The sequence below is a fragment of the Streptomyces silvisoli genome, assembly GCF_029269905.1.
GTDB lineage: Bacteria > Actinomycetota > Actinomycetes > Streptomycetales > Streptomycetaceae > Streptantibioticus_A > Streptantibioticus_A silvisoli_A.
Genome location: NZ_JARJBC010000011.1, coordinates 173,015 through 230,685, shown reverse-complemented (window position 1 = coordinate 230,685; position 57,671 = coordinate 173,015). Strand labels below are relative to the sequence as shown.

Here is a 57,671-nt window from a genome sequence, read left to right as displayed (position 1 = left end):
CCGGGCGGCTCGCCTACGTCTTCGGCCTCGAAGGCCCGGCGGCCACCATCGACACCGCCTGCTCCTCCTCGTCGGTCGCGCTCCACCTCGCCGTGCAGGCGCTGCGCCAGGGCGAGTGCTCGCTCGCCCTGGCGGCGGGCGTGACGGTACTGGCCACGCCCGATGTCTTCGTGGAGTTCAGCCGCCAGCGCGGACTGTCCCCGGACGGCCGCTGCAAGTCCTTCGCGGCCGACGCGGACGGCACCGGCTGGTCCGAGGGCGTCGGCGTGCTGCTGGTGGAGCGGCTGTCCGACGCCCGGCGCAACGGGCACCCGGTGCTGGCGGTGGTACGCGGCTCGGCCGTCAACCAGGACGGCGCGAGCAACGGCCTCACCGCACCCAACGGTCCCTCGCAGCAACGAGTCATCCGGCAGGCGCTGGAGAACGCCCGGCTCACCGCCGACCAGATCGACGCCGTCGAGGCCCACGGCACCGGCACCCGGCTGGGCGACCCCATCGAGGCGCAGGCGCTGATCGCCACCTACGGCCAGGAGAAGTCGGCGGAGCGCCCGCTGTGGCTGGGCTCGTTGAAGTCGAACCTCGGTCACACCCAGAACGCCGCGGGCGTCGCCGGAATCATCAAGATGGTGATGGCGATCCGGCACGGTGTGCTGCCGCAGACGCTGCACGTCGCTGAGCCGACGCCGGACGTCGACTGGTCAGCGGGCGCCGTCTCGCTGCTCACCGAGGCACAGGACTGGCCGCAGACCGGCCAGCCGCGCCGCGCGGGCATCTCGGCGTTCGGAGTGAGCGGCACCAACGCCCACACGATCATCGAGCAGGCCCCCGAGGCGGATGCACCGGATGGGGACGCCGCTTCCCTGCCTGTTGTGCCGGTGGTCCTGTCGGCCAGGGGCACGGACGCGCTGCGTGAGCAGGCACGGCGACTTCGGGACCACGTGCTGGCCAACAGCACGGCCGGGCTGGCCGACATCGGCCACTCGCTCGCGCTCGGCCGGTCGACGTTCGAACGCCGCGCGGCCGTTGTCGCACCGGACCGCGACCGCCTGCTGGCCGGCCTTGAGGCACTGGCCGAAGGGCGCGGCGCGGCCGGGGTCGTTGAGGGTTCACCGGTGGGCGGCAAGCTCGCCTTCCTGTTCACCGGCCAGGGCAGCCAGCGATTGGGGATGGGACGGGAGCTTTACGAGGCATATCCCGTCTTCGCCGAGGCGTTGGACGACGTGTGTGAGCGGTTCGAACTTCCGCTGAAGGACGTGGTGTTCGGCTCGCGCTCCGAGTTGCTGGACCAGACCGGTTACACGCAGCCCGCGTTGTTCGCCGTTGAGGTGGCGCTGTTCCGGCTCGTCGAGTCGTGGGGCCTGAAGCCTGACTTCCTGGCCGGGCACTCGATCGGCGAGTTGGCCGCCGCCCATGTGGCTGGTGTGCTGTCGCTGGAGGATGCCTGCGCGTTGGTCGCCGCTCGTGGCCGGTTGATGCAGGAACTGCCCGGCGGCGGCGTGATGGTGGCGGTCCAGGCGGCGGAGGACGAGGTTGCTCCGCTGCTGGTCGAGGGCGTGAGCATCGCCGCGATCAACGGGCCCACGTCGGTGGTGATCGCGGGTGACGAGGACGCGGTCCTGGAGATCGCTTCCGGTTTTGAGACGCAGGGGCGTAAGGCCAAGCGCCTGACCGTGAGCCACGCGTTCCACTCGCCGCACATGGACGGGATGTTGGAGACGTTCCGCGAGGTGGCGTCGAGGCTCACGTTCGCCGCCCCGCGCATCCCGATCGTCTCCACCCTCACCGGCACGCTGGTCGGCGCGGAAGAGATCGGCACCCCCGACTACTGGGTCCGCCACGTGCGCCAGGCCGTCCGGTTCTTGGACGGCGTAAGGGCGTTGGAGGCCGAGGGCGTCACCACCTACGTCGAACTCGGGCCGGACGGGGTCCTGTCGGCGATGGCCCAGGACTGCGTGACGTCGGACGGCGTGACGTTCGTTCCCGTGCTGCGACGCGACCGTTTCGAGCCCGAAACCCTGGCCACGGCCCTGGCCCAGGCCCACATCAACGGCTTCCCCGTCGACTGGCAGGCGTACTTCGCGGGAGCCCGCCGCGTGGACCTGCCCACGTACGCCTTCCAACGCCAGCGCTACTGGCTGGAGCCGGGCTCCCCGGTGGGCGATGTGACGTCCGCCGGGCTTGAGAGGGCCGACCATCCGCTGCTGGGCGCGGCCGTGCCGCTCGCCGATTCCGACGGATTCCTCCTCACTGGCCGACTCGGCCTCGACACCCACCCGTGGCTTGCCGACCACGCGGTCATGGGCACCGTTCTGCTGCCCGGAACCGCCTTCGTGGAACTGGCGATACGCGCGGGTGACCAGGTCGGTTGCGACCGGCTGGCGGAGCTGACCCTCGAAGCGCCGCTGGTACTGCCTGAGCGCGGCGGCGTCCGCTTCCAGATCGTGGTCGGCGCCGTGGACGGTGCCGGTTTCCGATCCTTCAGTCTGTCCTCCCGGCTCCAGGACGCCCCCGCCGAGGAGCCCTGGACCCGGCACGCCACCGGCGTACTGGCCTCCGGAGCCCCGCAGGCCAGCGTCGACACGCTTGCCGAGTGGCCGCCGAAGGGCGCCGAGGAAGTGGACCTCGCCGGTCTGTACGAGGAGTTGGCGGCCACCGGGCTGCACTACGGTCCCACGTTCCAGGGCCTGCGGGCGGCCTGGCGGCGTGGCGCCGAGGTCTTCGTGGAGGTACGGCTGCCCGAGGCGGCCGAGTCGCAGGCTACGGACTTCGCCCTGCACCCCGCACTGCTGGACTCCGCACTGCATGGGCTCGGGCTGGGCGTGCTGGGCGACTCCGACGGCGGGCGGCTGCCGTTCGCCTGGAGCGGCGTGTCGCTGCACGCCAGCGGCGCTTCCGCGCTGCGGGTGCGGCTGGTGGCGACCGGTGCGCAGGGTGTGCGGCTGGAGATCGCCGACGTCACCGGTGCGCCGGTCGCGACGGTCGAGTCGCTGGTGCTGCGCGCGGTGTCCGCCGAGCAGGTACGGGCGGCACGCGCCGCGTACCACGAGTCGGTGTTCCGCCTGGACTGGGCGGAGCTCCCGACGGCAGCACAGCCCACGTCCCTGTCACTGGCGGTCATCGGCGACGACACCCTGGGCCTGGCCGCGGACACCTATCCGGACCTGGCCGCGTTGACCGCGGCCGTCGAGTCGGGGGCCGCTCGCGTACCCGACCGCGTGCTGGTCCCCTACGCACCCGCTGAGGCGGTACGCGCTGCGGTTGGCGGCGCGCTGGAGCTGGCGCAGACCTGGCTGGACGATGCGCGGTACGCCGGTTCACGGCTCGTCGTGGTGACCCAGGGCGCGGTGGCGGTCGGCGCCGACGCGACCGCCGATCCGGTGCTCGCCGCCGTCTGGGGGCTGATCCGGTCCGCCGAGTCGGAGAACCCGGACCGTTTCACCCTGCTCGACCTCGACGACCAGCCCGAGTCACGGCAGGCACTGCCCGCCGTACTGGCCGTGGAGGAACCGCAGTTGGCGCTACGCGGCGGCATACCCCGCGCCCCGCGACTGGCCCGGGTCGCGGTCGAGGCCGATGCGGCGCCGCGCCCGTACGACCCGGAAGGCACCGTGCTGATCACCGGCGCCTCGGGCATGCTGGGCGGGCTGTTCGCCCGGCATCTGGTGGCCGAGCACGGAGTGCGCCATCTGCTACTGGTCAGCCGCGCTGGCGCCGACTCCGCCAATGCCGACGAACTCACCGCGGAAATCGGCGCGTTGGGCGCGGAGGTCACCTGGGCCGCCTGCGATGTGGCTGACCGGGACGCGCTGGCCGGTGTGCTGGACGCGATCCCCGCCGCGCATCCGCTGACCGCCGTGGTCCACACCGCCGGCGTACTGGCCGACGGCATCCTCGCCTCCCAGTCGCCCGAGGGCGTCGACCGGGTCTTCCGACCCAAGGTCGACGGCGCCTGGAACCTGCATGAGCTGACCCGTGACCTGGACCTGTCCGGGTTCGTGCTGTTCTCCAGCTCCTCCGGCGTGTTCGGCGGCCCCGGCCAGGCCAACTACGCCGCGGCGAACGCGTTCCTCGACGCCCTCGCCCAGCACCGCCGCTCCCAGGGCCTGCCCGCCACCGCGCTGGCCTGGGGCCTTTGGGGCGAATCCGGCGGTATGGCCGCCACGTTGGACGAGACCGACCTCCGCCGACTGCGCCGCTCCGGACTGCCCCCGCTGTCCACGGCCGAGGGCCTGGAACTGTTCGACCTCGCGCGGACACACACCGACGAGCCACAGCTCGTACTGATGCGCGTCGACGTCTCCGCGCTGCGCACCCAGGCCGCCGCGGGCGCGATGTCACCGCTGCTGCGCGGACTGGTCCGCACCCCGATACGGCGCGCCGCCGGTGGCGCCGGAGCCGGGCTCGGCGGCGAGTCGGCCCTGGCCCGGCAACTGGCGGGCCTGACCGCGCCGGAACAGGACCGGCTCCTGCTGGACCTGGTACGTACCCAGGTCGCCGCGGTGCTCGGCTACCCCGGCCCGGCAACGGTCGAATCCGGCCGTGCCTTCAAGGAGTTGGGCTTCGACTCCCTCACCGCCGTCGAACTGCGCAACCTCCTCAGCGACGCCACCGGGCTACGGCTGCCCGCCACACTGGTCTTCGACTATCCCACCTCCGTCGCCCTCGCCGAGTACCTGCGCACCGAACTGCTAGGTGACCAGACCGAGTTGGTCGGCCCCGTGGCGCGGGCCGACGATGACGATCCGATCGCCATCGTGGCGATGAGCTGCCGCTTCCCCGGCGGCGTGCGGTCGCCGGAGGACCTGTGGCAGTTGCTGGCCGCCGGGGGCGACGGCATCTCCGGGTTCCCCACCGACCGCGGCTGGGACCTTGACGCGCTCTACAGCGCCGACCCCGACCGCGAAGGCACCAGCTACGCACGCGAGGGCGGCTTCCTGCACGACGTCGCCGACTTCGACTCGGCGTTCTTCGGCATCTCGCCGCGTGAGGCGCTGGCGATGGACCCCCAGCAGCGGATCCTGCTGGAAACCTCCTGGGAGGCGTTCGAACGAGCGGGCATCGACCCGACGGCGCTTCGCGGCAGCCGCACCGGAGTGTTCGTCGGCTCCAACGACCAGGACTACCTGACCCTGTGGTTGCAGGACCCCGACGGCCTCGAAGGACATCTGGGCACCGGCAACGCGGCCAGCGTCGCCTCCGGACGCATCTCGTACACGTTCGGCCTTGAGGGGCCCGCGCTCACCGTCGACACTGCCTGCTCGTCCTCGATCGTGACGCTGCACCTGGCCGCCCAGGCACTGCGCAACGGCGAGTGCACACTGGCGCTGGCCGGGGCGGTGACGGTGATGTCCACGCCCGGCGCGTTCACCGAGTTCAGCCGCCAGCGCGGGCTGGCCGCGGACGGCCGCATCAAGGCCTTCGCCGCCGCCGCCGACGGTACGAGCTGGTCGGAGGGCGTCGCCATGCTGCTCGTCGAGCGGCTGTCCGACGCGCGGCGCAACGGCCACCCGGTACTGGCCGTGCTGCGCGGCAGCGCCATCAACCAGGACGGCGCGAGCAACGGGCTCACGGCGCCGAACGGTCCGTCGCAGCAGCGGGTGATACGCCAGGCACTGGCCGCGGCCGGGCTGTCGGCGCGTGACGTGGACGCTGTCGAGGCGCACGGCACCGGAACGACGCTCGGCGACCCGATCGAGGCGCAGGCACTGCTGGCCACCTACGGCAAGGACCGTCCCGAGGGACGGCCGCTCTACCTGGGCTCGGTCAAGTCCAACATCGGCCACACCCAGGCCGTTGCCGGTGCCGCCGGAGTCATCAAGATGGTGATGGCGATCCGGCACGGCGTGCTGCCGCAGACCCTGCACATCGACGAGCCCACGCCGCACGTCGACTGGTCCGCGGGTGACATCGCCCTGCTGACCGAGGCCGTGCGGTGGCCGGAGACGGGACAGCCGCGCCGCGCCGGCATCTCCTCCTTCGGCTACAGCGGCACCAACGCACACGCCATCATCGAGCAGGCACCGCCCGCCGACGCACCGCCCGTCGCGGAGCCGTCGGCGCGGCTGCCGTATGTTCCCGTCGCCCTCTCCGGCAGGTCGGGCGCCGCGCTGCGCGCACAGGCCGAGCGGCTGCGCACCCACCTTGAGGCGGAGCCCGGCCTGGCCCTGCTGGACGTCGCGTACTCGCAGGCCGTCACGCGCGCCGCGTTGGACCGCCGCGCGGTGGTCGTGGCCCCCGGAAGGGACGAACTGCTCACGAGCCTGGCCGACCTGGCGGCGGACCGCACTTCCGCCGCGCTGGTGGAGGGGAACGCCTCCGAAGGCAAGATGGCGTTCCTGTTCACGGGGCAGGGCAGCCAGCGGCTCGGGATGGGTCGGGAGCTGTATGAGATCTATCCGGCGTTCGCTGAGGCGTTGGACGCGGTGTGTGAGCGGGTTGGACTGCCGCTGCGAGAGGTGATCTTCGGGGCTGATGGTGGCCTGTTGGACCAGACGGCTTATACGCAGCCCGCGTTGTTCGCGGTTGAGGTGGCCCTGTTCCGGTTGGTGGAGTCGTGGGGGCTGCGGCCTGACTTCGTGGCCGGGCACTCGATTGGTGAGTTGGCCGCGGCGCATGTCGCTGGTGTGTTGTCGCTGGATGATGCGTGTGCGTTGGTGGCCGCTCGTGGTCGTCTGATGCAGGAGCTGCCGGGTGGCGGTGTGATGGTGGCGGTCCAGGCGGCGGAGGACGAGGTTGCTCCGCTGCTGGTGGACGGTGTGAGTATCGCGGCGATCAACGGGCCGACGTCGGTGGTGATCGCGGGTGATGAGGCTGCGGCTCTGGAGATCGCGGCTGGTTTTGAGGCGCGGGGTCGTAAGACCAAGCGGTTGACCGTGAGCCACGCGTTCCACTCGTCGCACATGGACGGGATGCTGGACGCCTTCCGCGAGGTGGCCGCGGGGCTGATGTATGAGGCTCCCCGCATTCCGATCGTCTCCAACCTCACCGGTTCTCTGGTGTCGGCCGACGAGATTTGCTCGCCGGAGTTCTGGGTTCGGCATGTTCGGGAGACCGTGCGGTTCCTGGACGGTGTGCGGGCGTTGGAGGCCGAGGGCGTCACGACCTTCGTTGAGCTGGGGCCGGATGGTGTGTTGTCGGCGATGGCGCAGGAGTGCGTCACGGCCGAGGAAGCGGCGTTCGTTCCGGTGCTGCGTGGTGGGCGTGCTGAGGCGGAGACGCTGACGGCTGCGGTCGCTCGGGCGCATGTGCGTGGTGTGGCCGTGGACTGGGAGGCACTCTTCAAGGGCACGGGAGCGTGCCGGGTCGAGCTGCCGACCTATGCCTTCCAGCGGCGCCGCTACTGGCCGGAGATCACGCGAGCCGCTGGCCGTCCTTCGGGTGAGGCCGGTTGGCGTTATCGGGTGGCGTGGCGTTCGTTGGGTGGGGTTTCTGCGGCGTCGCGGTTGTCTGGTGAGTGGTTGGTTGTGGTGCCGGAGGTGGGGGCTTCGGCGGATGTTGTGGCGGGGCTGGCCGGGCGTGGGGCCGGTGTTCGGGAGTTGGTGTTTGACGCTGACCGTGGTGTGTTGGCGGAGCGGCTTGCCGGGTTGGGTGGGTCGCTGGTTGGTGTGGTGTCGGTGTTGCCGGGTGTGGTGTCGACGGCTGTGTTGGTGCAGGCGTTGGGTGATGCCGGTGTGGTGGCGCCGTTGTGGTGTGTGACGCGGGGTGCGGTGTCGGTTGCGGCGTCGGATCGGTTGCGTGATGTGGCTCAGGCTGGGGTGTGGGGTCTGGGTCGGGTTGTGGGGTTGGAGCATCCGGAGCGTTGGGGTGGGCTGGTTGATCTGCCGGAGACGGTGGATGGGCGGGTGTTGTCCTGGTTGGTGGGGGTGCTGGCTGGCGCGGTTGGTGTTGAGGATCAGGTTGCGGTGCGTTCGGCGGGGGTGTTCGGGCGTCGGCTTGTTCGTGCCCCGCAGGATGGTGCCGAGGGTGGCTCGTGGGTGCCGAGTGGCACGGTGCTGGTCACTGGTGGTACGGGTGCGTTGGGTGCTGAGGTGGCCCGTTGGCTGGTGCGTCATGGCGTCGGGCGTGTGCTGCTGACCAGTCGTCGGGGTATGGACGCTCCGGGTGCTGTCGAACTCCAAGCCGAGTTGGCTGCCACTGGTGTCGAGGTGGTGATCGCGGCCTGTGATGTGGCGGATCGCGACGCGCTGGCGGAGCTGCTGGCCGCCATTCCGGCCGAGCAACCGCTGACCGGGGTCATCCATGCCGCGGGTGTGCTGGACGACGGTGTGCTGGACGCACTTACGCCTGAGCGCTTTGAGAAGGTGTGGCAGGCGAAGGCGGCCTCCGCGCTCAACCTGCACGAGCTGACCCGCGAGCTCGACCTGTCCGCGTTCGTACTGTTCTCATCGATCAGCGGCACGCTAGGCAGCACCGGCCAAGCCAACTATGCGGCTGCGAACGCCTACTTGGACGCGCTGGCCGAACAGCGGCGCGCGGACGGCCTGGTGGCGACGTCCGTTGCCTGGGGTGCCTGGGCAGCAGGTATGGCGGCCGATGAGGAGTTGGAGCGTCGGATGCGGCTGGGCGGTGTGCCGCCGATGGCCGCCGATCTGGCGATCGAGGCCCTACAGCACGCGCTGGACCAGGACGAGGCCGTGCTGGCCGTCGCCGACATCGACTGGGAGCGGTTCGCACCCGGCTTCACCGCCGTACGCCCCAGCCCGCTGCTGGCCGAACTCCCCGAAGCCCGGAGCACCGCGCCCGCCGTTCCCGACGGCGATGCGCGCTCGACGCTGGCCCAGCGTCTCATCGGACTGTCCGAGGCGGAACGAGAGCGCGTCACCCTCGAACTCGTCCGTACGTATGTGGCCGAGGTACTGGGGCACTCCGACGTGGAGGAGGTCGAGGCCCAGCAGGCGTTCAAGGAGCTTGGTTTCGACTCGTTGACCGCTGTGGAGTTGCGCAACCGGCTTGGTGCGGCGACCGAGTTGCGGTTGCCCGCGACGCTGATCTTCGACTATCCGACTCCGGCCGCGTTGGCGGAGTACCTGCGCAGTGAACTGCTGGGCGTCCAGGCAGCGATCAGCGGTCCCGTGGTGCGGGCGGCGGACGACGATCCGATCGCGATCGTCGCGATGAGCTGCCGCTTCCCCGGCGGTGTGCGATCGCCGGAGGACCTGTGGGAGCTGTTGGCATCCGGTGGTGACGCGATTTCCGGGCTGCCCATGGACCGCGGCTGGGACGTCGAGTCGCTCTACGATCCCGACCCGGACGCCTCGGGCTCGATGTACACCCGCGAGGGCGGCTTCCTCTACGACGCGGCCGACTTCGATCCGGCGTTCTTCGGCATCTCGCCGCGTGAGGCGCTGGCGATGGACCCGCAGCAGCGGTTGCTGCTGGAGACGTCGTGGGAGGCGTTCGAGCGCGCGGGTATTGATCCGGTGACGCTGCGCGGCAGTCAGGCCGGAGTCTTCGTCGGCACCAACGGCCAGGACTACCTCTCCCTCCTGCTACAGGAACCCGAGGGCCTCGAAGGGCACTTGGGCACGGGCAACGCGGCGAGCGTCGTCTCCGGTCGGCTCTCCTACGTCTTCGGCCTCGAAGGCCCGGCGGTCACCGTGGATACGGCGTGCTCGTCGTCGCTGGTCGCGCTGCACTGGGCGATCCAGGCGCTGCGCAACGGCGAGTGCGACCTGGCGCTGGCCGGTGGTGTGACGGTGATGTCCACTCCCGGCACCTTCATCGACTTCAGCCGTCAGCGTGGTTTGGCGGCGGATGGTCGGGTTAAGGCGTTCGCGGCGGGCGCGGATGGTACGGGGTGGGGTGAGGGCGTCGGCATGCTGCTGGTCGAGCGGTTGTCGGACGCCCGGCGCAACGGCCACCCGGTGCTGGCGATCGTGCGTGGTAGTGCGGTGAACCAGGATGGTGCGAGTAACGGGCTTACGGCGCCGAACGGTCCGTCGCAGCAGCGGGTGATCCGGCAGGCGCTGGCCAGTGCGGGGCTTGACGCCGCTGATGTGGACGCCGTGGAGGCGCACGGTACCGGTACGACGCTGGGCGACCCGATCGAGGCGCAGGCACTGCTCGCCACGTACGGCCAGAACCGGCCCGAAGGGCGCCCGCTCTATCTGGGTTCGATCAAGTCGAACATCGGTCACACGCAGGCGGCGGCCGGTGTGGCGGGGATCATCAAGATGGTGTTGGCGATGCGGCATGGTGTGTTGCCGCGGACCCTGCACGTCGACGAGCCGACACCGCACGTGGACTGGTCCGAGGGCGATGTCGCCCTGCTGACCGAAACCGTGCAGTGGCCGGAGACACAGGGGCCACGGAGGGCCGGTATCTCGTCGTTCGGCTTCAGCGGTACCAACGCGCACACGATCATCGAGCAGGCTCCCGAGGCGGATGTCTTCGCGGTTGAGGGTGGTGTTGCGGCGCCGGTTGTGCCGGTGGTCTTGTCGGCCAAGGGTGGGGATGCGTTGCGTGATCAGGCGCGGCGTCTTCGCGACCATGTGCTGGCCGAGGCCGAGGCTGGTGTGGTTGATGTTGGTTTCTCGTTGGCGGTTGGCCGCTCGGTTTTCGAGGACCGTGCGGTGGTGGTTGCCCACGAGCGTGAGGCGTTGCTGGCCGGGCTGGAGGCTCTGGCTGAGGGGCGTGAGGCCGCTGGTGTGGTGCAGGGCTCGCCGGTGGGCGGCAAGGTGGCCTTCCTGTTCACCGGGCAGGGCAGCCAGCGCGTCGGGATGGGCAGCGAGCTTTACGCGACTTACCCGGTCTTCGCCGAAGCCCTGGACGCGGTGTGTGAACGGTTCGAAGTACCGCTGCGGGATGTGATCTTCGGAGCCGACGGCGGCCTGCTGGACCAGACTGCCTACACGCAGCCCGCGTTGTTCGCGGTCGAGGTGGCGCTGTTCCGGCTCGTTGAGTCGTGGGGGCTGAAGCCTGACTTCCTGGCCGGGCACTCGATCGGCGAGTTGGCCGCGGCGCATGTCGCTGGTGTGTTGTCGCTGGATGATGCCTGCACGTTGGTGGCCGCTCGTGGCCGCCTGATGCAGGAGCTGCCGGGTGGCGGCGTGATGGTGGCGGTCCAGGCGGCGGAGGACGAGGTCGCGCCGCTGCTGGTCGAGGGCGTGAGTATCGCGGCGATCAACGGGCCTACGTCGGTGGTGATCGCGGGTGATGAGGCTGCGGCTCTGGAGATCGCGGCTGGTTTTGAGGCGCGGGGTCGTAAGACCAAGCGGCTGACTGTCAGCCACGCGTTCCACTCGTCGCACATGGACGGGATGCTGGACGCCTTCCGCGAGGTGGCCGCGGGGCTGACGTATGAGGCTCCCCGCATTCCGATCGTCTCCAACCTCACCGGTTCTCTGGTGACGGCGGAGGAGATTTGCTCGCCGGAGTTCTGGGTTCGGCATGTTCGGGAGACCGTGCGGTTCCTGGACGGTGTGCGGGCGTTGGAGACCGAGGGCGTCACGACCTTCGTTGAGCTGGGGCCGGATGGTGTGTTGTCGGCGATGGCGCAGGAGTGCGTCACGGCCGAGGAAGCGGCGTTCGTTCCGGTGCTGCGTGGTGGGCGTGCTGAGGCGGAGACGCTGACGGCTGCGGTCGCTCGGGCGCATGTGCGTGGTGTGACCGTGGACTGGGAGGCGTTCTTCGCCCGTACCGGCGCGCGTCGGGTGGGCCTGCCGACCTATGCCTTCCAGCGTCAGCGCTACTGGCCGGAGATCTCCACGGAAACGCGGGAGGACTTCGCTGGCGGTTGGCGTTATCGGGTGGCGTGGCGTTCGTTGGGTGGGGTTTCTGCGGCGTCGCGGTTGTCTGGTGAGTGGTTGGTTGTGGTGCCGGAGGTGGGGGCTTCGGCGGATGTTGTGGCGGGGCTGGCCGGGCGTGGGGCCGGTGTTCGGGAGTTGGTGTTTGACGCTGACCGCGGTGTGTTGGCGAAGCGGCTTGCCGGGTTGGGTGGGTCGCTGGTTGGTGTGGTGTCGGTGTTGCCGGGTGTGGTGTCGACGGCTGTGTTGGTGCAGGCGTTGGGTGATGCCGGTGTGGTGGCGCCGTTGTGGTGTGTGACGCGGGGTGCGGTGTCGGTTGCGGCGTCGGATCGGTTGCGTGATGTGGCTCAGGCTGGGGTGTGGGGTCTGGGTCGGGTTGTGGGGTTGGAGCATCCGGAGCGTTGGGGTGGGCTGGTTGATCTGCCGGAGACGGTGGATGGGCGGGTGTTGTCCTGGTTGGTGGGGGTGCTGGCTGGCGCGGTTGGTGTTGAGGATCAGGTTGCGGTGCGTTCGGCGGGGGTGTTCGGGCGTCGGCTTGTTCGTGCCCCGCAGGATGGTGCCGAGGGTGGCTCGTGGGTGCCGAGTGGCACGGTGCTGGTCACTGGTGGTACGGGTGCGTTGGGTGCTGAGGTGGCCCGTTGGCTGGTGCGTCGCGGCGTCGGGCGTGTGTTGCTGACCAGTCGTCGGGGTATGGACGCTCCGGGTGCTGTCGAACTGCAAGCCGAGTTGGCTGCCACTGGTGTCGAGGTGGTGATCGCGGCCTGTGATGTGGCGGATCGCGACGCGCTGGCGGAGCTGCTGGCTGGCATTCCGGCCGAGCAACCGCTGACCGGGGTCATCCATGCCGCGGGTGTGCTGGACGACGGTGTGCTGGACGCACTTACGCCTGAGCGCTTCGAGAAGGTGTGGCAGGCGAAGGCGGCCTCCGCGCTCAACCTGCACGAGCTGACCCGCGAGCTCGACCTGTCCGCGTTCGTACTGTTCTCATCGGTGAGCGGTGTCTGGGGCACCGCTGGCCAGTCCAACTACGCCGCCGCCAACGCCTACTTGGACGCGCTGGCCGAACAGCGGCGCGCCGAGGGCCTGACCGGAACCTCGGTGGCCTGGGGACCGTGGGCCGACGGCGGTATGGCGGCCGATGAGGAGTTGGAGCGTCGGATGCGGCTGGGCGGTGTGCCGCCGATGGCCGCCGATCTGGCGATCGAGGCCCTACAGCACGCGCTGGACCAGGACGAGACCGTGCTGGCCGTCGCCGACATCGACTGGGAGCGGTTCGCACCCGGCTTCACCGCCGTACGCCCCAGCCCGCTGTTCGCCGATCTGCCCGAGGCACGCCGTGCCCTGAACAAGAGCAGCGCTGGCACGTCCTCCTCGGCTGACGAAAGCCGAGGCGTCGACTCCTCGCTCGTGCGGCGGCTGGTCGGGCTCTCCGAGGCCGAGCAGGGCCGCGAGCTGCTGAACCTGGTGCGCGGTGCCGTGGCGGTCGTGCTCGGGCACGCCGGTGCCGAATCGGTCGGCGCCAACCGGGCGTTCAAGGAGCTTGGTTTCGACTCGTTGACCGCTGTGGAGTTGCGCAACCGTCTTGGTGCGGCGACCGAGTTGCGGTTGCCCGCGACGCTGATCTTCGACTATCCGACTCCGGCCGCGTTGGCGGAGTACCTGCGCAGTGAACTGCTGGGCGTCCAGGCAGCGATCACCGGTCCCGTGGTGCGGGCGGCGGACGACGATCCGATCGCGATCGTCGCGATGAGCTGCCGCTTCCCCGGCGGAGTACGCAATCCCGAGGACCTCTGGCGGCTGCTGGCGTCCGGTGTCGATGCCATTGGGGAGTTCCCGACCGATCGTGGGTGGGACGTCGAGTCGCTCTACGACCCGCACTCCGACGGCCAGAACACCTCCTACGCGAACGAGGGCGGCTTCCTTTACGAGGCAGGCGAGTTCGACCCCGCGTTCTTCGGTATCTCGCCGCGTGAGGCGCTGGCGATGGACCCGCAGCAGCGGCTGCTGCTGGAAACGTCGTGGGAGGCGTTCGAGCGGGCCGGGATCGACCCGGCGACGCTGCGCGGCAGTCAGGCCGGAGTTTTCGTCGGCACCAACGGCCAGGACTACCTCTCCCTGGTACTGAACTCGGTCGGCGGCGGCGACGGCTTCATGAGCACCGGAAACTCGGCAAGCGTCGTATCCGGCCGGCTCTCGTACACGTTCGGGCTTGAGGGCCCGGCCGTGACGGTCGATACGGCGTGCTCGTCGTCGCTGGTCGCGTTGCATCTCGCGGTGCAGGCGCTGCGCAACGGCGAGTGCGAGCTGGCGCTGGCCGGTGGCGTGACGGTGATGTCCACGCCGGGTGCGTTCATCGAATTCAGCCGTCAGCGTGGTTTGGCGGCGGATGGACGAGTTAAGGCGTTCGCTGCCGCGGCCGACGGTACGGGGTGGGGTGAGGGTGTCGGCATGCTGCTGGTTGAGCGGTTGTCGGACGCCCGGCGCAACGGTCATCCGGTGCTGGCGATCGTGCGTGGTAGTGCGGTGAACCAGGATGGTGCGAGTAACGGGCTTACGGCGCCGAATGGTCCGTCGCAGCAGCGGGTGATCCGGCAGGCGCTGGCCAGTGCGGGGCTGAACGCGTCCGACGTTGACGCTGTTGAGGCGCACGGTACCGGTACGACGCTGGGCGACCCGATCGAGGCGCAGGCGCTGCTGGCGACGTACGGCCAGAACCGGCCCGAAGGTCGCCCGCTCTATCTCGGCTCGATCAAGTCCAACATCGGCCACACGCAGGCCGCGGCCGGTGTCGCCGGTGTGATCAAGATGGTGCTGGCCATGCAGCACGGGATGCTGCCGCAGACCCTGCACGTCGACGAGCCGACACCGCATGTGGACTGGTCCGAGGGCGATGTCGCCCTGCTGACCGAAACCGTGCAGTGGCCGGAGACACAGGGGCCGCGGCGAGCCGCCGTCTCCTCCTTCGGAGTCAGCGGCACCAACGCGCACACCGTCCTTGAACAGGCCCCCGCAGCGGACACATCCGGCACGGAACAGGTGTCGGACAACGCCATCACGCCATGGCTGCTCTCGGCCAGGACCGAACCCGCACTACGCGACCAGGCCGAGCGGCTGCTGGCCCACCTCACGGACAACGCCGAACTACGGCCGGTGGACGTGGGATTCTCGCTGGCCACCGGCCGGGCGGCGCTGGAGCACCGGGCCGCTGTGGTCGCGCGGGACACAGACGAGCTCCTCCAGGGTCTGCGCGCACTGGCAGCGGGCTCGCCCGACGTGGGCGTGGTACACGGCGAGATGGGTACCGACGGCAAGGCGGCCTTCCTGTTCACGGGGCAGGGTAGTCAGCGGCTTGGTATGGGTCGGGAGTTGTATGAGGCGTATCCGGTGTTCGCGGATGCGTTGGATGCGGTGGTCGCCGAGTTGGACGGGCACCTGGAGCGCCCGTTGTATGAGGTGCTGTTCGGTTCGCATGCGGGGTTGTTGGATCAGACGGCGTATACGCAGCCTGCGTTGTTCGCGGTCGAGGTGGCGTTGTTCCGGTTGGTGGAGTCGTGGGGCATCAGGCCCGACTTCCTGGCTGGGCACTCGATCGGTGAGTTGGTCGCGGCGCATGTCGCTGGTGTGTTGTCGCTGGCTGATGCGTGTGCGTTGGTGGCGGCTCGTGGCCGGTTGATGCAGGAGCTGCCTGGTGGTGGTGCGATGATCGCCGTGCAGGCCGCGGAGGACGAGGTGGGTCCGTGGTTGACCGATGGGGTTGGTGTTGCGGCGGTCAACGGTCCGACGTCGGTTGTGATCGCTGGTGATGAGGGTGAGGCGCTGGCGGTCGCTGGGCGGTTTGAGGAGTTGGGTCGTAAGACCAAGCGGTTGACGGTGAGCCATGCGTTCCACTCGGCGCATATGGACGGCATGTTGGCGGATTTCCGTAAGGTGGCGGAGGGGCTGAGGTACGAGGCTCCTCGGATTCCGATCGTCTCCAACCTGACGGGTGCGTTGGTCACCGCTGAGGAGATCTGCCTGCCTGACTTCTGGGTGCGTCATGTGCGTGAGGCCGTGCGTTTCCTCGATGGCATCCGTGTGCTGGAGGCGGAGGGGGTGACGGCGTATCTCGAACTGGGGCCGGATGGTGTGTTGTCGGCCATGGCCCAGGAGTGCGTCACGTCGGAGGGCGCGGTGTTCGTCCCGGTACTGCGGGCCGGACGCTCGGAAGCCGAGACCGTGACCACCGCGCTGGCCCAGGCCCACGTCAGCGGCATCGCCGTTGACTGGCGGGCGTACTACGCCGGAACCGGCGCCCAACGCGTCGACCTGCCCACCTACGCCTTCCAGCACCAGCGCTACTGGGTCGACACCTTCGCGGTGTACGAGGACGTGGCGTCCGTCGGACTCGGAGCCGTCGGACATCCGCTGCTCGGTGCGGCGGTGGAACTTCCGGACTCGGACGGGGTGTTGCTCACCGGCCGGTTGTCGGTCCAGAGCCACCCCTGGCTGGCCGACCACACGTTGCTCGACGCGGTCGTCGTGCCGCCGTCGGCCTTCGTGGAACTGGCGATACACGCTGGGGAGCAGGTGGGGTGCGGTGCGCTGGACGAGCTGACCCTGGATGCGCCGCTGGTGCTGCCGGAGCGCGGTGGTGTCCAACTGCGCGTCACGGTGGGCGCGTCCGACGAGTCGGGGCGGCGCGCGTTGTCCGTGCACTCGCGCCCGGACGAGGCCACCGGCGACGCCGTACGGCCCGACCTGCCGTGGACCCGCAACGCCATCGGCGTACTTGCCGCACAGGGCGGTCCCGAGCCGCAGCCCGGCCTGGCGGAATGGCCGCCAGCCGGTGCCACCTCCGCGCCGTCCGACGCGGCCGAGGTCTACCGCCACCTCGCCGCCGCCGGACTGGTGCACGGACCGGTGTTCCAGGGCCTGCACAAGGTGTGGACGCACAACGACGAGATCTACGCGGAAGTGCGCCTCGCGCCGGAACAACAGTCCGACGCCACCCGGTTCGCTCTGCATCCGGCGCTCCTCGACGCGGCCCTGCACGCCCGCGCCCCGCACATTCCCGGTGACGCGCTGCCGCTGTCGTGGCGCGGTGTGAGCCTGCATGCCAGCGGTGCCTCGGCGCTGCGGGTGCGGATCGTGCCGGAAGGGGACGACACCGTGTCCCTGACTGCGGCGGACGAGTCGGGCAATCTCGTGGCGTCAGTGGCCGCCGTGGCCCTGCGCCCGTTCGCCGTGGACCAGACGGAACAGCTCGCCACGCACAACGACGCACTGTTCCGTCTCAACTGGACCCACCTTCCCGTCGCCGCGGCGACACCGGGCCGCTATGCCATCGTGGGCGCCGCGGACCACGAGCTGGGTGTCCTGGGTGAGGCGTTCGAGGACCTGGCGGCACTGGACGCGGCCATCGCCGCCGGCCATCCGGTACCGGACGCCGTCCTCGTGCCCGTCCTGCACAACACGCCCGAAGCGGTAGCGGCGCCGGTCCATGACGCGGCCACCCGTGCGCTCGGCACACTGCAAACCTGGTTGGCCGGTGAGCGGTTCGGCTCGGCACGGCTGGTGTTGGTCACCCGGGGCGCGGTCGACACCGGTGGCGACGGGCTGCCGACGGACCTGGCGGCCGCCCCGGTCTGGGGGCTGGCCCGCTCGGCGCAGTCGGAGAACCCGGACCGGATCGTCCTGCTCGACCTCGACGCGACCGCCTCGACATACGAGGCCGTACCGGGAGCCATCGCCTCCGGTGAGCCCGAACTGGCCCTGCGCGCGGGCGCGGCCTACGTACCGAGGCTGGCCAGGGTCGAGACGGCGGCCGGGGACGTCACTCGGACCATCGAGCCCGAGGGAACCGTCCTGATCACCGGCGCCACCGGCGGCCTGGGACGGCTGCTCGCCACACATCTGGTGGCCGAGCACGGCGCACGCCGTCTGCTACTGGTCAGCCGCAGCGGTGAGGCAGCCGAGGGCATGGCCGAACTGCGCGACCAGCTGACCGAGTTGGGCGCACACGTCACGGTGGCGGCCTGCGATGCCGCCGACCGTGCGGCGCTTGCCGAAGTCCTGGACCGGGTCCCGGCGGAACACCCGTTGACGGCCGTCGCGCATGTCGCCGCGGTGCTGGACGACGGTGTGGTCGACAAGCTCACCCCCGAGCGGCTGGCCGGGGTGCTGCGGCCGAAGGTCGACGCCGCGGTCAACCTGCACGACCTCACCAAGGACCGCGACCTGTCCGCGTTCGTGATGTTCTCCGCTGCGGCGGGCACCCTGGGCGCCGCGGGACAGGCGAACTACGCGGCGGCCAACGTCTTCCTGGACGCCCTTGCCCGGCACCGGCGCGCCCAGGGGCTCCCGGCGGTCTCGCTGGTCTGGGGCATGTGGGCGGAAGAACGCGGTATGGCAGGACGGTTGGCGGCGGCGGACCGGACGCGTACGGCACTCGGCGGCATGGTGCCGTTGGCGGCCGACGAGGGCCTGGCGCTGTTCGACGCCGCCGTCACAACCGGCGAGGCCGTACTGGTGCCCGTCCGGCTTGACTTCGCCAAGCTGCGGGCTGCCGCCGCGACGGGCGAACTGCACCCGATGTTTCGGGGGTTGGTCCGCACTCCGGGCCGCCGGAGCGCGCGGCCCGACCAGGGCGGCACGGCGGGACGGGAGAGCATCGCGCAGCGGCTGTCGCGGCTGTCGGCGGCCGAGCGGGAGCGCACGGTGCTGGACCTGGTACGTGCCCAGGTCGCCGCGGTGCTCGGGTACGCCTCGGCCGAGCTGGTCGGTGCCGGTCAGGCGTTCCGCGAGCTGGGCTTCGACTCCCTGACCGCGGTGGAACTGCGCAACAGGCTGAACGCTGCCACCGAACTGCGGCTTCCGGCCACGTTGATCTACGACTACCCGACCCCGGCCGTGCTCGCCGAGTACCTGCTGGCCGAGGTCGTACCGGACGCGGCGGGGGAGCCGAAGAACTCCGTACTGGAGGAGTTGGACCGGCTGGAGAACGCCCTGTCCGCGCTGGCACCGGACGATGTCTCGGAGCTGGTGCCGGACGAGGCGGCGCAGGCCCGTATCGCGGTACGGCTGCAGTCGCTGTTGGCGAAGTGGAACGACGTCCGCGGCGCGGCGGAGGGCGGCGCGGCGGACGTCCTCGAAGAGGCCAGCGACGACGAACTCTTCGACTTCATCGACAAGAGGTTCGGCAAGGGCTGAGCGATTCCAACACCGACCACCGCGACGATCTCGACCATTTCGAATGGATGAAGCGCCAATGGCGAACGAAGCAAGGCTCCGGGAATACCTCAAGAAGGTCACGACGGAACTCGACGAGACCTATGGGCGGCTGCGGGAAATCGAGGACCAGGCACGGGAGCCCATTGCGATAGTCGCGATGAGCTGCCGTTTCCCCGGAGACGTGCGGTCGCCCGAGGAACTGTGGCGGCTGCTGGAGTCGGGCGGTGACGCGCTCACCGGCTTCCCGGCGGACCGCGGTTGGGACGTGGAGGGGTTGTACGACCCGGACCCGGACAGCCGTGGCACCTCCTACACCAGAGAGGGCGGCTTCCTCAGCGACGCCGCCCGCTTCGACCCGGCCTTCTTCGGGATCAGCCCGCGTGAGGCGCTGGCGATGGACCCGCAGCAGCGGCTGCTGCTGGAAACCGCGTGGGAGGCGTTCGAGCGGGCGGGCGTCGACCCGGTGACGCTGCGCGGCAGCCAGTCGGGTGTCTTCGTCGGCGTCAACGGCTCCGACTACCTGAACGCGCTGTTGGAGGCGGACGACGACTTCGCCGGACACCTCGGCACGGGTAACGCGGCCAGCGTGATATCCGGTCGCCTTTCCTACACCTTCGGCCTCGAAGGTCCGGCGGTCACCGTCGACACCGCCTGCTCGGCGTCCCTGGTCGCGCTGCACCTCGCGGTGCAGGCGCTGCGCAACGGCGAGTGCTCGCTGGCACTTTCGGGCGGCGCGCACGTGATGGCGACTCCCGGCCTGTTCGTGGAGTTCAGCCGCCAGCGCGGCCTTTCCGCCGACGGCCGCTGCAAGGCGTTCTCCGCCGACGCCGATGGGTTCGGCCCGGCCGAGGGTGTGGGCATGCTGCTGCTGGAGCGGCTGTCGGACGCCCGTAGGAACGGCCACCCGGTGCTGGCCGTGGTGCGGGGCAGCGCCGTCAACCAGGACGGCGCGAGCAACGGCCTTACGGCCCCCAACGGGCCGTCCCAGCAGCGGGTGATCCGCCAGGCGCTGGCGAACGCCCGACTCACCGCCGACCAGGTCGACGCGGTCGAGGCGCACGGCACCGGTACCTCGCTTGGTGACCCCATCGAGGCGCAGGCACTACTGGCCACCTACGGCAAGGAACGACCGGAGGGCCAGCCGCTGTGGTTGGGCTCCGTGAAGTCCAACATCGGGCACACACAGGCCGCGGCCGGTGTCGCCGGTGTGATGAAGATGGTGCTGGCGATGCGGCACGGTGTGCTGCCGAAGTCACTGCACATAGCCGAACCCTCCCCGCACATCGACTGGTCGACCGGCGCGGTGTCGCTGCTGACGGAGCCGCGGGAGTGGCCGGAGACCGGACACCCGCGTCGCGCCGGCATCTCGGCCTTCGGTTTCAGTGGGACGAACGCGCATGTGATCGTGGAGCAGGCGCCGGTTGAGGTTGTGGCGGAGGAGGAGCCGCAGGCTGTTTCTGGCGTTGTGCCTGGTGTGGTGGTGTGGCCGTTGTCCGGTAAGGGTGAGGCCGCGTTGCGGGGTCAGGCGCAGCGGTTGCTGGCGGTGTTGGACGCTGGGGTGGATGGGCGTCCGGTGGATGTGGGGTGGTCGTTGGCCACGGGTCGGGCTGCGTTGGATCACCGTGCGGTGGTGCGGGGTGCGGATCTGGCGGAACTGCGGTCCGGGGTGGAGGCGTTGGCCGCTGGTGGGATGGCGGCTGGGTTGACCTGTGGTGTGAGTGTCGGTGGTAAGGCGGCGTTTGTCTTTCCGGGGCAGGGGTCGCAGTGGGTGGGCATGGCGGTGGGGTTGTTGGATGCCTCGCCGGTGTTCGCGGCGCGGATCGATGAGTGTGCGGCGGCTTTGGAGCCGTTCACTGATTGGTCGTTGGTTGATGTGCTGCGGGGGAATGAGGGTGCGCCGTCGTTGGACCGGGTTGATGTGGTTCAGCCGGTGTTGTTCGCGGTGATGGTGTCGTTGGCTGAGCTGTGGCGGTCGGTGGGTGTTGTGCCCGCTGCCGTGGTGGGGCATTCGCAGGGTGAGATCGCTGCCGCGTGTGTGGCGGGGATCCTCAGTCTTGGCGATGCGGCGCGGGTGGTTGCGTTGCGTAGTCAGGCGATTGGGCGGGTGCTGGCCGGGTTGGGTGGCATGGTCTCGGTTGCCCTGCCGGTGGGGGATGTTCGGGAGCGGCTGGCTGTTTGGGGTGAGGATCGGGTTTCGGTGGCGGCGGTCAACGGTCCGTCCTCGGTTGTGGTCTCCGGTGAGCCGGTCGCGTTGGATGAGTTGTTGGCTTCGTGTGAGGCCGATGGGGTGCGGGCGCGTCGTGTTCCGGTGGATTACGCCTCGCATTCGGCGCAGGTGGAGCTTTTGCGGGACGAGCTGTTGGAGATTTTGGCTCCGATCGTTCCGGGGTCTGCGCGGGTGCCGTTCCTTTCGACGGTCACGGGTGAGTGGGTGCGGGGTCCGGAGCTGACGGCGGAGTACTGGTTCCGTAATCTGCGGCAGACGGTGGAGTTGGAGAGGGCGGTCCGTGCGCTGCTGGAGCAGGGCTTCGGGGTCTTCATCGAGTCCAGTGCGCATCCGGTGCTCACTGTTGGTGTTCAGGAGACGATCGAGGACTGCGGCCGTCAGGCGGCGGCTTTGGGGTCCTTGCGGCGTGATGAGGGTGGGCTGGAGCGTTTCTACGCTTCGCTGGGTGAGGCCTACGTACATGGTGTGACCGTTGACTGGGACGCGGTCTTCGCGGGAACCGGCGCCCACCGGGTCGACCTGCCCACCTACGCCTTCCAGCGCCAACGCTACTGGCCGGAGGCCTCCGCGCTGGAGACGGTCGAGTCTTCGCCGTCCGACCCGACCGACGCCCTGTTCTGGGAGGCCGTCGAGCGCGAGGACCTGGAATCCCTCGCCGACACCCTGGAGATAGACGGCGACCAGCCGCTCAGCGCGGTACTGCCCGCACTGTCCTCGTGGCGCCGCACCAACCGCGAGCGCTCGACGGTGGACGGCTGGCGCTACCGCGTGACGTGGAAGCCGCTGCCGGAGGACGGCACGGCCCGGCTCTCCGGAACCTGGCTGCTGATCGCACCCGAGTCCGAAGCCCCCAGGGCGGCCGATGTCACCCGTGTGCTGACCGAACGCGGTGCGATCGTCAGGCAGTTGACGCCGACTGCCACCGATCGGGAGTCGCTGGCCAAGGACCTTGCCGTCGAAGGCACGGAACTCAGCGGAGTGTTGTCGCTGCTGGCCTTCGAGGGCCAACCCCTGCACTCCGCCCTCGCGTTGTTGCAGGCGATGGCCGACGCCGAGGTCAGCGTGCCGCTGTGGTGCGTGACCACGGGTGCGGTGTCGGTCGGAGCCGCCGATCGGCTGACGCATCCGGCGCAGGCGCTGGTGTGGGGCCTTGGCCGGGTGGCGTCCATGGAGCACGGTGAGCGCTGGGGCGGTCTGGTCGATCTGCCCGAGGCCGCCGATGACCGCGCGCTGGCCCGAATGGCCGCCGTGCTGGCCGGGACGGACGGGGAAGACCAGGTCGCGGTCCGCTCCTCGGGACTGTTCACCCGCAGGCTGGTGCGGGCCGCGCTGGCGCAGACGCCCGCGGTGCGCGAGTGGCGGCCGGACGGCACCGTACTGGTCACCGGCGGTACGGGCACGCTCGGCGCGCACGTCGCCCGTCACCTGGCCCGTAACGGTGCCCAGCGGCTGCACCTGGTCAGCCGACGCGGCGCTGACGCCCCCGGTGCCGCCGAGCTGCGCGCCGAGCTGGCCGAGTTGGGCGCCGAGGCCACCATCTCCGCGTGCGACATCGCCGACCGGGCCGCACTCGCCGCGCTGCTCGACGCCATCCCCGCCGACCGTCCGCTCACCGCCGTCGTGCACACCGCGGCCGTGCTGGACGACGGGGTGATCGAGGGGCTGACCCCGGAACAGGTTGACGCTGTGCTGCGGGTCAAGGTCGACGGCACGCTCAACCTGCACGAGTTGACCCGCGACCTCGACCTGTCCGCGTTCGTGCTGTTCTCGTCCTTCGCCGCCACCTTCGGCGCCCCCGGGCAGGGCAACCAGGCCCCCGGCAACGCGTTCCTAGAGGCGCTGGCCGAACAGCGCCGCGCCGACGGGCTGACCGCCACCACCATCAACTGGGGCCCGTGGGGCGACGGCAGCGCGGTGGGCGGCGCGATCGGCGACCGTATGCGCCGCCACGGCATCAACGAGATGGCACCGGAACGCGCGGTCGCCGCGCTCGGCCATGTGCTGGACCGGGACGAGACGGCGTTGACCGTCATCGACATGGACTGGAAGCGGTTCGCGCTCGCCTTCACCGCGGACCGCCCCCGTCGACTGCTGCACGAACTCCCCGAGGCGCGCGAGGTCATCGAGAACGCGCAGAGCGACACCGCCGACGACCTCACCGGTGGCGTGCCGCTCACCAAGCAGCTCGCCGGACTGCCGGGCACCGAACAGGAGCGGCTGCTGCTGGAGTTGGTGCGCAGTGCCGTGGCCGCGGTGCTCGGTTACTCGGGCGCGGAGGCGGTGGAGGCGAACCGGGCGTTCAAGGAGTTGGGCTTCGACTCGCTGACCGCCGTGGAGCTGCGGAACCGGTTGGGCGCGGCGAGCGGGCTGAAGCTGCCGCCGACGCTGATCTTCGACCACCCGACACCGTCGGCGGTCACCGCCTATCTGCGAGCCGAGGTGCTGCCCGACGCGGCGGAGACCGGCGCGTCGGTGCTCGAGGAACTCGACCGGCTGGAGGATCTGCTCGCCGACAGCAACCCGGACAACGTCATCCGCGCCCGGGTCACCATGCGGTTGCAGTCGCTGCTGGCGAAGTGGAACGACACGGAGTCCCCGGCGGCCGAGGAGTCGGCGTCGTCGGACGACGTGCTGGACGATGTGGACCAGCTCCAGTCGGCCACCGACGAGGAGTTGTTCGCGTTCATCAACAAGGGACTCGGCCGCGCATGATTAGCGCCGCCGGTTGAGGGTAATTCCGTCAATGCGCGCCGCACTCGGCGGCATTGACGGAATTCTCGGCGTCGGTCAGGATGCCGTATTGCCCGTGCATCGGCACGGATTGTTTCCCGGGGCGTGGTGCCCGGACCCCCGCCAGGGGTGGGTAGGGGGCGGTAAGGGGTTGTCGGGATGGTTGGCCCGACCATAGCCTCCCTACGAGAAGTCGATTGAATTCGTTACTGGTTCGATTGTTTCTGGTTCGTTTATTTTCCGATGCCGTCTGCCGTAAATGGGTTGCGTTAAATGGCGAATGAAGAGACGCTGCGGGACTACCTCAAGCTGGTGACGGCGGATCTGCATCAGACCCGGCAACGCCTGCGCGAGGCCGAGGCGAAGAACCAGGACCCCATCGCCATCGTGGGGATCGGCTGCCGCTACCCGGGGGGCATCAGCTCCCCCGAGGACCTGTGGCAGCTGGTCATGGACGGCGAGGACGTGATCAGCGACTTCCCGGCCGACCGCGGATGGGATCTGGACACCGTCTACCACCCGGACCCGGAGCACCCGGGCACGGCCTATGTCCACCAGGGCGGATTCGTAAGGGACTTCGCCCAGTTCGACCCCGGCGTCTTCGGCATTTCACCGCGCGAAGCCCTTTCCATGGATCCGCAGCAGCGGCTGCTGCTGGAAACGTCCTGGGAGGCGTTCGAGCGGGCCGGAATCGACCCGACGTCCATGCGCGGCAAGCAGGTCGGCGTATTCGTCGGCACCAGCAGCCACGACTACCTCACCGCGCTGCTGAGTTCGTCGGAGGACCTTGAGGGCTATCTGGGCACCGGTAACGCGGCCAGCGTGGCCTCCGGCCGGCTCTCGTACACGTACGGGCTCGAAGGCCCGGCCGTCACCGTGGACACCGCCTGCTCGTCCTCGCTGGTGGCGCTGCACCTGGCGGTGCAGTCGCTGCGCAACGGCGAGTGCTCGCTGGCGCTGGCCGGTGGCGCGACCCTGATGTCCGCGCCCGGTACGTTCATCGACTACAGCAAGCAGCGCGGCCTGGCGATGGACGGCCGCTGCAAGGCGTTCTCCACCGAGGCCGACGGGTTCAGCCTGTCCGAGGGCGTCGGCATGCTGCTGGTGGAGCGGCTGTCCGACGCGCGCCGCAAGGGCCACCCGGTACTGGCCGTGGTGCGCGGCTCGGCGGTCAACCAGGACGGCGCCAGCAACGGGCTCACCGCGCCCAACGGCCCCTCCCAGCAACGCGTCATCCTCCAGGCGCTGTCCAACGCCCGCCTCACGCCCGACGAGGTGGACGCCGTCGAGGCGCACGGCACCGGCACCGCACTTGGCGACCCGATCGAGGCGCAGGCGGTGCTGGCCACCTATGGCAAGGACCGGTCGAAGGACCGGCCGCTGTGGCTGGGCTCGTTGAAGACCAACATCGGCCACGCCCAGGCCGCCGCCGGTGTCGCGGGCGTCATCAAGTCCGTCATGGCGCTGCGCCACGGCACGCTGCCCAAGACCCTGCACCTCACCGAGCCGACCACGCACGTGGACTGGTCGGCGGGCGAAGTCGCCCTGCTCACCGAGGCGCGGCCGTGGCCGGAGAACGGCCACCCGCGCCGGGTGGGCGTCTCGTCGTTCGGCATGAGCGGCACCAACGCGCACACCATCCTGGAGCAGGCGCCGGCCCCCGACTCCGCGACGGACGGGACGACGGCGACCCCGCTGCCCTACGTGCCCGTCGCGCTGTCCGGCAAGGACGAGGCGGCGTTGCGCGCCCAGGCCGAGCGGCTCCGGCGGAGACTTGCGGCGCAGCCCGGTCTCGGCCTGCTGGACGTCGGCTACTCGCAGGCGGTCACGCGGGCGGCAATGGACCGGCGCGCGGTGGTCGTGGCGCAGGGCCGCGACGAGCTGCTGGCCGGGTTGGCCGAGCTCGCGGCGGGCGGTACGTCCGCGTCACTGGTGGAAGGCACATCAGTCGAGGGCAAGTTGGCCTTCCTGTTCACCGGGCAGGGCAGCCAGCGGCTGGGGATGGGGCGGGAGCTCTACGAGGCGTATCCCGTCTTCGCCCGGGCCCTGGACGAGGTGTGTGAGCGGTTCGAACTGCCGCTGAAGGACGTGCTGTTCGGCACCGACGCCGAACCTCTGGACCAGACCGGTTACACGCAGCCCGCGTTGTTCGCCGTTGAGGTGGCGCTGTTCCGGTTGGTGGAGTCGTGGGGGGTCAAGCCTGACTTCCTGGCCGGGCACTCCATCGGCGAGTTGGCCGCCGCGCATGTCGCTGGTGTGCTGTCGCTGGATGACGCCTGCACGCTGGTGGCCGCCCGTGGCCGTCTGATGCAGGAACTGCCCGGCGGCGGCGCGATGGTGGCCGTGGAGGCGGGCGAGGACGAGGTCGCCCCGCTGCTGGTCGAGGACGTGAGCATCGCCGCGATCAACGGGCCCACGTCCGTGGTGATCGCGGGTGACGAGGACGCGGTCCTGGAGATCGCCGCTGGCTTCGAGGCGCAGGGCCGTAAGACCAAGCGCCTCACCGTCAGCCACGCGTTCCACTCGCCACACATGGACGGCATGTTGGAGGCGTTCCGTGATGTGGCGTCGGGCCTGGCCTACGAGGCGCCCCGCATCCCCATCGTCTCCACTCTCACCGGCGCCCTGGTCACCGCCGACGAGATCGGCACCCCCGACTACTGGGTCCGCCACGTCCGCCAGACCGTCCGCTTCCTCGACGGCATCCGCTGGCTGGACGGCCACGGTGTGTCGGCGTACCTCGAACTCGGGCCCGGCGGCGTGCTGTCCGCCATGGCACAGAGCTGCGTCACCCGCTCCGACGCCGCCTTCCTGCCCGCCGTGCGCACCGACCGTCCCGAGGCGCAGTCGCTGACCGCCGCCATCTCGCGCGCCCACGTCCGCGGCCACGGCCTGGACTGGGAGGCGTACTTCTCCGGCACCGGGGCGCGCCGCGTCGACCTGCCCACGTATGCCTTCCAGCGGCGCAAATACTGGCCGCGCGACCCGTTCACCAACCCTGGCGAGGCGGTCGGTGCCAGTGCGCTGGACGCGGTGAGCGCCCGGTTCTGGGAGGTCGTGGACAACGAGGACCTGGCGGCGCTCACCGGAACCCTCGGCGTGGACCCGGAGCAGCCGCTCAGTGCGGTGCTGCCCGCGCTGTCCGCATGGCACCGCCAGAGCCGGGACCGCTCCATCGTGGACGGCTGGCGGTACCGGGTCACCTGGCAGCCGCTGCCGCACTCCGCGGCCAAGCCGCTCACCGGCACCTGGCTGCTGGCCGTCCCCGCCGGACACACCGACGACGAGTGGGTGACCGCCGCCGCCCGCGCCCTGGCCGAACGCGGCGCGGACGTACGGCAGTTGGTCGTCGACGCCGCCACCGAGGACCGCACGGCCGTCGTCGAACGGCTGCGTACCGCGATCGACGGCGCCGAGGTCACGGGCGTCCTGTCGCTGCTGGCGCTGGACGGCAGACCGCACGCCGAGTACTCCTCGCTGCCCGCGGGGCTGTCCGGCACCACCGCGCTCGTACAGGCGCTCGGCGACACGGGCGTGGACGCGCCGCTGTGGTGCGCCACCCGTGGCGCGGTCCGGGTGGGCCGTTCCGACCAGCTCACCAGCCCCGACCAGGCGCAGGTGTGGGGGCTCGGCCGCTCGGCGGCCCAGGAGTACCCGGAGCGCTGGGGCGGACTGGTCGACCTGCCCGCCACGGCCGACGACCGTGCGATGGCGCGGCTGGCCGACATCCTCGGCGACCTGGCCGGAGAGGACCAGCTCGCGGTGCGCCCGCAGGGCGTGTTCGCCCGCCGACTGGCCCGCGCCCCGCAGTCCGAGCTGACCGAGGCCCCGAACGGCCGTTGGTCCGCCACCGGTACCGCGCTGATCACCGGCGGCACCGGGGCGCTCGGCGCCCACGTCGCCCGCTGGCTGGCCCGCAACGGCGCCGAGCACCTGGTGCTGGTCAGCCGCCGCGGCCCGGACGCGCCCGGGGCTGACGAACTGCGCGCGGAACTCGTGGAGTTGGGCGCCGAGGTGACCGTCGCCGCCTGCGACGTCGCCGACCGGGACGCGGTCGCCGAGCTGCTGCGCTCCCTGCCCGCGCGCTACCCGCTGACCGCCGTCGTGCACGCCGCCGGTGTACTGGACGACGGTGTGCTGGACGCCCAGACCCCGCAGCGGATCGCGGGCGTGCTGCGTGCCAAGGCGACCGCCGCGGCCGTGCTGCACGAGCTGACCCGTGACCTGGGCCTGTCCGCGTTCGTGCTGTTCTCCTCCTTCGCCGGCACCTTCGGCGGTGCGGGCCAGGCCAACTACGCCGCCGCCAACGCCTACCTGGACGCGCTGGGCGAACAGCGCAGGGCCGAGGGGCTGCCCGCGACCGTACTGGCGTGGGGCGCTTGGGCCGAGGGCGGTATGGCGACCGACAAGGTGGTCGCCGAGCGGCTGCGGCAGGCCGGAATGCCGCCGCTGGCCCCCGAGCTGGCGCTCGCCGCACTGCACAAGGCGCTCGACCTGGACGAGGCGTTCTCGCTCGTCGCCGACATCGACTGGCAGCGGCTCGCCCCGGGCCTCACCGCGGTGCGCGCCAACCCGTTCATCTCCGGGCTGCCGGAGGTGCAGCGCGCGCTGGAGAGCGCCACGGCGCCCGGCGCCACCGCCGACCTGTCGTCCTTCCAGCGCAGCCTGGCCGCGGCCTCCGAGGCCGAACGCGAACAGCTCGCGCTGGACTTCGTACGCACCCAGGTGGCCGCCGTCCTCGGCTACCCGGGGCCTGAGTCGGTGGAGCCCGGCCGGGCGTTCCGCGACCTCGGCTTCGACTCGCTGACCGCGGTGGAGATCCGCAACCTGCTGGGCGCCCTCACCGGGCTGCGCCTTCCGGCCACCCTGGTCTTCGACTACCCCAACTCCGTTGCCCTGGCGGAGTTCCTGCGCGTGGCGCTGCTCGGCGAGCCGGGCGCGGCGGACACCGCGCGGCCCCGGCTGACGGCGGCTGACATCGCCGACGACCCCATCGCCATCGTGGCGATGAGCTGCCGCTTCCCGGGCGGTGTGCGGTCACCGGAGGAACTGTGGGAGCTGCTGGCGTCCGGACGTGACGCGATCAGCGGGTTCCCCACCGACCGCGGCTGGGACCTGGAGTCGCTGTACGACCCGCGGTCCGAGGCGGAGAACACCTCGTACGTCAACGAGGGCGGGTTCCTCGCCGACGCGGCCGAGTTCGACCCGGCGTTCTTCGGCATCTCGCCGCGTGAGGCGCTGGCGATGGACCCGCAGCAGCGGCTGCTGCTGGAGATCTCCTGGGAGGCGTTCGAGCGGGCCGGGATCGACCCGGCGACGCTGCGCGGTGAGCAGGTCGGCGTCTTCGCCGGAACCAACGGCCAGGACTACCTGCCCCTGATGCTGGCCGCGCCCGACGGCACCGAGGGCTTCCTGGGCACCGGCAACGCGGCGAGCGTGGTGTCGGGCCGGGTGTCGTACGTGCTCGGTCTGGAGGGCCCGGCGGTCACCGTTGACACGGCGTGCTCGTCGTCGCTGGTCGCGCTGCACTGGGCGATCCAGGCGCTGCGGCACGGCGAGTGCTCCATGGCGCTGGCCGGTGGGGTCACCGTGATGTCCACGCCCGCTTCGTTCGTCGACTTCAGCCGCCAACGCGGCCTGGCCGCCGACGGCCGCATCAAGGCGTTCGCCGCGGGCGCCGACGGCACCGGCTGGGGCGAGGGCGCGGGCATGCTGCTGGTGGAGCGGCTGTCCGACGCGCGCAGGAACGGCCATCCGGTGCTGGCGGTCGTCCGGGGCAGCGCCATCAACCAGGACGGTGCGAGCAACGGCCTCACGGCCCCGAACGGCCCGTCCCAGCAGCGGGTCATCCGGCAGGCGCTGGCGTCCGCCGGTCTCACCACGTCGGACGTGGACGCGGTGGAGGCGCACGGTACGGGCACGACGCTGGGCGACCCGATCGAGGCGCAGGCGCTGCTCGCCACCTACGGCCAGGACCGGCCGGAGGGCCAGCCGCTGTGGCTGGGCTCCATCAAGTCCAACTTCGGCCACACGCAGGCCGCGGCCGGTGTCGCGGGCGTGATGAAGATGGTGCTGGCCATGCGGCACGGTGTGCTGCCGCAGACCCTGCACGTGGACGAGCCGACACCGCACGTCGACTGGTCGGCGGGCGCGGTCTCGCTGCTGACCGAGTCCCGGGTGTGGCCCGAGACCGGCCGTCCGCGCCGGGCCGCCGTCTCCTCGTTCGGCATCAGCGGCACCAACGCACACACCATCGTCGAGCAGGCCCCGGCCTTCGAGGACGACACCCCGCACGAGACGCGGCCCGCGGCCGTCCCGCTGGTGCTGTCCGCCAAGCACGCCGACGCACTGCGGGACCAGGCGCAGAGGCTGCGCTCGCACCTGGTCGCCAACCCCGAACTCGGCCTTGCCGACGTGGCGTTCTCGCTGGCCGTCGGGCGCGCGGCGTTCGAGCACCGCGCGGTGGTGGCGGCCGCGGAGCGCGAGTCCGTGCTGGCGGCGCTGGACGCGCTGGCCGAGGGCCGCCCGGCGGCCGGGGCGGTGGAGGGACGGACGGCAGAGCGGAAGCTGGCGTTCCTGTTCACCGGGCAGGGCAGTCAGCGGCTGGGCATGGGCCGGGAGCTGTACGAGGCGTACCGCGTCTTCGCCGAGGCATTCGACGCGGTGTGCGCCTATCTCGACCAGCATCTCGAACTCGCCCTGCGGGACGTGGTGTTCGGCTCGCGCTCCGAGTTGCTGGATCAGACCGGTTACACGCAGCCCGCGTTGTTCGCCGTCGAGGTGGCGTTGTTCCGGCTCGTCGAGTCGTGGGGTCTGAAGCCTGACTTCCTGGCCGGGCACTCGATCGGCGAGTTGGCCGCCGCGCATGTCGCTGGTGTGTTGTCGCTGGAGGATGCCTGCACGTTGGTGGCGGCTCGTGGCCGGTTGATGCAGGAACTCCCGGGCGGCGGCGTGATGGTGGCGGTCCAGGCGGCGGAGGACGAGGTCGTCCCGCTGCTGGTCGAGGGCGTGAGCATCGCCGCGATCAACGGGCCGACGTCGGTCGTCATCGCCGGTGACGAGGACGCGGCCCTGGAGATCGCCGCTGGCTTCGAGACGCAGGGCCGTAAGACCAAGCGGCTGGCCGTCAGTCACGCGTTCCACTCGCCGCACATGGACGGGATGTTGGAGGCGTTCCGCGAGGTGGCGTCGGGGCTGACGTTCGCCGCCCCGCGCATCCCGATCGTGTCCACCCTCACCGGCACGCTGGTCGGCGCGGAAGAGATCCGCACCCCCGACTACTGGGTCCGCCACGTGCGCCAGGCCGTCCGCTTCCTCGACGGCATCCGGTCGTTGGAGGCCCAGGGCGTCACCACGTTCCTCGAACTCGGCCCGGACGGTGTGCTGTCCGCCATGGCCCAGGAGTGCGCCACCGGCGAGGACCCGGCCTTCGCCCCCACCCTCCGCAACGGCCGCCCCGAGGCGGAAGCCCTGGTCACCGCCCTCGCCGTGGCACATGTACGCGGCGCCGCCATCGACTGGCGGGCGTACTTCGCGGGCACCGGTGCCCGCCGCGTGGACCTGCCCACGTATGCCTTCCAGCGGCAGCGCTACTGGCCGAAGCTGCCCGCGTTCCTGGCGGGCGATGTCGCCGCGATCGGGCTGGGCGAGACCGGGCACCCGCTGCTGGGCGCAGTCGCCGAACTACCTGACTCTGACGGGGTGTTGCTCACCGGCCGGTTGTCGTTGCAGAGCCACCCGTGGCTGGCCGACCACGCGATCATGGGTTCCGTCCTGCTGCCAGGCACCGCGTTCGTGGAGTTGGCGCTGCGCGCGGGTGACCAGGTGGGCTGTGACTACCTGGAGGAGCTGACCCTTGAGGCGCCGCTGGTGCTGCCGGAGCACGGCGGGGTGCGGCTACGGCTCGCGGTGGGCGCCGCCGACGGCACCGGACGCCGCCCGCTGGCGCTGCACTCGCGCGCCGAGGACCGGGCCGCCGACGAGTCGTGGACCCGGCACGCCAGCGGTGTGCTGGCTTCCGGGGGGCAGCCGCAGCCGTCGTTCGAGCTGACCGCCTGGCCCCCGGCGGAGGCGGTCGAAGTCGAACTGGACGGCCGATACGAGCAGTTGCTGGCCATCGGCTTCGACTACGGCCCAGCCTTCCAGGGGCTGAGCCGGGCCTGGCGGCGGGACGGCGAGATCTTCGCCGAGGTGCGGTTGCCGCAGGACGCCGAGTCGGAGGCGGGCCGGTTCGGCCTGCACCCGGCGCTGCTGGACGCCGCACTGCACGCCATCGGGCTGGGCGGCCTGGGCGCCGACGACGGCCAGGGGCGGCTGCCGTTCGCCTGGACAGGTGTGTCGCTGCACGCCAGCGGCGCCGCCGCGCTGCGCGTCCACCTGGTCGCGGCGGGCGCCGAGGGCGTCCGCCTGGAGATCGCCGACGCCACCGGTGCGCCGGTCGCCGCCGTCGAGTCGCTGGGACTGCGCCCGGTGTCCGACGACCAGTTGCGGGCCGCGCGGGCCACGTACCACGAGTCGCTGTTCCGCCACGAGTGGACCACCGTGCCCACCAACGCCGCCTCCCCCCAGGGGAGTTGGGTGGTACTCGGTGACGTCGACCTTGGTCTGGACGTGCCTCGGCACGCGGACCTGGCCGCGCTGATCCGCGCCGTTGACGAGGGCGCCGACGTACCGGACGAGGTCTTCGTTCCGTTCGCACCCGTCGCCGAGGCGACACCCCAGGTCGTGCGCACGGCCGCCTCTGCCGCGCTGCGGCTCGCCCAGGCGTGGCTGGCGGACGAGCGGTTCGCCGGTTCACGGCTGGTGGCGGTGACCCGCGGCGCGGTGGCCGCCGCTGCGGACGAGCCGGTCGACGATCTGGCGCACGCCGCCGTCTGGGGCCTGCTGCGCTCGGCGCAGACCGAGAACCCGGACCGCTTCGTGCTGGTCGACCTCGACGGCCAGGAGACCGCGCCGCAGACCCTGGCAGCGGCACTGGCCTGCGGCGAGCCGCAGTTGGCGGTGCGTGAGGGCACCGTGCGGACGCTGCGGCTGGCACGCGTCCCGGCCCGGGCCGACGCCCAGGCCCGGCCTTACGACCCGGACGGCACGGTGCTGATCACCGGCGCGTCCGGTTCGCTGGCCCGGCTGTTCGCCCGCCACCTGGTGGCCGAGCACGGTGTACGGCACCTGCTGCTGGTCAGCCGCCGTGGCGCCCCGGCCGAACTGGTCACGGAACTGGGCGAGTTGGGCGCGACCGTCACCTCGTCCGCCTGTGACGTGACCGACCGGGACGCACTGGCCGAGGTGCTGGCCGCGATCCCCGCCGAGCATCCGCTGACCGGGGTGATCCACGCGGCGGGCGTGCTGGACGACGGCGTCATCGGCTCGTTGACCGAGGACCGTATGGACACCGTGCTGCGTCCGAAGGTGGACGCGGCGCTGCACCTGCACGAGATCACCCGCGAACTGGACCTGTCCGCGTTCGTGCTGTTCTCCTCGTCCTCCGGTGTGTTCGGCGGCCCGGGACAGGGCAACTACGCGGCGGCCAACACCTTCCTGGACGCGCTCGCCCAGCACCGCAAGGCGCAGGGCCTGGCCGCCACCGCGCTGGCCTGGGGGCTGTGGGCGGTCGCGGACGGCATGGCCGGCGGCCTGGACGAGGCCGACATCAGCCGGATGCGGCGGGCGGGCCTGCCGCCGCTGACCGCCGAGGACGGACTGGCACTGTTCGACACCGCACGCACGGTGGACACCGCCGCCCTGGTCCCGATGCGGCTGGACCTCGCCGCACTGCGCGCCCAGGCCGCGGCGGGCACCATCGCCCCCGTGCTGCGCGGACTGGTCCGCACCCCGGCGCGCCGGGTCGTGGACGCCGCCAGCGGCGCCGAATCCGGTCTGGCGCAACGGCTTTCGGGACTGTCGGAGCAGGAGCAGCAGCGCCTGCTGCTCGACCTGGTCCGCACCCAGGTGGCGGCGGTGCTCGGCCACGCGGGCCCGGAGGCGGTCGAGTCCGGCCGTGCGTTCAAGGAGCTGGGCTTCGACTCGCTGACCGCGGTGGAACTGCGCAACCAGCTCAACACCGCCACCGGACTGCGGCTGCCCGCCACACTGATCTTCGACTATCCGGACCCGACCACGCTCGCCCGCCATCTGCGCACCGAGCTGACCGGCACGGACGCCGCCGCGGCCGCCCCGGTGGCCGTTACCAGGACCGTCGCCGACGAGCCCATCGCCATCGTCGCGATGAGCTGCCGCTACCCGGGCGGCGTGCGCACCCCCGAGGACCTGTGGCGACTGCTCGCCGCGGGCTCCGACGGCATCACCACCTTCCCCGGAAACCGCGGCTGGGACCTGGACGCCCTCTACCACCCGGACCCGGCACACCAGGGCACCTCCTACGCCCGCGAGGGCGGATTCCTGCACGACGCGGCCGAGTTCGACCCGGCGTTCTTCGGCATCTCGCCGCGTGAGGCGCTGGCGATGGACCCGCAGCAGCGGCTGCTGCTGGAGACCTCCTGGGAGGCGTTCGAGCGCGCGGGCATCGACCCGCTGGCGCTACGCGGCAGCCGCACGGGTGTGTTCGCGGGCGTGATGTACCACGACTACGGCGCGCGACTGCACGCCATTCCGGACGAGGTCGAGGGCTACCTCGGCACCGGCAGCTCCAGCAGTGTGGTCTCCGGCCGGGTGGCGTACACCTTCGGCCTCGAAGGCCCGGCGGTCACCGTGGACACCGCGTGCTCCTCGTCGCTGGTCGCCCTGCACCTGGCGGCGCAGGCGCTGCGCAACGGCGAGTGCGAACTGGCGCTGGCCGGTGGTGTCACCGTGATGTTCACCCCCGGTACGTTCATCGAGTTCAGCCGCCAGCGCGGGCTCGCGGAGGACGGGCGCTGCAAGTCGTTCGCCGCCGCCGCCGACGGCACCGGTTGGGGCGAGGGCGCGGGCGTGTTGCTGCTTGAGCGGCTGTCCGACGCCCGCAGGAACGGCCACCAGGTGCTGGCGGTCGTGCGCGGCTCCGCCGTCAACCAGGACGGTGCGAGCAACGGCCTCACGGCGCCCAACGGTCCTTCGCAGCAGCGGGTCATCCGGCAGGCGCTGGCCAACGCCCGGGTGTCCGCCGCCCAGGTCGACGTGGTGGAGGCGCACGGCACCGGTACCACGCTGGGCGACCCGATCGAGGCGCAGGCGCTGCTGGCCACCTACGGCCAGGGGCGGCCCGAGGACCAACCGCTGTGGCTGGGGTCGGTCAAGTCCAACCTGGGCCACACCCAGGCCGCTTCGGGCGTCGCCGGTGTGATCAAGATGGTGCTGTCGATGCGGCACGGGCTGCTGCCCAAGACCCTGCACGTGGACGAGCCGTCACCGCACGTGGACTGGTCGGCGGGCGCGGTCTCGCTGCTGACCGAGGCACGTGAGTGGCCGCAGGCCAACCGGCCGCGCCGCGCGGGTGTGTCGTCCTTCGGTATCAGCGGCACCAACGCGCACGTCATCATCGAGCAGGCCCCGACGACCGACACCCCCAAGTCCGAGGCGGCGGGCAACCAACTCCCCTACGTGCCGCTGCTGTTGTCGGCGCGCGGTGAGGACGCGCTACGCGCCCAGGCGCGGCGGCTGCGCTCCCACCTGCAGGCCGATGCCGAGTCGGGCCTGACCGACCTCGGCTTCTCGCTGGCCACCACACGGGCGGCGCTCGAACAGCGGGCGGCCGTGCTGGCCGGTGACCGGGACGAGGCGCTGCGCGCCCTGGACGCCCTGACCCGTGGCGAGTCGGCCCCGAACCTGCTGCACAGCACGGCGGTCGAGGGCAAGGTCGCCTTCCTGTTCACCGGGCAGGGCAGCCAGCGGCTCGGGATGGGTCGGGAGCTGTACGAGTCCTATCCCGTTTTCGCGACGGCGTTGGACGCGGTCTGCGACAGGTTCGAACTTCCGGTCAGGGACGTGCTGTTCGGCGCGGATCGTGAGGCGCTGGACCAGACCGCTTACACGCAACCCGCGCTGTTCGCCGTCGAGGTGGCGTTGTTCCGGCTCGTCGAGTCGTGGGGTCTGCGGCCTGACTTCCTGGCCGGGCACTCCATCGGCGAGTTGGCCGCCGCGCATGTCGCCGGTGTGCTGTCGCTGGATGACGCGTGCACGTTGGTGGCTGCCCGTGGGCGGTTGATGCAGGAGCTGCCGGGCGGCGGCGCGATGGTGGCGGTGCAGGCCGCGGAGGACGAGGTTTCGCCGCTGTTGACCGAGCGCGTCGACATCGCCGCGGTCAACGGGCCCACGTCGGTGGTGATCGCGGGTGATGAGGACGCGGTCCTGGCGATCGCCGAGGGCTTCGAGGCGCGGGGCCGCAAGACCAAGCGGCTGACGGTCAGCCATGCGTTCCACTCCGTCCACATGGACGGGATGCTGGCCGACTTCCGCAAGGTCGCCGAGGGCCTGACGTACGAGGCGCCCCGCATCCCGATCGTGTCCAACCTGACCGGCACGCTGGTCACCGCGGAGGACATCTGCCTGCCCGACTTCTGGGTCCGGCACGTCCGCGAGGCCGTCCGCTTCCACGACGGCATCCGGGCCCTGGACACCCAGGGCGTGACGACGTACCTCGAACTCGGCCCGGACGGTGTGCTGTCCGCCATGGCCCAGGAGAGCGTCACGGCCGCCTTCGCACCCGTACTGCGCGACGGCCGCGCCGAGGCGGAGACCCTGACCGCCGCCCTGGCCCTGGCACACGTACGCGGCGCCGCCATCGACTGGCAGGCGTACTTCGCGGGCACCGGCGCCCGCCGGGTGGAGCTGCCCACGTACGCCTTCCAGCGGCAGCGCTACTGGCTCGACGTCGGCGTCTCCATCGAGGACATGATCGCGGCCGGTCTGGACACAGCGGACCACCCGCTGCTGGGTGCCGCGGTGGAACTGCCCGAGTCCGGCGGTTTCGTGTTCACCGGACGGCTGTCCCTGCAAACCCACCAGTGGCTGGCCGACCACGCCGTCATGGACACCGTGCTGCTGCCCGGCACCGCCTTCGTGGAGCTGGCGCTGCGCGCGGGCCAGGAGGTCGGCTGCGACACCGTGGAGGAGCTGACCCTGCACGCGCCGCTGGCGCTGCCGGAGCGCGGCGCGGTGCAACTGCGGCTGTGGGTGGGCGAGTCGGACGAGGCGGGCAGGCGCCAACTGGCCCTGCACTCGCGGCCCGAGGACGCACCGGCCGACGAGCCATGGCTGCGGCACGCGGGCGGCGTACTGGCCGTCGGCCAGCAGCCGGAGGCGTTCGACCTGAGCGTGTGGCCGCCGCAGGACGCCACCGAGGTGGACACCAGCACGCTGTACGAGGGCGTCGCCGAGGCCGGGCTCGGCTACGGGCCGGTGTTCCAGGGCCTGCGCACCGCCTGGCGGCGTGGCGACGAACTGTTCACCGAGATCCGGCTGCCGCAGGGCTACGGCACCGACGCGGGCGCGTACGGCGTGCACCCAGCGCTGCTGGACGCCGCACTGCACGGCATCGGCCTGGGCGGTGTGAGCCGGGACGTGGACGACGACGCGGGCCGGGCCCGGTTGCCGTTCGCCTGGACCGGGGTGCGGCTGCACGCCACGGGCGCCGACACGCTGCGGGCCCGGCTGACGCCGACCGCGTCCGGCGGGGTGTCGCTGCGGCTGGCGGACGGCACCGGTGCGCCGGTCGCCACGGTGGACGCGCTGGTGCTGCGGCCGGTCAGCGCCGAGCAGTTGACCGCGCGTACCGCGCACCAGGAGTCGCTGTTCCGGGTGGAGTGGACCGCGCTGCCGGAGGCGGCGGGCACCGTCCCCATCGGCGAACGCTGGGTGGTGCTGGGCACCGAGGCGCTGGAGCTGTCCGGCGACCGGCTCGACAGCTACCCGGACCTGCCCGCGCTCGCCGCGGCCGTGGCGGACGGCGCCCCGGCCCCGGAGACGGTCTTCGTGCCGCTGGCCGACGCGGGGGCACCGCAGGACATGCCGGGCGCGGCCCGGGCGGCGGCGCGTGAGGCGCTGGCGCTGGTGCAATCCTGGCTGGCCGACGAACGGTTCGCCGACTCGCGGCTGGTGCTCGTCACCCGTAGCGCCGTGCGGGTACGGCCCGGCGAGGACGTGACGGATCTGGTGCACGCGCCGGTGTGGGGCCTGGTGCGCACGGCGCAGTCGGAGAACCCCGGCCGGTTCGTGCTGGTCGACACCGACCGCACCGATGCCTCGAACCGGGCACTGGCCCCGGCGCTCGCCACCGACGAGCCGCAACTGGCCCTGCGGGCGGGCACCGCCCACGCCTTCAGACTGGCCCGGGTCGCGGCCGTGGAAGAGGCCGCACCGGACCTCGACGGCAACGGCACCGTGCTGATCACCGGCGCCACCGGAACACTGGGCCGACTGTTCGCCCGGCACCTGGTGACCGAGCGCGGCGCCCGTCACCTGCTGTTGACCAGCCGACGTGGTGGATCCGCGGAGGGCGCCGAGGAACTGGCGGCCGAACTACGGGAGTTGGGTGCGACGGTCACCTGGGCCGCCTGCGACGCGGCGGACCGGGAGGCGCTGGCCGAGACGCTGGCCACGATCCCCGACGGGCACCCGCTGACCGCGGTGATCCACACCGCCGGTGTGCTGGACGACGGAGTCATCGACTCGCTCACCGGCGAGCGGATCGACCGCGTACTGCGGCCGAAGGCCGACGCCGCATGGCACCTGCACGAGCTGACCCGCGACCGTGAACTGTCCGCGTTCGTACTGTTCTCGTCCGTCGGCGGTCTGTTCGGCGGTGCCGGGCAGGGCAACTACGCGGCGGCGAACACCTTCCTCGACGCGCTGGCCGAGCACCGCAACGCACAGGGCCTGCCCGCCAGTTCGCTGGCCTGGGGCCTGTGGGGTGCCGGTGACGGCATGGCGGGCAGCCTCACCGAGGCCGACCTGAACCGCATGGCACGGGCCGGAGTGGCACCGCTGCCGTCCGACGAGGGCCTGGCCCTGTTCGACCTGAGCGGTGCCCTGGACGACGCGGTACTGGTGCCCATGCGCACCGACGCCGCGGGACTGCGCGCACAGGCCGTCGCGGGCACGCTGCCGCCGCTGCTGCGCGGCCTGGTCCGCACCCCGGCGCGGCGCGCCGAGCAGACCGGCGGCACGGCCGACAGCGCCACCACGACCTCCTCGCTGCAGGAGCGACTGGCCGGACTGCCGAACGAGGAGCGCGACCGGGTGCTGCTGGACGCGGTGCGCACCCAAGTGGCCGCGGTGCTGGGCCACTCGGGAGCGGACGCGGTCGACGCCGAGCGCGGCTTCCTCGACCTGGGCTTCGATTCGCTGACCGCCGTGGACCTGCGCAACCGCCTCGGCGCGGTCGCCGGAATACGGCTGCCGGTCACGCTGATATTCGACTACCCGACGCCCGCCGCGCTCGCCGGATATCTGAGCGGCGAACTCCGCACGGACGACGCCGCGGCCCAGCAGTCCGTACACGCCGAACTCGACAAGCTGGAAGAGATCCTCTCCGCGATCGACTCCGACGATGCCGAACGACCCGGCATCACCGCCCGCCTGCGAGACCTCCTGTCGAAGTGGAACGAAACGCACAGTGCAACGGACACCGCTGCCGAAGAACGGGAAATCGAGTCCGCCACCGCGGACGAACTCTTCGACCTTTTGGACGAGGAACTCGGCCTGTGATGACGCGCGCTTCATGAGTACGGCAACTCCGGTTCACGGCACGGGCTTTCCGGCTCGCGCAATTCCCACCACTCTCACCACTGGGACGGCGTAAATGGTGAACGAGGAGAAGTACCTCGATTACCTCAAGCGGGCGACGACCGATCTGCGCGAGACTCGCCGACGACTGCGCGAGGTGGAGGAACGCGACCAGGAGCCCATCGCCATCGTGGCGATGAGCTGCCGCTACCCGGGAGACGTGCGCTCCCCCGAAGATCTGTGGCAGCTCGTCGCACGTGGCGGTGACGCCGTCTCCGGCTATCCGGAGGACCGCGGCTGGGGCACCGACGTGCTGTACGACCCGGAGCCGGACGCCGACGGCAGCACCACGCCCTACCGCCGCGAGGGCGGCTTCCTGCGCGACGCCGCCGAGTTCGATCCGGCGTTCTTCGGCATCTCGCCGCGTGAGGCGCTGGCGATGGACCCGCAGCAGCGGCTGCTGCTGGAAACCTCCTGGGAGGCGTTCGAGCGGGCCGGGATCGACCCGGCGACGCTGCGCGGCAGCCGTACCGGTGTCTTCGCGGGCCTGATGTACCACGACTACGCCGCCCGGCTGTACACCGCCCCTGAGGAGGTCGAGGGCTTCCTCGGCAACGGCAGTTCAGGAAGCATCGCCTCGGGCCGGGTGGCGTACACCTTCGGCCTGGAAGGCCCGGCGGTGACCGTCGACACCGCCTGCTCCTCCTCCCTGGTCGCCGTACACCTGGCCGCACAGGCGCTGCGCAGCGGCGAGTGCACGCTGGCCCTCGCCGGCGGTGTCACCGTCATGTCCACCCCGGGCACCTTCACCGAGTTCAGCCGCCAGCGCGGACTGGCTCTCGACGGCCGCTGCAAGTCCTTCGCACAGGCCGCCGACGGCACCGGTTGGGGCGAGGGCGCGGGCATGCTGCTGCTTGAGCGGCTGTCCGACGCCCGCAAGAACGGCCACCAGGTCCTCGCGCTGGTCCGCGGCAGTGCCATCAACCAGGACGGCGCCAGCAGCGGACTGACCGCACCCAACGGCCCCTCGCAGCAGCGCGTCATCCGCCAGGCGCTCGCCAGCGCACGGCTTTCCACCACCCACATCGACGTGGTGGAGGCGCACGGCACCGGCACCACGCTCGGCGACCCGATCGAGGCGCAGGCGCTGCTGGCCACCTACGGCCAGGGACGGCCCGAGGACCAGCCGCTGTGGCTCGGCTCGATCAAGTCCAACGTCGGCCACACACAGGCCGCCGCGGGCGTCGCCGGGATCATCAAGATGGTCATGGCGATGCGGCACGGCATCCTGCCGAAGACCCTGCACGTCGACGAGCCCTCGCACAACGTCGACTGGACCAAGGGCGCGGTGTCCCTGCTCACCGAGGCCCGGCAGTGGCCGGAGACCGGCCGCCCCCGGCGGGCCGCGGTGTCCTCGTTCGGGATCAGCGGGACCAATGCCCACACGGTGCTGGAGCAGGCACCGGTCGAGGAGGCCGAGGAGACATCCGCCGCCGCGCCGCCGCGCGCCGCGCTGCCGGTCTGGACGCTGTCGGCGAAGACCCAGGCGGCGCTGCGGGAACAGGCACAGCGGCTGCTGGCCCATGTGACCGCACACCCCGAGGTGGCCACCACGGATGTGGCGTTCTCGCTGGCCACCGGCCGGGCTGCGTTCGAGCACCGCGCGGTGGTTGTGGCGGGGGAGCGGGACGGCTTCCTGGCCGGTCTGGAGGCACTGGCCAACGGCCGCCCGGCAGCGGGGCTGACCGAGGGCAGGACCAAGGGCGGCAAGCTCGCGTTCCTGTTCACCGGTCAGGGCAGCCAGCGGATCGGGATGGGTCGGGAGCTGTACGCGACCTATCCCGTCTTCGCCGAGGCGTTGGACGAGGTGTTCGAGCGGTTCGAACTTCCGCTCAGGGATGTGGTGTTCGGCGACGACGGTGCGTTGCTGGACGAGACCGCTTACACGCAGCCTGCGTTGTTCGCGGTTGAGGTGGCGCTGTTCCGGCTCGTTGAGTCGTGGGGTCTGCAGCCTGACTTCGTGGCCGGGCACTCGATTGGTGAGTTGGCTGCGGCGCATGTGGCTGGTGTGTTGTCGCTGGATGATGCCTGCGTGTTGGTGGCGGCTCGTGGCCGTCTGATGCAGGAGTTGCCGGGCGGTGGGGCGATGGTGGCGGTCCAGGCGGCGGAGGACGAGGTTGTTCCGCTGCTGGTGGACGGTGTGAGTATCGCCGCGATCAACGGGCCGACGTCGATCGTCATAGCGGGTGATGAGGCTGCGGTCGTGGAGATCGCGGCTGGGTTTGAGGCGCGGGGTCGTAAGACCAAGCGGCTGACCGTCAGCCATGCGTTCCACTCGTCGCACATGGACGGGATGTTGGAGGCGTTCCGTGAGGTGGCGTCGGGCCTGACCTACGAGGCTCCGCGTATCCCGATCGTCTCCAATCTGACCGGTGCGGTGGTGTCGGCCGAGGAGATCGGGGCTGCGGACTTCTGGGTTCGGCACGTGCGCGTGGCCGTCCGCTTCTGCGACGGGATCCGGGCCCTGGAGGCCGAGGGTGTGGCGACGTTCGTGGAGCTGGGTCCGGACGGTGTGCTGTCTGCGATGGCGCAGGAGTGCGTCGAGCGACCCGAGGACGCCGCGTTCGTCCCCGTACTGCGCAAGGGCCGCCCGGAGGGCGAGGCGCTCGCCACCGCAATGGCCGAGGCGCACGTGCGCGGTGTGCGGTTGGCGTGGGAGGAGGTTTTCGCCGGTACCGGGGTACAGCGCGTTGACCTGCCGACGTACGCCTTCCAGCGTGAAACGTACTGGCTTGACGCTGGCTATCCGACCGGTGACGTGACGGCGGCCGGGCTCGGTGCGGCCGACCACCCGCTGCTCGGCGCGGCCGTGGCGCTCGCCGACACCGACGGTTTCCTCTACACCGGCCGCCTGGCCCTGGACACCCACCCGTGGCTGGCGGATCACGCCGTGCTGGACACGGTCCTGCTGCCCGGCACGGCGTTCGTCGAGTTGGCGATCCGGGCCGGCGACCAGGTGGGCTGCGACCATCTGGAAGAACTCACCCTCGAAGCACCGCTGACCCTCCCGGCGACCGGAGGCGTGCAGCTCCAACTGTGGCTTGGCGCGCCGGACGACACCGGCTGTCGCTCGCTGTCCGTCTACTCGCGGTTCGAGGACGCTGCTGTTGATGAGCCGTGGGTGCGGCATGCCAGTGGTGTGTTGGCTGTTGCTGGGCGAGTGCCGGAGTTCGACCTGGCGGTGTGGCCCCCGGCTGGTGCGGAGGCGGTCAGTGTTGAGGGCCTTTACGAGGGGTTGGCGGCTGCCGGGTTGTCGTACGGTCCGGTCTTCCGTGGGTTGAGTGCTGTTTGGCGTCGGGGTGAAGAGGTCTTCGCCGAGGTCGAGTTGGGGGAGGAGCAGCGGTCGCGGGCTGGTTCGTATGGTCTGCATCCGGCGTTGTTGGACTCCGCTTTGCACGCGGTGGGTTTGGGCGGCTTCTTCGCTGAGGTTGGGGCGCGGTTGCCGTTTGCCTGGAGTGGTGTGTCGTTGCATGCCGTGGGTGCTTCGGTGCTGCGGGTGCGGTTGGCTGCGGCCGGGCAGGACGCGGTGTCGTTGGCGGTGGCTGACGGGACCGGGCAGCCGGTGGCGTCGGTTGCGTCGCTGGTGCTGCGTGGTGTCTCCGCTGAGCAGGTGCGGCAGGTCCGGCATGAGTCGCTGTTCCGGGTGGAGTGGACCAACGTCCCCACGCCGCAGGCGATTCCCGCAGGTCCGTGGGCGGTGCTCGGCAGGGACCACGCGGAGTTGGCGGCCGGGCTTCCGCTCCAGCGGTACGCGGACCTGGACGAGTTGCTGGAGGCCCTGGAAACCGGCTCGGCGGCGGTCCCCGATGTGGTCCTGGTGCCCCACACCGCCTGCGCCACCAGCGCGGAGTCGGTCGCGGTGGCGACCGAGCGGGCACTTGACCTGGTGCGTTCCTGGCTGACAGCAGAGCGCCTCGCCGACTCGCGGCTGGTGTTCGTCACCCATGGCGCGGTGGCCGTCGCAGCCGACGAGACGGTCAACGACCTGACTCGTGCGGCGGTTTGGGGCCTGGTGCGCTCGGCCCAGTCGGAGCACCCCGACCGCTTCGTACTGGTCGACCTGGACGGCCCCGGCACGTCGCTCCCAGCCGCGTGCGCGTCCGGGGAACCGGAAGTCGCCGTACGCGACGGCGCCCTGCGCGCGCCCCGGCTGGCCCGGGTCACCGCTGGTGGCGACACCGGCGTGCGGCCGTACGGCACCGGCGGCACTGTCCTGATCACCGGCGCGACCGGCACGCTGGGCGGTCTTGTCGCCCGGCATCTGGTGACCGAGCACCATGTACGGCACCTGCTGCTGGTCAGCCGCCGGGGTTCCACGGCGGATGGCGCCGCCGAACTGGGCGCCGAACTTACCGCGTTGGGTGCACACGTCACCTGGGCTGCGTGTGACGCGGCCGACCGCACCGCGCTGGCAGATGTGCTGGCCGCGATCCCGGCCGAGCATCCGCTGACCGCGGTGATCCACACCGCTGGTGTGCTGGACGACGGAGTCATCGAGTCACTGACCCCGGAGCGCGTCAGGAACGTCCTGCGCCCGAAGGCAGACGCGGCACTCAACCTGCATGAGCTGACACGCGAACACGATCTGTCGGCGTTCGTGCTGTTCTCCTCGGCCGCCGGTGTGTTCGGCAGTCCCGGCCAGGCCAACTACGCCGCCGCCAACACCTTCCTGGACGCCCTGGCGCACCACCGCCGCGCCCAGGGCCTGCCCGCCGTGTCGCTGGCCTGGGGGCTGTGGGACACGGACGGCGGTATGGCGGGCGGCCTGGACGAGGCCGACGTCAGCCGGATGAACCGCAGTGGAGTCCAGGGCCTGTCAGCCGACGAAGGCCGCCAACTCCTCGACTCGGCCGTCGGCTTGGGCGAAGCGTTGCTCGTGCCGACCAGACTCGACCTCGCCACCCTGCGGGCCAACGCCACCACCGGTGCGGTACCGCCGCTGCTGCGCGGCCTGGTCCGCGTCCCGGCCCGGCGGGCGGCGGAGGCGGCGGGCCGGTCGGCACTGGCGCAGAGCCTGCTCGGCCTCACCGAGGTCGAGCAGGAACGCGTACTGCTCGACCTGGTGCGTACGCACGTCGCGGCCGTGCTCGGCCATGACTCCACGCACGCCGTCGAACCAGACCGTGCCTTCAAGGAGTTGGGCTTCGACTCGCTGACCGCGGTCGAGCTGCGCAACAGGCTCGGTGCCGAGACCGGCATGCGGCTGCCCGCCACACTGATCTTCGACCATCCCACCTCCCTCGTACTCGCCCGCCACCTGCACGCCGAGATCACCGGCGCGCAGGGCACACCGGGCGCCATGGTGACGGCCGCGGGCGCGGCCGACGACGAGCCGATCGCCATCGTGGCGATGAGCTGCCGCTTCCCCGGCGGCGTGGCCACGCCCGAGGAACTGTGGCAGGCGGTGGCCGAGGGGCGGGACGGGATCAGCACGTTCCCGACCAACCGCGGCTGGGATGTTGACTCGCTCTACCACCCGGACCCCGACAACCCGGGCACCAGCTACACCCGCGAGGGTGGCTTCCTGCACGACGCGGGCGACTTCGACCCCACGTTCTTCGGGATCAGCCCGCGCGAGGCATTGGCCACCGACCCCCAACAGCGGCTGCTGCTGGAAACCACCTGGGAGGCGTTCGAGCGGGCCGGGATCGACCCGGCGACGCTGCGCGGCAGCCGTACAGGTGTGTTCGCGGGCGTGATGTACCACGACTACGCGGCGGTCCTGGAGAACACCCCCGACGCGGTCGAGGGCTCACTGGGCTCCGGCAGCACCGGAAGCATCGCCTCGGGCCGGGTGTCGTACACCTTCGGCCTGGAAGGCCCGGCGGTGACCATCGACACCGCCTGCTCGTCATCGCTGGTGGCGCTGCATCTGGCGGTGCAGGCGCTGCGCAACGGCGAGTGCGAGCTGGCGCTGGCCGGTGGCGTCACCGTCATGGCCACCCCCGGCACCTTCGTCGGCTTCAGCCGTCAGCGGGGTCTTGCGGCGGACGGCCGCTGCAAGGCGTTCTCGGCGGACGCGGACGGCACGGGATGGTCCGAGGGCGTCGGCATGCTGTTGGTGGAGCGGCTGTCGGACGCGCGCCGTAACGGGCATCCGGTGCTGGCGGTCGTGCGTGGTAGCGCCATCAACCAGGACGGTGCCAGCAACGGTTTGACCGCGCCGAACGGTCCGTCGCAGCAGCGGGTGATTCGCCAGGCGTTGGCGAACGCTCGGCTCACCGCCGCCGAGGTGGACGTCGTGGAGGCGCACGGTACGGGCACCACGCTGGGCGACCCGATCGAGGCGCAGGCGCTGCTCGCCACCTACGGGCAGGATCACACCGCGGACCAGCCGTTGTGGTTGGGCTCCATCAAGTCCAACTTCGGTCACACGCAGGCGGCGGCCGGTGTCGCCGGTGTGATCAAGATGGTGATGGCGATGCGGCACGGTGTGCTGCCGCGGACGCTGCATGCCGATCAGCCCTCGTCGCATGTGGACTGGTCGGCGGGCGCGGTGTCCTTGCTGACCGAAACACGTGAGTGGCCGGAGACCGGGCGTCCACGCCGGGCCGCGGTGTCCTCGTTCGGCATCAGCGGAACGAACGCGCACACGATCATCGAGCAGGCACCGACCGCTGAGACCGACCGCACTGATGCGGCGGTCACGCTGCCGGTGCTGCCGTTGGTGCTGTCCGGTAAGACCGAGGAGGCCCTGCGCGGGCAGGCGGAGCGGCTGCGCTCCCTGGTTGCGGCGGACGATGACCTGGAACTGCTGGACATCGCCTACTCGTTGGCGACGACGCGCTCGGCGTTGGAGCACCGGGCGGCGCTGACCATCAGCGACCGGCCCGAGCTGCTGCGCGGACTGGAGGCGTTGGCAGCGGGTGCCACCGCCTCTGGCGTGGTCCGGGGTACGGGAGACGGCCGGGGCAAGCTCGCGTTCCTGTTCACCGGTCAGGGCAGCCAGCGGATCGGTATGGGCCGGGAGCTGTACGCGACCTACCCGGTCTTCGCCGAGGCCTTGGACGCGGTGTGTGAACGGTTCGAAGTACCGCTGCGGGATGTGATCTTCGGAGCCGACGGCGGCCTGCTGGACCAGACGGCTTACACGCAGCCTGCGTTGTTCGCGGTTGAGGTGGCGTTGTTCCGGCTCGTTGAGTCGTGGGGGCTGCGGCCTGACTTCGTGGCCGGGCACTCGATTGGTGAGTTGGCTGCGGCGCATGTGGCTGGTGTGTTGTCGCTGGAGGACGCCTGCACGTTGGTGGCGGCTCGCGGTCGCCTGATGCAGGAGTTGCCTGGCGGTGGGGCGATGGTGGCGGTCCAGGCGGCGGAGGACGAGGTTGTTCCGCTGCTGGTGGACGGTGTGAGCATCGCCGCGATCAACGGGCCGACGTCGGTGGTGATAGCGGGTGATGAGGCTGCGGTCCTGGAGGTCGCGGCTGGGTTTGAGGCGCGGGGTCGTAAGACCAAGCGGCTGACCGTGAGCCATGCGTTCCACTCGTCGCACATGGACGGGATGTTGGAGGCGTTCCGTGAGGTGGCGTCGGGCCTGACCTATGAGGCTCCCCGCGTTCCGATCGTCTCCAATCTGACCGGTGCGGTGGTGTCGGCCGAGGAGATCGGGGCTGCGGACTTCTGGGTTCGGCACGTGCGCGAGGCCGTCCGCTTCTGCGACGGGATCCGGGCCCTGGAAGCGCAGGGTGTGGCGACGTTCGTGGAGCTGGGTCCGGACGGTGTGCTGTCTGCGATGGCGCAGGAGTGCGTCGAGCGGCCCGAGGACGCCGCGTTCGTCCCCGTACTGCGCAACGGCCGTCCCGAGCCGGAAACCCTCACCATCGCCCTGGGGCAGGCCCACGTCAACGGCGTGCCCGTTGACTGGCAGGCGTACTTCGCGGGCACCGGCGCCCGCCGCGTGGAGCTGCCCACCTATGCCTTCCAGCGCCGCGCCTACTGGCCTCGCCCGGCTGAGGGGCCGAGCGCCGGTGATGCGGTCGGGCTCGGTCTGGTGGCGGCCGATCATCCGCTGTTGGGGGCCTCGGTCTCGCTGGCGGACGACGATGCTCTGGTGTTCACGGGCAGGTTGTCGCTGCGCACCCACCCGTGGCTGGCGGATCACGCCGTGCTGGACACGGTGCTGCTGCCCGGCACGGCGTTCGTGGAACTCGTCACGTACGCCGGAGACCAGGTTGGCTGTGACCACCTGGAGGAACTCACCCTAGAAGCGCCGCTCACGCTGCCCGAGAACGGCGCGGTCCGCATACAGCTGGTACTCGGCGCGCCGGATGGCTCCGGACGCCGCGAGGTGACGCTGTACTCGCGGTTCGAGGACGCTGCTGTTGATGAGCCGTGGGTGCGGCATGCCAGTGGTGTGTTGGCTGTTGCTGGGCGAGTGCCGGAGTTCGACCTGGCGGTGTGGCCCCCGGCTGGTGCGGAGGCGGTCAGTGTTGAGGGCCTTTACGAGGGGTTGGCGGCTGCCGGGTTGTCGTACGGTCCGGTCTTCCGTGGGTTGAGTGCTGTTTGGCGTCGGGGTGAAGAGGTCTTCGCCGAGGTCGAGTTGGGGGAGGAGCAGCGGTCGCGGGCTGGTTCGTATGGTCTGCATCCGGCGTTGTTGGACTCCGCTTTGCACGCGGTGGGTTTGGGCGGCTTCTTCGCTGAGGTTGGGGCGCGGTTGCCGTTTGCCTGGAGTGGTGTGTCGTTGCATGCCGTGGGTGCTTCGGTGCTGCGGGTGCGGTTGGCTGCGGCCGGGCAGGACGCGGTGTCGTTGGCGGTGGCTGACGGGACCGGGCAGCCGGTGGCGTCGGTTGGGTCGCTGGTGCTGCGTGGTGTCTCCGCTGAGCAGGTGCGGCAGGTCCGGCATGAGTCGCTGTTCCGGGTGGAGTGGGCCGAGCTGACGGTGCCGGAGGCGGCCGAGCGGCCGGCGTGTGTGTCGCTTGGGGCCGAGGGGCTGGCTGCGCTGGCGACTCCGGTGCCGGCCAACGTGGTTGTCGACGGTCTGACGTCGGCCGCGGCGGCTTCGGTCGCGGATGTGCATGCGGCGACGCGGCTGGCTTTGGTGTTGCTCCAGGAGTGGCTGGCGGACGAGCGGTTCGCCGCGTCGCGGCTGGTGTTCCTCACGCGCGGTCCGGAGGACCTTGCGGGTGCGGCGGTACGGGGTCTGGTGCGTTCGGCGCAGTCGGAGAACCCGGGCCGGTTCGTCCTGGTGGACCTCGACCCGTCCGTGTCGAAGCTGGATCCCGCGCTGCTGGGCCTGCCGGAGCAGGAGTTGGCCGTTCGCGACGGTCGCGTACTGACCCCGAGGCTGGCCCGGGTCACCGCTGCTGGTGACACCGGGGTACGGCCGTATGACACCGACGGCACGGTGCTGGTCACCGGCGCGACCGGCACGCTGGGTGGCCTTGTCGCTCGGCATCTGGTGGCCGAGCACGATGTGCGGCATCTGCTGCTGGTGAGTCGGCGGGGTGCGGCGGCGGAGGGTGCGGCTGAACTGGGCGCGGAGTTGGCCGGGTTGGGTGCGCATGTCACTTGGGCGGCGTGTGATGTGGCTGATCGGGATGCGTTGGCGGTGACGTTGGCGGCGGTTCCGGCGGAGCGTCCGTTGACGGCGGTGGTGCATACCGCGGGTGTGCTGGATGACGGTGTCATCGAGTCGTTGACTGCGGAGCGTGTCAGTGAGGTGTTGCGGCCGAAGGTGGATGCGGCTGTCAATCTGCATGAGTTGACGCGTGAGTGTGATCTGTCGGCGTTCGTGTTGTTCTCCTCGGCGGCGGGTGTGTTCGGGAACGCGGGTCAGGGCAACTACGCCGCGGCCAATGTGTTCTTGGACTCCCTTGCCCAGCATCGGCGTGCGTTGGGTCTGCCCGCGGTCTCGTTGGCCTGGGGTCTGTGGGCCGATGAGGGGGGCATGGCCGGTGAGCTCGACACGGCGGACCTCGACCGGATGAACCGCGGCGGCGTCTCCGCCCTCAGCACCGCAGAGGGCCTTGAACTTTTCGACGCCGCACACGGTTTGGCCGACGAAGCTCTCCTCGTCCCCCTGCGCCTGGACACCGCCGCACTTCGCGGCGGCGCCGCCGTACCGCCGTTGCTGCGCGCACTGGCCGGTACGACCGCGCGTAGGACCGCCGCGCAGAGTGCGGAACGCAACGGCTCGCTGGCGCGGCGGCTCGCTGCCCTGCCGACAGCCGAGCAGAACGCCGAACTGCTGGCGCTGGTGCGTACCCAGGTCGCGGCCGTGCTGGGTTACTCGGGCGCCGACGAGGTCGGGCCCGACCGCTCGTTCCGTGAGTTGGGCTTTGACTCGCTGAGCGCGGTCGAGCTGCGCAACCGGCTGGGCGCCGCCACCGATCTCCGGCTGCCCGCCACATTGGTCTTCGACTACCCGACCCCGAAGGTGCTGGCCGAGTTCCTGCGCACCGAAGTACTGGGCGCGGCCCCGGCAGCGTCCGGCAACGCCGTGACGGTCGTCGCGGCCGACGACGAGCCGATCGCCATCGTCGGCCTGGGCTGCCGCTACCCCGGTGGTGTGGAGACCCCTGAAGACCTGTGGCGGCTGGTGATGGACGGCCAGGACGCCATCGGGGCGTTCCCCACCGACCGCGGCTGGAACCTGGACGCGCTCTACGACGCGGACCCGGACCGCACCGGCACCAGCTACGCCCGCGAGGGCGGCTTCGTCGACGACGCGGCAGGTTTCGATCCGGCGTTCTTCGGCATTTCGCCGCGCGAGGCCGTGGCGATGGACCCGCAGCAACGCCTTTTGCTGGAGACGTCCTGGGAGGCGTTCGAGCGGGCCGGGATCGACCCGGCGTCGCTGCGCGGTAGCCGTACCGGTGTGTTCGCGGGCGTGATGTACCACGACTACGCCTCACGGCTGCCGGTGCTTCCGGAGGGCGTCGAGGGCTTCCTCGGCACAGGAAACGCGGCAAGCGTGATCTCGGGCCGGCTCTCGTACACCTTCGGTCTTGAAGGCCCGGCCGTCACCGTGGACACGGCATGCTCGTCGTCGCTGGTGGCGCTGCACCTGGCGGTGCAGGCGCTGCGCAACGGCGAGTGCGAGCTGGCGCTGGCGGGTGGCGTGACGGTGATGGCGACACCGGCGCCCTTCGTGGAGTTCAGCCGTCAGCGGGGTCTCGCGGCGGACGGCCGCTGCAAGGCGTTCTCGGCGGACGCGGACGGCACCGGGTGGTCCGAGGGCGCGGGCGTGCTGCTGGTGGAGCGGCTGTCGGACGCGCGGAAGAACGGCCACCCCGTACTGGCCGTGGTCCGTGGCAGTGCCATCAACCAGGACGGTGCCAGCAACGGTTTGACCGCGCCGAACGGTCCGTCGCAGCAGCGGGTGATTCGCCAGGCGTTGGCGAACGCTCGGCTCACTGCCGCCGAGGTGGACGTCGTGGAGGCGCACGGCACCGGTACGACCCTTGGCGACCCGATCGAGGCACAGGCGCTGCTCGCCACTTACGGCCAGGAGCGGACTGCCGACCAGCCGTTGTGGTTGGGCTCCATCAAGTCCAACTTCGGTCACACGCAGGCGGCGGCCGGTGTCGCCGGTGTGATCAAGATGGTGATGGCGATGCGGCACGGTGTGCTGCCGCGGACGCTGCACGTTGATCAGCCGTCGCCGCATGTGGACTGGTCGGCGGGCGCCGTGTCGTTGCTGACCGAGGCACGGGAGTGGCCGGACTCCGGGCGCCCGCGTCGGGCCGCGGTGTCCTCGTTCGGCTTCAGCGGAACGAACGCGCACACGATCATCGAGCAGGCACCGACCGCTGAGGACGAACACCCGAGTGGGTCGGTGACGCTTCCGGTACTACCCCTGGTGGTGTCCGGCAAGAGTGAGGACGCGCTGCGTGCGCAGGCGGAGCGGCTGCGGTCGCGAGTTGCGGAGGACGAGAACCTTGAACTGGCTGATGTGGCCCACTCGTTGGCGACCACGCGGGCAACACTGGACCGACGCGCGGCGCTGATCGCCAGCGACCGGGCCGAGCTGCTGCGCGAACTGGAGGCTTTGGCGGCGGGCGCCGCCTCCCCCGGTGTGGTGCTGGGGACTGCTTCGGCGGGTCAGACGGCGTTCCTGTTCACCGGTCAGGGCAGCCAGCGGATCGGTATGGGTCGGGAGCTGTACGCGACCTACCCGGTCTTCGCCGAGGCGTTGGACGCGGTGTGTGAACGGTTCGAAGTACCGCTGCGGGATGTGATCTTCGGAGCCGACGGCGGCCTGCTGGACCAGACGGCTTACACGCAGCCTGCGTTGTTCGCGGTTGAGGTGGCGTTGTTCCGGCTCGTTGAGTCGTGGGGGCTGCGGCCTGACTTCGTGGCCGGGCACTCGATTGGTGAGTTGGCTGCGGCGCATGTGGCTGGTGTGTTGTCGCTGGAGGATGCCTGCGTGTTGGTGGCGGCTCGTGGCCGTCTGATGCAGGAGTTGCCTGGCGGTGGGGCGATGGTGGCGGTCCAGGCGGCGGAGGACGAGGTTGTTCCGCTGCTGGTGGACGGTGTGAGTATCGCCGCGATCAACGGGTCGACGTCGATCGTCATCGCGGGTGATGAGGCTGCGGTCGTGGAGGTCGCGGCTGGGTTTGAGGCGCGGGGTCGTAAGACGAAGCGGCTGACCGTGAGCCATGCGTTCCACTCGTCGCACATGGACGGGATGTTGGAGGCGTTCCGTGAGGTGGCCTCGGGCCTGACCTATGAGGCTCCGCGTATCCCGATCGTCTCCAATCTGACCGGTGCGGTGGTGTCGGCCGAGGAGATCGGGACTGCGGACTTCTGGGTCCGGCACGTGCGCGAGGCCGTCCGCTTCTGCGACGGGATCCGGGCCCTGGAAGCGCAGGGTGTGGCGACGTTCGTGGAGCTGGGTCCGGACGGTGTGCTGTCTGCGATGGCGCAGGAGTGCGTCGAGCGACCCGAGGACGCCGCGTTCGCCCCCACTCTCCGCAACGGCCGTCCCGAGGCCGAGACGCTGGCCCTCGCCCTGGGCCAGGCCCACGTACGCGGCGCGGCCGTGGACTGGGCCGCCTACTTCGCCGGCACCGGCGCCCGGCGCGTGGACCTCCCCACGTACCCCTTCCAGCGTCAGCGCTACTGGCTGGAGGCGCCCGCTGGGCTGGTCGGTGATGTGGTCTCGGCCGGGCTCGGTGAGGCACGGCACCCGCTGTTGGGGGCGGCGGTCGAACTGCCTGACTCCGACGGGCTCTTGTACACCGGGCGGCTCGGCCTCGACACCCATCCCTGGCTGGCCGATCACACCGTGTCCGGCACGGTGCTGGTGCCCGGTGCCGCGCTCGTGGAGTTGGCGATCCGGGCCGGGGACCAGGTTGGCTGTGACGTTCTGGACGAGCTGACCCTGGAGGCGCCGCTGGTGCTTCCGGAGCGTGGTGCGGTTCAACTGCGGCTTACCGTGGCCGAGCTGGACGACTCGGGGCGCCGTGCGCTGCACCTGTACTCCCGTTCGCAGGACGCCGACGGCGACGAGCCGTGGACCCGGCACGCCAGCGGCGCACTGACCTCGGGGTCGGGCCAGCCGACCGCACTGGTGGAGTGGCCGCCGAGCGACGCGGAGCCGGTGGAGGTCGACGGTCTCTACGACGACCTGGCCGAGATCGGCCTCGGTTACGGGCCGCTGTTCCAGGGCCTGAAGGCCGCCTGGCGGCGCGACGATGAGGTGTTCGCCGAAGTCGCGCTGGGCGAGGAGCAGCACGCCGAGGCAGGGGAGTTCGGTCTGCATCCGGCGCTGCTGGATGCCGCGCTGCACGCGGTCAGCCTCGGTGACTTCTTCGCCGACGCCGCAACCGGTGCCCGCCTTCCGTTCGCCTGGGACGGCGTGCGGCTGCACGCGGAGGGCGCCTCGGCGCTGCGGGTCCGGGTGTCGGCGGCCGGGCAGGACGCGGTGGCGGTGGCGGTGGCCGATGCGACAGGCCAGCCGGTGCTCTCGGTGGACTCGCTGGTGCTGCGCCCGCTCGCCACCGACCAGCTTGCCGCGGCCCGTACGGGCAGCCGGTACCACGAGTCGCTGTTCCGCATGGACTGGTCCCCGCTGACTGTCTCGTCGGACGCCGCCGAGCACGGCCGTTGGGCCGTCGTCGGCCGGGACGACCTCAAGCTGGGGGCCGCGCTTGAGCTGGCGGGCGGGCAGGTAACCGGCTACCCGGACCTGGCTGGGCTGGCCGACGCGGTGGCTGCCGGGGACACGGCGCCGGACGTCGTGTTCGTCTCGTACGTACCAGACCTCGCCGTCTCCGACGGCATCGCGGAAGCGACACACGCGGCCACCGGTCAGGCGCTGGGGCTGCTGCGGGAGTGGCTGGCCGACGAGCGGTTCGACTCCGGTGACCTCGCCGACAGCAGGCTCGCGGTGGTGACACGTGGTGCGGTGGCCGTTGACGCCGAGGAGGACGTGGACGACCTGGTGCACTCCGCCGTCTGGGGGCTGATGCGCTCGGCGCAGGCGGAGCACCCCGGCCGGTTCGTGCTGATCGACCTCGACGGTGAGGACGCCTCGCTCCAGGAGCTGGCGGCCGCGCTGACCCTGGACGCGTCCGACGAGCCGCAACTCGCCGTGCGCGCCGGGTCGGTGTACGCGCCACGGCTGGCCCGGGTGGCGGCGGTCGAGGACACGCCGCTGCCGGACTTCGACCCGGACGGCACGGTGCTGGTCACCGGCGCGACCGGCACGCTGGGTGGCCTTGTCGCTCGGCATCTGGTGGCCGAGCACGATGTGCGGCATCTGCTGCTGGTGAGTCGGCGGGGTGCGGCGGCGGAGGGTGCGGCTGAACTGGGCGCGGACTTGGCCGGGTTGGGTGCGCATGTCACTTGGGCGGCGTGTGATGTGGCTGATCGGGATGCGTTGGCGGTGACGTTGGCGGCGGTTCCGGCGGAGCGTCCGTTGACGGCGGTGGTGCATACCGCGGGTGTGCTGGATGACGGTGTCATCGAGTCGTTGACTGCGGAGCGTGTCAGTGAGGTGTTGCGGCCGAAGGTGGATGCGGCTGTCAATCTGCATGAGTTGACGCGTGGATGTGATCTGTCGGCGTTCGTGTTGTTCTCCTCGGCGGCGGGTGTGTTCGGGAACGCGGGTCAGGGCAACTACGCCGCGGCCAATGTGTTCTTGGACTCCCTTGCCCAGCATCGGCGTGCGTTGGGTCTGCCCGCGGTCTCGTTGGCCTGGGGTCTGTGGGCCGATGAGGGGGGCATGGCCGGTGAGCTCGACACGGCGGACCTCGACCGGATGAACCGCGGCGGTATGGCCGCGCTTTCGGCCGCCGAGGGCCTGACGTTGTTCGACGTGGCCAGCGCGCTGAACGACGGCTTGCTGCTGGCCGCCCGACTCGACCTGGACGGTCTGCGCGCCCAGGGCGCCGTACCGCCGCTGCTGCGCGGGCTGATCCGTACCCCGCGCCGCCGTACGGCGGGTGGTGGTGCCACGGCGGCCGGTGCGGCGAGCAGCCTCGTCGAGCGGCTGGCCGGGCTACCCGCCGCGGAGCGGGACCGGATGCTGCTGGACCTGGTGCGCACCCAGGTAGCCGGTGTGCTGGGGCATGACGGCGCGGCGGCGATCGAACCGGACGCCGCGTTCAAGGAGTTGGGCTTCGACTCCCTGACCGCCGTGGAACTACGCAACCGGCTGGGCGCCGCCACCGGGCTGCGCCTCGCCGCCACACTGATCTTCGACTACCCGACGCCCACCGCACTCGCCGAACACCTGCGTACCGCCCTGCCGCTCACCGAAGGCCCGTCCGTGTTCGACGAACTCGACCGGCTGGAGGCCACGTTGGCCGACCTCGTCTCCGGCGAGACGGCCGTCGACGGGGCCAACCGGGACCGCGTGACCATGCGACTGCGGACCCTGATGGCCAAGTGGCAGGACGCGCAGGACGCGTCGGGCGACGGTGCCGCCGATGACGACCACGACCTCGAAACAGTCACAGATGACGAGCTTTTCGACCTGCTCGACGACGAGCTCGGCTCGTCCTGAGAAAGAAGGACCCCGACGCGATGGTGAATGAGGACAAGCTTCGCGACTACCTCAAGCGGGCCACCGCCGACCTGCGTCAGGCCCGTCGGCGGCTGCGCGAGGTCGAGGAGCGGAACCAGGAGCCCATCGCCATCGTGGCGATGAGCTGCCGCTACCCCGGAGGCGTACGCACCCCCGAGGACCTGTGGCGGCTGGTCGTGGACGGTACGGACGCCATCGGGCAGTTCCCCAGCGACCGTGGCTGGGACGTGGAGTCGCTGTACGACGCCGACCCCGACCAGCCCGGCTCCAGCTACGTCAGTGAGGGTGGCTTCCTCTACGACGCGGGCCGGTTCGACCCGGCCCTGTTCGGGATCAGCCCGCGTGAGGCGCTGGCGATGGACCCGCAGCAGCGGCTGCTGCTGGAAGCCTCCTGGGAGGCGTTCGAGCGGGCCGGGATCGATCCCACCTCGGTACGCGGCAGCCGCACGGCGGTGTTCGCGGGCGTGATGTACCACGACTACACCGCCCGGCTGGACGCCGTGCCCGAGGGTGTCGAGGGGTTCCTGGGCACCGGAAGCTCCGGCAGCATCGCCTCCGGCCGGGTGTCGTATGTCTTCGGCCTTGAGGGCCCGGCCGTCACGGTGGACACCGCCTGCTCGTCGTCGCTGGTCACCCTGCACATGGCGGTGCAGGCGCTGCGCAACGGCGAGTGCTCGCTGGCGCTCGCGGGCGGTGTGACGGTCATGGCGACGCCCGCCACCTTCACCGAGTTCAGCCGCCAGCGCGGCCTCGCCGCCAACGGCCGCTGCAAGCCGTTCGCCGCCGCCGCCGACGGCACCGGATGGGGCGAAGGCGTGGGCATGCTGCTCGTGGAGCGGCTGTCGGACGCCCGGCGCAACGGCCACCCGGTACTCGCGATCGTGCGGGGCAGCGCCGTCAACCAGGACGGTGCGAGCAACGGTCTTACGGCGCCGAACGGTCCTTCGCAGCAGCGGGTGATCCACCAGGCGCTCACCAACGCCAGCCTGTCCGCCGCCCAGGTCGACGCGGTAGAGGCGCACGGCACCGGCACGACCCTTGGCGACCCGATCGAGGCGCAGGCACTGCTGGCCACCTATGGGCAGGACCGTCCGCAGGACCGGCCGCTGCTGCTGGGGTCGATCAAGTCCAACATCGGCCACACGCAAGCGGCGGCCGGTGTCGCGGGCGTGATGAAGATGGTGCTGGCGATGCGACACGGTGTGCTGCCCAAGACGCTGCACATCGACGAGCCGACGCCGCACGTGGACTGGTCGGCGGGCGCGGTGTCCCTGCTGACCGAGGCCCAGGAGTGGCCGGAGACCGGCGAGCCGCGCCGTGCGGGCGTGTCCTCGTTCGGTTTCAGTGGGACGAACGCGCATGTGATCGTGGAGCAGGCGCCGGTTGAGGTTGTGGCGGAGGGGGAGCCGCAGGCTGTTTCTGGGGTTGTGCCTGGTGTGGTGGTGTGGCCGTTGTCCGGTAAGGGTGAGGCCGCGTTGCGGGGTCAGGCGCAGCGGTTGCTGGCGGTGTTGGACGCTGGGGTGGATGGGCGTCCGGTGGATGTGGGGTGGTCGTTGGCCACGGGTCGGGCTGCGTTGGATCACCGTGCGGTGGTGCGGGGTGCGGATCTGGCGGAACTGCGGTCCGGGGTGGAGGCGTTGGCCGCTGGTGGGATGGCGGCTGGGTTGACCTGTGGTGTGAGTGTCGGTGGTAAGGCGGCGTTTGTCTTTCCGGGGCAGGGGTCGCAGTGGGTGGGCATGGCGGTGGGGTTGTTGGATGCCTCGCCGGTGTTCGCGGCGCGGATCGATGAGTGTGCGGCGGCTTTGGAGCCGTTCACTGATTGGTCGTTGGTCGATGTGCTGCGGGGGAATGAGGGTGCGCCGTCGTTGGACCGGGTTGATGTGGTTCAGCCGGTGTTGTTCGCCGTGATGGTGTCGTTGGCCGAGCTGTGGCGGTCGGTGGGTGTTGTGCCCGCTGCCGTGGTGGGGCATTCGCAGGGTGAGATCGCTGCCGCGTGTGTGGCGGGGATCCTCAGCCTTGGCGATGCGGCGCGGGTGGTTGCGTTGCGTAGTCAGGCGATTGGGCGGGTGCTGGC

5 protein-coding genes (2 of these 5 running past the window's edge) are annotated in these 57,671 nt (G+C 71.0%); all 5 read left to right on the top strand.

The features are described from left to right. Positions 1–18,932, top strand: the 3' portion of a protein-coding gene (locus tag P3G67_RS19160) for an SDR family NAD(P)-dependent oxidoreductase (RefSeq protein WP_391858293.1). Its footprint begins 559 nt before the window's first position; the window shows 18,932 of its 19,491 coding nt (coding positions 560–19,491); the start codon falls outside the window, past its left edge; its stop codon occupies positions 18,930–18,932. A gap of 58 nt (positions 18,933–18,990) precedes the next feature. Continuing rightward, on the top strand, positions 18,991–23,892 hold the full coding sequence (locus P3G67_RS19155; RefSeq protein WP_276094525.1) for a type I polyketide synthase: 4,902 nt from the start codon (positions 18,991–18,993) through the stop codon (positions 23,890–23,892). Positions 23,893–24,183: 291 nt separating this feature from the next. Further along, positions 24,184–39,549 carry a type I polyketide synthase gene (locus P3G67_RS19150; protein ID WP_276094524.1) on the top strand — a complete coding sequence of 5,122 codons (15,366 nt, stop codon included), beginning with the start codon at positions 24,184–24,186 and terminating at the stop codon, positions 39,547–39,549. A gap of 94 nt (positions 39,550–39,643) precedes the next feature. Beyond that, entirely contained in the window at positions 39,644–55,576 is a 15,933-nt protein-coding gene (locus tag P3G67_RS19145; RefSeq protein ID WP_276094523.1) for a type I polyketide synthase, read from the top strand. A gap of 23 nt (positions 55,577–55,599) precedes the next feature. Further along, positions 55,600–57,671, top strand: the 5' portion of a protein-coding gene (locus P3G67_RS19140; RefSeq protein ID WP_391858294.1) for a type I polyketide synthase. 7,435 nt of this gene lie beyond the right edge of the window; only the first 2,072 of its 9,507 coding nucleotides appear in the window; the start codon lies at positions 55,600–55,602; the stop codon falls past the right edge of the window.

Bases quoted from the DNA above. Each gene is read 5' to 3' on its own strand.
- P3G67_RS19145 (WP_276094523.1), top strand. From the start codon at position 39,644: ATGGTGAACGAGGAGAAGTACCTCGATTACCTCAAGCGGGCGACGACC.
- P3G67_RS19150 (WP_276094524.1), top strand. From the start codon at position 24,184: ATGGCGAATGAAGAGACGCTGCGGGACTACCTCAAGCTGGTGACGGCG.
- P3G67_RS19155 (WP_276094525.1), top strand. From the start codon at position 18,991: ATGGCGAACGAAGCAAGGCTCCGGGAATACCTCAAGAAGGTCACGACG.